At 69.7% G+C, this 54,471-nt stretch carries 64 protein-coding genes and 5 pseudogenes (2 of these 69 only partly in view); 35 read left to right on the top strand and 34 right to left on the bottom strand.

From position 1 onward, the window contains the following. Both AB0I23_RS21810 and AB0I23_RS21805 read left to right on the top strand, forming a co-directional pair. Nucleotides 1-595 carry the end of an ABC transporter ATP-binding protein gene (locus AB0I23_RS21810; RefSeq protein ID WP_359111458.1) on the top strand. It extends 1,325 nt beyond the left edge of the window, so the window shows 595 of its 1,920 coding nt (coding positions 1,326-1,920); its start codon lies beyond the left edge, outside the window; the stop codon is at nt 593-595. Continuing rightward, nucleotides 592-2,373 carry an ABC transporter ATP-binding protein gene (locus AB0I23_RS21805; protein ID WP_359111457.1) on the top strand — a complete coding sequence of 594 codons (1,782 nt, stop codon included), beginning with the start codon at nt 592-594 and terminating at the stop codon, nt 2,371-2,373. Before AB0I23_RS21810 ends, AB0I23_RS21805 begins: the two co-directional genes overlap by 4 nt. Before the next feature lie 30 nt (nt 2,374-2,403). Here the strand turns inward: AB0I23_RS21805 and AB0I23_RS21800 are convergent, their stop codons facing one another. The 9 genes from AB0I23_RS21800 to AB0I23_RS21760 all read right to left on the bottom strand — a co-directional run bounded on the left by AB0I23_RS21800 (nt 2,404) and on the right by AB0I23_RS21760 (nt 9,861). Continuing rightward, nucleotides 2,404-2,883, bottom strand: a complete 480-nt coding sequence (locus tag AB0I23_RS21800; protein WP_359111475.1) for a hypothetical protein — start codon at nt 2,881-2,883, stop codon at nt 2,404-2,406. 167 nt (nt 2,884-3,050) lie between these two features. Next, nucleotides 3,051-3,755, bottom strand: coding sequence for a phosphotransferase family protein (locus AB0I23_RS21795; protein ID WP_359111455.1), 705 nt, complete (start codon nt 3,753-3,755; stop codon nt 3,051-3,053). Nucleotides 3,756-4,285: 530 nt separating this feature from the next. Beyond that, nucleotides 4,286-5,548: an IS701 family transposase gene (locus tag AB0I23_RS21790; RefSeq protein WP_359111453.1), complete on the bottom strand. Its 1,263-nt coding sequence runs from the start codon at nt 5,546-5,548 to the stop codon at nt 4,286-4,288. A gap of 61 nt (nt 5,549-5,609) precedes the next feature. Then, nucleotides 5,610-6,446, bottom strand: coding sequence for an integrase (locus tag AB0I23_RS21785; protein ID WP_359111451.1), 837 nt, complete (start codon nt 6,444-6,446; stop codon nt 5,610-5,612). 105 nt (nt 6,447-6,551) lie between these two features. Beyond that, a complete protein-coding gene (locus AB0I23_RS21780; protein ID WP_359111449.1) occupies nt 6,552-6,896 on the bottom strand; it encodes a PfkB family carbohydrate kinase in 345 nt (114 codons plus the stop codon). A 147-nt stretch (nt 6,897-7,043) separates the two neighbouring features. Beyond that, on the bottom strand, nt 7,044-7,925 hold the full coding sequence (locus tag AB0I23_RS21775) for a nucleoside hydrolase (protein WP_359111448.1): 882 nt from the start codon (nt 7,923-7,925) through the stop codon (nt 7,044-7,046). 35 nt (nt 7,926-7,960) lie between these two features. After that, nucleotides 7,961-8,182 carry a hypothetical protein gene (locus tag AB0I23_RS21770; RefSeq protein WP_359111446.1) on the bottom strand — a complete coding sequence of 74 codons (222 nt, stop codon included), beginning with the start codon at nt 8,180-8,182 and terminating at the stop codon, nt 7,961-7,963. Nucleotides 8,183-8,242: 60 nt separating this feature from the next. After that, nucleotides 8,243-9,448: an RNA-guided endonuclease InsQ/TnpB family protein gene (locus AB0I23_RS21765; RefSeq protein WP_359111444.1), complete on the bottom strand. Its 1,206-nt coding sequence runs from the start codon at nt 9,446-9,448 to the stop codon at nt 8,243-8,245. Between the two features lie 155 nt (nt 9,449-9,603). Beyond that, the gene (locus tag AB0I23_RS21760; protein ID WP_359111443.1) at nt 9,604-9,861 is read right to left on the bottom strand and encodes a hypothetical protein; all 258 of its coding nucleotides are present in this window, start codon (nt 9,859-9,861) and stop codon (nt 9,604-9,606) included. A 117-nt stretch (nt 9,862-9,978) separates the two neighbouring features. On the opposite strand from AB0I23_RS21760, the gene AB0I23_RS21755 reads away from it, so the two are divergent. After that, nucleotides 9,979-11,037 (top strand): LacI family DNA-binding transcriptional regulator, encoded by a 1,059-nt coding sequence (locus AB0I23_RS21755; protein WP_359111441.1) that lies wholly within the window; start codon nt 9,979-9,981, stop codon nt 11,035-11,037. 24 nt (nt 11,038-11,061) lie between these two features. Here AB0I23_RS21755 and AB0I23_RS21750 read toward each other — a convergent pair whose 3' ends face one another. Continuing rightward, nucleotides 11,062-11,853: a metal-dependent hydrolase gene (locus AB0I23_RS21750; RefSeq protein WP_037690242.1), complete on the bottom strand. Its 792-nt coding sequence runs from the start codon at nt 11,851-11,853 to the stop codon at nt 11,062-11,064. 138 nt (nt 11,854-11,991) lie between these two features. On the opposite strand from AB0I23_RS21750, the gene AB0I23_RS21745 reads away from it, so the two are divergent. Together AB0I23_RS21745 and AB0I23_RS21740 are read left to right on the top strand one after the other, a co-directional pair. After that, on the top strand, nt 11,992-14,505 hold the full coding sequence (locus AB0I23_RS21745) for a DEAD/DEAH box helicase (RefSeq protein ID WP_359111439.1): 2,514 nt from the start codon (nt 11,992-11,994) through the stop codon (nt 14,503-14,505). 49 nt (nt 14,506-14,554) lie between these two features. Continuing rightward, nucleotides 14,555-15,427, top strand: coding sequence for an acyl-CoA thioesterase (locus AB0I23_RS21740; RefSeq protein ID WP_359111437.1), 873 nt, complete (start codon nt 14,555-14,557; stop codon nt 15,425-15,427). Between the two features lie 6 nt (nt 15,428-15,433). Here the strand turns inward: AB0I23_RS21740 and AB0I23_RS21735 are convergent, their stop codons facing one another. Then, the gene (locus AB0I23_RS21735; RefSeq protein ID WP_384042796.1) at nt 15,434-15,664 is read right to left on the bottom strand and encodes a DUF6011 domain-containing protein; all 231 of its coding nucleotides are present in this window, start codon (nt 15,662-15,664) and stop codon (nt 15,434-15,436) included. A 69-nt stretch (nt 15,665-15,733) separates the two neighbouring features. Here AB0I23_RS21735 and AB0I23_RS21730 point away from each other — a divergent pair, with 69 nt between their 5' ends. The 4 genes from AB0I23_RS21730 (at nt 15,734) to AB0I23_RS21715 (ending at nt 19,373) form a co-directional block, all read left to right on the top strand. Further along, nucleotides 15,734-15,982: a hypothetical protein gene (locus AB0I23_RS21730; protein ID WP_359111436.1), complete on the top strand. Its 249-nt coding sequence runs from the start codon at nt 15,734-15,736 to the stop codon at nt 15,980-15,982. Further along, complete coding sequence (locus AB0I23_RS21725) at nt 15,979-16,416, top strand: hypothetical protein (protein ID WP_359111434.1); 438 nt, start codon at nt 15,979-15,981, stop codon at nt 16,414-16,416. The genes AB0I23_RS21730 and AB0I23_RS21725 overlap by 4 nt, the downstream gene beginning before the upstream one ends. Before the next feature lie 126 nt (nt 16,417-16,542). Beyond that, the gene (locus AB0I23_RS21720; protein ID WP_359111433.1) at nt 16,543-18,021 is read left to right on the top strand and encodes a DUF2252 domain-containing protein; all 1,479 of its coding nucleotides are present in this window, start codon (nt 16,543-16,545) and stop codon (nt 18,019-18,021) included. 2 nt (nt 18,022-18,023) lie between these two features. Beyond that, complete coding sequence (locus tag AB0I23_RS21715) at nt 18,024-19,373, top strand: chloride channel protein (protein ID WP_436846975.1); 1,350 nt, start codon at nt 18,024-18,026, stop codon at nt 19,371-19,373. 30 nt (nt 19,374-19,403) lie between these two features. Here AB0I23_RS21715 and AB0I23_RS21710 read toward each other — a convergent pair whose 3' ends face one another. The 3 genes from AB0I23_RS21710 to AB0I23_RS21700 form a co-directional block, all read right to left on the bottom strand. After that, on the bottom strand, nt 19,404-20,420 hold the full coding sequence (locus AB0I23_RS21710; protein ID WP_359111429.1) for a glutathione S-transferase family protein: 1,017 nt from the start codon (nt 20,418-20,420) through the stop codon (nt 19,404-19,406). Further along, nucleotides 20,420-21,910: an MFS transporter gene (locus AB0I23_RS21705; RefSeq protein ID WP_359111428.1), complete on the bottom strand. Its 1,491-nt coding sequence runs from the start codon at nt 21,908-21,910 to the stop codon at nt 20,420-20,422. The genes AB0I23_RS21710 and AB0I23_RS21705 overlap by 1 nt, the downstream gene beginning before the upstream one ends. Nucleotides 21,911-22,012: 102 nt before the next feature. Continuing rightward, the gene (locus AB0I23_RS21700; RefSeq protein ID WP_436846974.1) at nt 22,013-22,459 is read right to left on the bottom strand and encodes a DUF7144 family membrane protein; all 447 of its coding nucleotides are present in this window, start codon (nt 22,457-22,459) and stop codon (nt 22,013-22,015) included. Between the two features lie 146 nt (nt 22,460-22,605). Between AB0I23_RS21700 and AB0I23_RS21695 the strand changes: the two genes are divergently transcribed. From AB0I23_RS21695 to AB0I23_RS21680, 4 genes are read left to right on the top strand one after another with little or no spacing between them, the layout of a single operon-like run. Continuing rightward, on the top strand, nt 22,606-23,187 hold the full coding sequence (locus tag AB0I23_RS21695) for a helix-turn-helix domain-containing protein (protein ID WP_359111426.1): 582 nt from the start codon (nt 22,606-22,608) through the stop codon (nt 23,185-23,187). A gap of 12 nt (nt 23,188-23,199) precedes the next feature. Then, nucleotides 23,200-23,769 carry a GNAT family N-acetyltransferase gene (locus AB0I23_RS21690; RefSeq protein ID WP_359111424.1) on the top strand — a complete coding sequence of 190 codons (570 nt, stop codon included), beginning with the start codon at nt 23,200-23,202 and terminating at the stop codon, nt 23,767-23,769. Nucleotides 23,770-23,819: 50 nt separating this feature from the next. Next, on the top strand, nt 23,820-24,092 hold the full coding sequence (locus tag AB0I23_RS21685; protein WP_359111423.1) for a hypothetical protein: 273 nt from the start codon (nt 23,820-23,822) through the stop codon (nt 24,090-24,092). A 35-nt stretch (nt 24,093-24,127) separates the two neighbouring features. Continuing rightward, nucleotides 24,128-24,616, top strand: coding sequence for a glutathione peroxidase (locus tag AB0I23_RS21680; RefSeq protein ID WP_359111421.1), 489 nt, complete (start codon nt 24,128-24,130; stop codon nt 24,614-24,616). A gap of 162 nt (nt 24,617-24,778) precedes the next feature. Here AB0I23_RS21680 and AB0I23_RS21675 read toward each other — a convergent pair whose 3' ends face one another. Beyond that, the gene (locus AB0I23_RS21675) at nt 24,779-26,005 is read right to left on the bottom strand and encodes an acyl-CoA dehydrogenase family protein (protein ID WP_359111419.1); all 1,227 of its coding nucleotides are present in this window, start codon (nt 26,003-26,005) and stop codon (nt 24,779-24,781) included. A 185-nt stretch (nt 26,006-26,190) separates the two neighbouring features. Between AB0I23_RS21675 and AB0I23_RS21670 the strand changes: the two genes are divergently transcribed. Beyond that, nucleotides 26,191-26,841: a TetR family transcriptional regulator gene (locus tag AB0I23_RS21670; RefSeq protein WP_359111417.1), complete on the top strand. Its 651-nt coding sequence runs from the start codon at nt 26,191-26,193 to the stop codon at nt 26,839-26,841. A gap of 16 nt (nt 26,842-26,857) precedes the next feature. Here AB0I23_RS21670 and def read toward each other — a convergent pair whose 3' ends face one another. Continuing rightward, nucleotides 26,858-27,403: a peptide deformylase gene (gene def, locus AB0I23_RS21665; protein WP_359111415.1), complete on the bottom strand. Its 546-nt coding sequence runs from the start codon at nt 27,401-27,403 to the stop codon at nt 26,858-26,860. Between the two features lie 114 nt (nt 27,404-27,517). Here def and AB0I23_RS21660 point away from each other — a divergent pair, with 114 nt between their 5' ends. From AB0I23_RS21660 to AB0I23_RS21640, 5 genes are all read left to right on the top strand, one after another. Then, nucleotides 27,518-28,756, top strand: a complete 1,239-nt coding sequence (locus AB0I23_RS21660; RefSeq protein ID WP_359111413.1) for a Mur ligase family protein — start codon at nt 27,518-27,520, stop codon at nt 28,754-28,756. Nucleotides 28,757-28,793: 37 nt separating this feature from the next. Further along, complete coding sequence (locus AB0I23_RS21655; protein ID WP_359111411.1) at nt 28,794-29,522, top strand: type 1 glutamine amidotransferase; 729 nt, start codon at nt 28,794-28,796, stop codon at nt 29,520-29,522. 158 nt (nt 29,523-29,680) lie between these two features. Continuing rightward, a complete protein-coding gene (locus AB0I23_RS21650; protein WP_359111410.1) occupies nt 29,681-30,706 on the top strand; it encodes a 6-phosphofructokinase in 1,026 nt (341 codons plus the stop codon). Between the two features lie 111 nt (nt 30,707-30,817). After that, nucleotides 30,818-31,768: a cytochrome c oxidase assembly protein gene (locus AB0I23_RS21645; protein ID WP_359111408.1), complete on the top strand. Its 951-nt coding sequence runs from the start codon at nt 30,818-30,820 to the stop codon at nt 31,766-31,768. 66 nt (nt 31,769-31,834) lie between these two features. Next, the gene (locus tag AB0I23_RS21640; protein ID WP_359111406.1) at nt 31,835-31,993 is read left to right on the top strand and encodes a hypothetical protein; all 159 of its coding nucleotides are present in this window, start codon (nt 31,835-31,837) and stop codon (nt 31,991-31,993) included. Nucleotides 31,994-32,056: 63 nt separating this feature from the next. On the opposite strand, the gene AB0I23_RS21635 is transcribed toward AB0I23_RS21640, so the two are convergent. Beyond that, a complete protein-coding gene (locus tag AB0I23_RS21635) occupies nt 32,057-32,230 on the bottom strand; it encodes a hypothetical protein (RefSeq protein ID WP_359111405.1) in 174 nt (57 codons plus the stop codon). Between the two features lie 563 nt (nt 32,231-32,793). Between AB0I23_RS21635 and AB0I23_RS21630 the strand changes: the two genes are divergently transcribed. Next, nucleotides 32,794-33,453, top strand: coding sequence for a class I SAM-dependent methyltransferase (locus AB0I23_RS21630; RefSeq protein WP_359111403.1), 660 nt, complete (start codon nt 32,794-32,796; stop codon nt 33,451-33,453). Between the two features lie 97 nt (nt 33,454-33,550). Here the strand turns inward: AB0I23_RS21630 and AB0I23_RS21625 are convergent, their stop codons facing one another. The 6 genes and pseudogenes from AB0I23_RS21625 to AB0I23_RS21600 all read right to left on the bottom strand — a co-directional run bounded on the left by AB0I23_RS21625 (nt 33,551) and on the right by AB0I23_RS21600 (nt 37,342). Continuing rightward, a complete protein-coding gene (locus AB0I23_RS21625) occupies nt 33,551-33,721 on the bottom strand; it encodes an FG-GAP repeat protein (RefSeq protein ID WP_359111472.1) in 171 nt (56 codons plus the stop codon). Nucleotides 33,722-33,858: 137 nt separating this feature from the next. After that, nucleotides 33,859-34,596: an SDR family NAD(P)-dependent oxidoreductase gene (locus tag AB0I23_RS21620; RefSeq protein WP_359111401.1), complete on the bottom strand. Its 738-nt coding sequence runs from the start codon at nt 34,594-34,596 to the stop codon at nt 33,859-33,861. A 178-nt stretch (nt 34,597-34,774) separates the two neighbouring features. Then, nucleotides 34,775-34,855, bottom strand: a pseudogene (locus AB0I23_RS21615) (hypothetical protein); the annotation flags it as partial. Between the two features lie 50 nt (nt 34,856-34,905). Next, nucleotides 34,906-35,010, bottom strand: a pseudogene (locus tag AB0I23_RS41740) (ferredoxin); the annotation flags it as partial. A gap of 355 nt (nt 35,011-35,365) precedes the next feature. After that, nucleotides 35,366-36,505, bottom strand: a complete 1,140-nt coding sequence (locus AB0I23_RS21605; protein ID WP_359111399.1) for a Gfo/Idh/MocA family protein — start codon at nt 36,503-36,505, stop codon at nt 35,366-35,368. Nucleotides 36,506-36,676: 171 nt separating this feature from the next. Next, nucleotides 36,677-37,342 carry an isochorismatase family protein gene (locus AB0I23_RS21600; RefSeq protein WP_359111397.1) on the bottom strand — a complete coding sequence of 222 codons (666 nt, stop codon included), beginning with the start codon at nt 37,340-37,342 and terminating at the stop codon, nt 36,677-36,679. A 229-nt stretch (nt 37,343-37,571) separates the two neighbouring features. Between AB0I23_RS21600 and AB0I23_RS21595 the strand changes: the two genes are divergently transcribed. Then, nucleotides 37,572-38,018: a MarR family winged helix-turn-helix transcriptional regulator gene (locus AB0I23_RS21595; RefSeq protein ID WP_359111395.1), complete on the top strand. Its 447-nt coding sequence runs from the start codon at nt 37,572-37,574 to the stop codon at nt 38,016-38,018. 146 nt (nt 38,019-38,164) lie between these two features. On the opposite strand, the gene AB0I23_RS21590 is transcribed toward AB0I23_RS21595, so the two are convergent. Next, nucleotides 38,165-38,428 (bottom strand): hypothetical protein, encoded by a 264-nt coding sequence (locus tag AB0I23_RS21590; RefSeq protein WP_359111394.1) that lies wholly within the window; start codon nt 38,426-38,428, stop codon nt 38,165-38,167. 321 nt (nt 38,429-38,749) lie between these two features. On the opposite strand from AB0I23_RS21590, the gene AB0I23_RS21585 reads away from it, so the two are divergent. Next, a complete protein-coding gene (locus AB0I23_RS21585) occupies nt 38,750-39,460 on the top strand; it encodes a lysophospholipid acyltransferase family protein (protein WP_359111392.1) in 711 nt (236 codons plus the stop codon). A 65-nt stretch (nt 39,461-39,525) separates the two neighbouring features. Further along, nucleotides 39,526-40,012, top strand: a pseudogene (locus AB0I23_RS21580) (NAD-dependent epimerase/dehydratase family protein). Between the two features lie 66 nt (nt 40,013-40,078). Here AB0I23_RS21580 and AB0I23_RS21575 read toward each other — a convergent pair. From AB0I23_RS21575 to AB0I23_RS21540, 8 genes and pseudogenes are all read right to left on the bottom strand, one after another. Further along, entirely contained in the window at nt 40,079-41,656 is a 1,578-nt protein-coding gene (locus AB0I23_RS21575; RefSeq protein ID WP_359111390.1) for an alpha/beta hydrolase, read from the bottom strand. Between the two features lie 159 nt (nt 41,657-41,815). Further along, nucleotides 41,816-42,589 carry an urease accessory protein UreD gene (locus tag AB0I23_RS21570; protein ID WP_359111389.1) on the bottom strand — a complete coding sequence of 258 codons (774 nt, stop codon included), beginning with the start codon at nt 42,587-42,589 and terminating at the stop codon, nt 41,816-41,818. Continuing rightward, nucleotides 42,586-43,263, bottom strand: a complete 678-nt coding sequence (gene ureG / locus AB0I23_RS21565; protein ID WP_359111387.1) for an urease accessory protein UreG — start codon at nt 43,261-43,263, stop codon at nt 42,586-42,588. Before ureG ends, AB0I23_RS21570 begins: the two co-directional genes overlap by 4 nt. Before the next feature lie 37 nt (nt 43,264-43,300). Beyond that, entirely contained in the window at nt 43,301-43,963 is a 663-nt protein-coding gene (locus AB0I23_RS21560) for an urease accessory protein UreF (RefSeq protein WP_359111385.1), read from the bottom strand. Between the two features lie 13 nt (nt 43,964-43,976). Beyond that, nucleotides 43,977-45,698, bottom strand: a complete 1,722-nt coding sequence (locus AB0I23_RS21555; RefSeq protein ID WP_359111383.1) for an urease subunit alpha — start codon at nt 45,696-45,698, stop codon at nt 43,977-43,979. After that, a complete protein-coding gene (locus tag AB0I23_RS21550) occupies nt 45,691-46,002 on the bottom strand; it encodes an urease subunit beta (RefSeq protein ID WP_359111471.1) in 312 nt (103 codons plus the stop codon). The genes AB0I23_RS21555 and AB0I23_RS21550 overlap by 8 nt, the downstream gene beginning before the upstream one ends. A 13-nt stretch (nt 46,003-46,015) precedes the next feature. After that, entirely contained in the window at nt 46,016-46,318 is a 303-nt protein-coding gene (locus tag AB0I23_RS21545; protein ID WP_176902329.1) for an urease subunit gamma, read from the bottom strand. A 143-nt stretch (nt 46,319-46,461) separates the two neighbouring features. Further along, nucleotides 46,462-46,638 (bottom strand): annotated as a pseudogene (locus AB0I23_RS21540) (TetR/AcrR family transcriptional regulator); the annotation flags it as partial. 5 nt (nt 46,639-46,643) lie between these two features. Here AB0I23_RS21540 and AB0I23_RS21535 point away from each other — a divergent pair. Beyond that, a pseudogene (locus tag AB0I23_RS21535) lies at nt 46,644-46,889 on the top strand (ABC transporter permease); the annotation flags it as partial. Nucleotides 46,890-46,982: 93 nt separating this feature from the next. Here AB0I23_RS21535 and AB0I23_RS21530 read toward each other — a convergent pair. Both AB0I23_RS21530 and AB0I23_RS21525 read right to left on the bottom strand, forming a co-directional pair. Continuing rightward, a complete protein-coding gene (locus AB0I23_RS21530; RefSeq protein ID WP_359111381.1) occupies nt 46,983-47,267 on the bottom strand; it encodes a type II toxin-antitoxin system Phd/YefM family antitoxin in 285 nt (94 codons plus the stop codon). A gap of 135 nt (nt 47,268-47,402) precedes the next feature. Next, nucleotides 47,403-47,612: a helix-turn-helix domain-containing protein gene (locus tag AB0I23_RS21525; protein ID WP_359111379.1), complete on the bottom strand. Its 210-nt coding sequence runs from the start codon at nt 47,610-47,612 to the stop codon at nt 47,403-47,405. A gap of 206 nt (nt 47,613-47,818) precedes the next feature. Between AB0I23_RS21525 and AB0I23_RS21520 the strand changes: the two genes are divergently transcribed. From AB0I23_RS21520 to AB0I23_RS21470, 11 genes are all read left to right on the top strand, one after another. Beyond that, nucleotides 47,819-48,265, top strand: coding sequence for a hypothetical protein (locus AB0I23_RS21520; protein WP_359111377.1), 447 nt, complete (start codon nt 47,819-47,821; stop codon nt 48,263-48,265). A 109-nt stretch (nt 48,266-48,374) separates the two neighbouring features. Further along, entirely contained in the window at nt 48,375-49,112 is a 738-nt protein-coding gene (locus AB0I23_RS21515; protein WP_359111375.1) for a DUF6907 domain-containing protein, read from the top strand. Continuing rightward, nucleotides 49,109-49,333: a hypothetical protein gene (locus tag AB0I23_RS21510; RefSeq protein WP_359111374.1), complete on the top strand. Its 225-nt coding sequence runs from the start codon at nt 49,109-49,111 to the stop codon at nt 49,331-49,333. Before AB0I23_RS21515 ends, AB0I23_RS21510 begins: the two co-directional genes overlap by 4 nt. Then, the gene (locus tag AB0I23_RS21505; RefSeq protein WP_359111372.1) at nt 49,330-49,746 is read left to right on the top strand and encodes a DUF6907 domain-containing protein; all 417 of its coding nucleotides are present in this window, start codon (nt 49,330-49,332) and stop codon (nt 49,744-49,746) included. Before AB0I23_RS21510 ends, AB0I23_RS21505 begins: the two co-directional genes overlap by 4 nt. Beyond that, on the top strand, nt 49,743-49,937 hold the full coding sequence (locus tag AB0I23_RS21500; RefSeq protein ID WP_359111370.1) for a hypothetical protein: 195 nt from the start codon (nt 49,743-49,745) through the stop codon (nt 49,935-49,937). The genes AB0I23_RS21505 and AB0I23_RS21500 overlap by 4 nt, the downstream gene beginning before the upstream one ends. After that, on the top strand, nt 49,934-50,326 hold the full coding sequence (locus AB0I23_RS21495) for a hypothetical protein (protein WP_359111368.1): 393 nt from the start codon (nt 49,934-49,936) through the stop codon (nt 50,324-50,326). The genes AB0I23_RS21500 and AB0I23_RS21495 overlap by 4 nt, the downstream gene beginning before the upstream one ends. After that, a complete protein-coding gene (locus AB0I23_RS21490) occupies nt 50,323-51,591 on the top strand; it encodes a conjugal transfer protein (RefSeq protein WP_359111366.1) in 1,269 nt (422 codons plus the stop codon). The genes AB0I23_RS21495 and AB0I23_RS21490 overlap by 4 nt, the downstream gene beginning before the upstream one ends. Then, on the top strand, nt 51,588-51,890 hold the full coding sequence (locus AB0I23_RS21485) for a hypothetical protein (RefSeq protein WP_359111364.1): 303 nt from the start codon (nt 51,588-51,590) through the stop codon (nt 51,888-51,890). The genes AB0I23_RS21490 and AB0I23_RS21485 overlap by 4 nt, the downstream gene beginning before the upstream one ends. Nucleotides 51,891-51,926: 36 nt before the next feature. Beyond that, the gene (locus tag AB0I23_RS21480) at nt 51,927-52,112 is read left to right on the top strand and encodes a hypothetical protein (RefSeq protein WP_359111363.1); all 186 of its coding nucleotides are present in this window, start codon (nt 51,927-51,929) and stop codon (nt 52,110-52,112) included. Between the two features lie 94 nt (nt 52,113-52,206). Beyond that, on the top strand, nt 52,207-52,530 hold the full coding sequence (locus tag AB0I23_RS21475; protein ID WP_359111361.1) for a hypothetical protein: 324 nt from the start codon (nt 52,207-52,209) through the stop codon (nt 52,528-52,530). A gap of 86 nt (nt 52,531-52,616) precedes the next feature. After that, nucleotides 52,617-54,471 carry the 5' portion of an ATP-binding protein gene (locus tag AB0I23_RS21470; RefSeq protein ID WP_359111359.1) on the top strand. 290 nt of this gene lie beyond the right edge of the window, so only the first 1,855 of its 2,145 coding nucleotides appear in the window; its start codon is at nt 52,617-52,619; the stop codon falls past the right edge of the window.

Here is a 54,471-nt window from a genome sequence, read left to right as displayed (position 1 = left end):
GCTCCTGGACGTGCCGTCGTCCGGCCAGGTGACCGCCGAGGAGGCGCTTGCCGCCGCCCAGTGCGACGACGTGCTCGACGCGCTGGCACAGGCCTCGGTGACCGGGGACGGCGATCCGATGACGACCAGGATCACCGAGCGCGGCCGGTCGCTCTCCGGCGGCCAGCGGCAGCGGCTCGCCCTGGCCCGCTCCCTGGTCACCGATCCGGAGGCACTGGTTCTCGACGAGCCGACGTCCGCCGTCGACTCGCACACCGAGGCCCGGGTCGCCGCCGGTATCAAGGCGCTGCGCCAGGGTCGTACGACCGTCGCGTTCGCCTCGTCACCGCTGCTGCTGGACCTCGCGGACCGGGTGGTGCTGGTGCACCGGGGCACCGTGACAGCGGTCGGTACGCACCGCGAACTGCTGCACACCGAACCGCGGTACCGAGCTGTCGTCACCCGGGAGACCGACGACGAGATCGCGGCACTGACCGCACCGGACGAGATCGACGGGATCGACGGGATCGACGGGATCGACGGGATCGACGGGATCAGCGAAGTCAGCGGGACCAAGGCGATCGAAGAGATCGAAGGAATCGAGGAGAGGGCATGATCGGCGTCGCACAACCGACGTACGACCCGGCCGCCCCGGAGTCGGCGACAACGCTGCCGGTCGGCACCCCCACCACCGTACGGAGCTATGTACGGGACCTGATGCGGCGCCACCGCAAGCCGTTCGCCGTGCTCATCTCGGTCAACGCCGTCGCGGTGATCGCCTCGATCGTCGGGCCGTATCTGCTGGGCGGACTGGTCGAGGACCTGTCGAACGGGGTCGCCGACCTCCATCTGGAGCGCACCGCCGCGGTGTTCGGGCTCGCACTGGTCGTACAGACCGTGTTCACCCGGATGATGCGGCTGCGCAGCGCGATGCTCGGCGAGGAGATGCTGGCCGATCTGCGCGAGGACTTCCTTGTACGGTCGGTCGGGCTGCCGCCCGGCGTGCTGGAGCGGGCCGGGACCGGTGACCTGCTTTCCAGGATCACCACCGACATCGACCGGCTGGCCAACGCGATGCGGGAGGCCGTGCCGCAGCTGGCGATCGGTGTGGTGTGGGCGGGGCTGCTGCTCGGTGCGCTCACCGTGACCGCTCCCCCGCTGGCACTCTCCGTACTGATCGCGCTGCCGGTGCTGATCCTCGGCTGCCGCTGGTACTTCCGCCGGGCGCCGTCCGCGTACCGCTCGGAGGCCGCCGGGTACGCGGCGGTCGCCGCGCTGCTGGCGGAGACCGTGGACGCCGGACGGACGGTGGAGGCGCACCGTCTCGGCGCGCGCCGGGTGGCGCTGTCGGACCGGCGGATCAAGGAGTGGACGGCCTGGGAGCGGTACACGTTGTTCCTGCGTTCGGTGCTCTTCCCCGTCATCAATGTCACGTACGTGACGATCCTCGGCGCGGTGCTGATGCTCGGCGGCTGGTTCGTCATCGAGGGATGGCTCACCGTCGGACAGCTGACGACGGGTGCGCTGCTGGCGCAGATGATGGTCGACCCGCTCGGTCTGATCCTGCGCTGGTACGACGAGTTGCAGGTCGCACAGGTGTCGCTGGCCCGGCTGGTCGGCGTGCGGGACATCGAACCGGACGCGGGCGACACGGAAGTCGCCCCGGACGGGCGGGACGTCCGGGCGGACAGTGTGCACTTCGGCTACCGCGCCGGGGTCGACGTGCTGCACAAGGTGTCCCTCGACGTCGCCCCGGGCACCCGCCTCGCGCTGGTCGGCCCGTCCGGTGCGGGCAAGTCCACGCTCGGCCGGCTGCTGGCCGGGATCTATGCCCCGCGCAGCGGTGACGTCACTCTGGGCGGTGCGCAGTTGTCGCAGATGACGGCGGAGCAGGTGCGTACGCATGTGGCGCTGGTCAACCAGGAGCACCATGTGTTCGTCGGTTCGCTCCGCGACAACCTGCTGCTGGCCCGTGACGGCGCGCAGGACGCGGAGCTGTGGGCGTCGCTCGCCGCGGTCGACGCGGACGGCTGGGCGAAGGCGCTGGGCGAGGGTCTGGACACCGAGGTCGGTTCGGGCGGTCTGGCCCTGACCCCGGCGCAGGCGCAGCAGATCGCCCTGGCCCGGCTGGTGCTGGCCGATCCGCACACGCTGGTGCTGGACGAGGCGACCTCGCTGCTGGACCCGCGGGCGGCCCGCCATCTGGAGCGCTCGCTGGCGCGGGTGCTCGACGGCCGTACGGTCGTGGCGATCGCGCACCGGCTGCACACCGCGCATGACGCGGATGTGATCGCGGTGGTCGAGAGCGGCAGGATCAGCGAACTGGGCAGCCATGACGAGCTGGTTGCGGCGGACGGCGCGTATGCGGCGCTGTGGCGGTCCTGGCACGGCTGAGCCAAGGAGACGGAGGTGGCGCGCGGACCGTCACCGGTCCGCGCGCAGCCACGCGTCCAGAACAGCGAGGTCCGCGTCGGTGAGCCCCTGGGCGGGGTCGACGCGATGGAGGAGGGCCGGCACCGGGTGATGTGCGGCCACCCAGGCCCGGTCGGTGCCGGTGATCTCGTCGTCGACCCAGACGAAGGGGCGCCCTGCCGCGCGGTCGGCGAGGGGGCGCGTCTTCCAGTGCAGCCCGTCCCGCCGGTCGAGTTCGTCCTCGTACGCCGGCTCCGGCCAGGCCACCACAGGCAGCTCCGGCAGGCCGAGCCACGGTGCGATGCACTCGTTGGCCTCGTCCATCCAGGTCGTGGCCCAGAGGAGATCGCAGCCCAGCGCCGTCAGCCGGGGCCCGAGTGCGGGATCGATCCTGCTCAGAAGGGGATTCGACCCGGCCCGCCCGGGTGCCGCCCCCGCGCGGTACGTCGGATACCCGTCCGGGCGCTGTTGCGGCGTCGCTCCGAACGGAATGAGCGGCCCGTCGACTTTACCGACCGCAGAAGCTCGTGAACTTCCTCTGAACTGCGACGATTCATAGACTACATGTCTGCGACGTTGGTGTTGGGCCAATGCTGTCGCTCGTCCGAGTGGTCCGGTGCAACAACGCATCCCGCCCAGCGAGGGGGCGGGATGTTCTTTCAGCCCAGCAGTTCCAGCAGACGGTTGGCCTGTCGATCCGCAGTGCCTGGGGGGTTTCTGGGATGGTCCGGATCGTCGAATGAGAGCAGGAACAGCCAGACGAGGGCGAGGAGCCGTCGGCACTCTCGGAACCGGGAGGCTTCAGCGGGGGTCAGGTCGAAGTGTCCCAGGAAGGCCGGGACATCAAGAGGGTGGTCCATCCAGCTCGACACATGTTCGGTGATCTCCGCCAGTTCGAAGGCGCGATCGCTGCGGCCGGAGTCCTCGAAGTCGACGACCCGAACTTTTGAACCGTCCCAAAGGTAGTTGGCGAGGTTGCCGTCGCCAGGGCCGAAGACTGTGGGCACCGATGGCTCGCCCGGAGTGTCGAGGCCCGACTTGGCCAGCCACGCTACGCCCGCAGCCATGGCCTGGGACACAGAGCTGCTGGCGGGAGCCCGGGTGCGCGCGGACCAAGCGTCGATGTGGGGGATGAGTTCGCCTTGGCGTCCAGGTCTGAGGGGGACTTGGTCAAGTGCTGAAGGCGGCACTGCGCTGTGCAGCGCGGCGACGGCTTCCGCCAGGGCTTTGATCTGCCGCTCGTCGATGGGGCGCCCGCGCAGAGGTCTGCCGATCAGCCGGGACATCACCACGGTGGGCACTGCGGCGGCGGGGTCGGCGGGCTTGGGTCGTGGTGCGAGTCCAGGGACGTATGTGTCGAGCAACCTCAGGGCACGCCACTCGCGTTCTCACCGCTCGCGATCCGCGTTCTGGAAGCGCTTGATCCCGCTGTCGGGGCCCATCTCGATCGTGTGGGCGCTCCATCGGTCAGAACTCATGGGAGGCGATCCTGCCAGGCGCGGGGCAGGGCCGCCCTTTCCCTGGAGTATTCGGGGCGCCACCGGACTTCGCCGATGGTGTCACCAGGATGGTTGCCTGGTCATGAGGTGGTCAGAGGGACGGGGTCATGTGCCTGATCCCGGGCTGGCGATCTGTGCTTCGAGGTCGGCGATGCGGCGGTCTTGGAAGCGGAGGTTGGATCGGGCTGCCTTGAGTCGCTCGTCGAGGGTGCGGGTGTCGGTGGTGAGTTGGCGGACGCGCTGCTTGAGCGTGGTGTTCTCGGTGGTGATCCTAGTAGGGCTTTGTTAGGTCCTGTGGTGTGGTTCTGGTGTCGGTGCGGATTGGCCGCATATGGAGCAGGCGCCGGTCCAGGTGGCCAGGAGGGCCTGAAGCGCGCGGAGGACCGCGTAGAGGGTCAGGCCGGCGCAGGCGCTTTTGGGTCGAGCCTGAGCATGGTGCAGAACGCCTGGGCGAGGGAGGTGAGGGTGACGTGGCGGTGCCAGCCGGGGAAGTTGCGGCCCTCTAAGAGGTCCAGGCCGAGACCGTCCTTGAGCTCGCGGTAGTCGTGTTCAACGCGCCAGCGGATCTTGGCGATGCGGACCAGTTCGCCCAGCGGGGTGTCGGCAGGCAGGGTGGAGAGCCAGTAGTCGGTGGGCTCGGCGGCGCCGGGCGGCCATTGGGCCAGCAGCCAGCACTCGGGCAGGGAGCCGTCGGCAGCGCGGCGGATCGTCCGGTTTGCGGGTCTGACCCGCAGCGCCAGGAACCGCGAGCGCATCTCGGCGCGGGGGTTGTGCTTCGTGGTCTTGCTGCCCTGGCGCCAGGTCACGGTTCGTGCCGCCGATTGCCCTGTGTTCAGGGCGAGTTGGCGCAGAGTGCTGTGCTGGACGGGGTAGGCGGGTCCGGGCGGGCGGCCCTGGCCGCTGTAGGGCGGGCGCTCGGGGACGGCGTCGCCCGGGTAGGCGGTGGTGGTGCCCTTGACGGCGACGGCGTAGGTCAGGCCGCGCTCGGTCAGGCCCTCGCGGAAGCCGGTCGCGTCGCCGTATCCGGTGTCGGCGACCACCGGCAGGTCAGGAAGTTCCCAGCCCTCGCGGACCTCGTCGAGCATGTCCAGGGCCAGGCGCCACTTCTCCTTGTGCCGTTCGCTGTCGGGGATGGCCGCCTTGGCGCGTCGGCGCTGGATTGCCCCGGTCAGCAGCGCATCGCCGGTGTTCTTGGTGTCGTCCCAGCTCTCGGGCAGGAACAGGCGCCAGTTGACCGCCGAGGAAGCGTGGTCGCTGACCAGATTGACGCTGACGCCGATCTGGCAGTTGCCGCGCTTTCCCAGCGCGCCGCAGTACATCCGCGCCACACCCGGTGAGTCGTAGCCGTCCTTGGGAAAGCCCACATCGTCGATCGCGTACGCCTCCGGCGAGATGTGAGCGGCAGCCCAACGAGCCAGCCGCTCACGGACCTTGGCCCAGTCCCAGGTCGAGGAGGCCACGAACTGCTGGAGCTGCTGGTGGTCCACGCCCAGGCGCTCGGCCATCGGCTGCATCGACTTGCGCTTGCCGTCCAGCATCAGCCCGCGCAGGTACAGCTCGCCCTTGGCTCGCTGATCCCGCCGGGCCAGAGAACCGAGCATCTCCTCCGCGAACGCCTCCAAGCGTGCGCGGACCGTGTCCATCTCCTCAGGTGTCACACCTGAAAGAACATCACAACCTATCCGGAGATGATCAATCGGCATACCTAACAAAGCCCTACTAGGAGTGCACCATCGCCGGGCTGACTCGCTTGATCAGCCCGCCGGTGACCGTCCCGCGCTCGACCTGCCACGGGTGTTTGGTCTTGGCCTCGGCCCGGTTCGGGTTGCCGGGCCGGTGGCAGACATGCAGATGTGGGGTGCGGCACTCGCCGCAGGCAGCGTTCTCCCGCAGGTGCAAGTCGACCAGGTGCAGCCCGCACAGCTCGCCGATCCGTAGTCCCCCGTCGGCGAGCCAGTCGACGACCAGCCGGTCCCGGGCGGCGTTCACCTTCTCCAGCAGCCTCTCCCTCGCCCCGTCCGGCAGCATCTTCGGGTGCCGGCGGTGCGGCCCCTTCGGCGCCAGCGGGTTCGTGGGCAGCGGCGACTTCACGTGACCGAGGAACGAGCGACGCCGGTCCACCTGCGACGGCAGCCGGGAATTGTCGAGCTTCTTGCCGAGCTCGCCGTTGATGCCGAGGGAGGCTTGGCGCAGGTAGAAGCCTTTCAAGCAGGCCGCCGCGGTGGACAGCGCGGAACGGCCGTAGGGGCGCTTACCTACCCGCCAAGGTTCCCCGAGCGGCATGCGGACCTCGGCGCCGACGATCCCCATGTAGCGTTCAAGGTCGCGCAGTTGGACCGCGTCGAAGGCCAGGCATTCGCGCTCCAGCCACCGCAGGTGATCCACCAGGTAGTACGCGTAGGTCTTCTGCGTGCCCGAGCCCTCGTGCTCACGCAGGAACCGGTCCGCCTCCGTGTGGAGCGTGCCCTCGGGCCAGACGATCGTCCATGACCGGCGCCCGTCCTTCCGCTCGATCCGCTGGACCCTCAAGTCCCCCACCACGACGTGCCGTACCACTTGTCCTCCGTACCGACTCCGGGACATGACAGACGTCCCGGTCTCGGTCGGTAAACGAGCCCATGACGTCCAAGTCACGAGCCCAGGCAGACATCACGGGCAGCACTACCTGCGGTCGGTAAAGTCGACGTCGAGGAAGAGAAGCGGGCGCTGCACGGAACCGGTCACGGCTGCACGGTACCCGCTCTCCGGGCGTACGCGACGAGGGCGCCCGTGGTGGATCGCCTTCCACCACGGGCACCGTCGTGGCCGCAGTCCCGCCAGGTCCACCCCTTCCGTGGGGTACGCGCTCTGCGCATCTGCACCCCGCACGGCGGCAGCGCCGACCCTGACCACGTACCGCACCGCGGTGACCAGGTCGTCGCTCCGGGCCGGGCGATGGGCGAGTGCGCCGGTCATGGCGTCGCCCGCCCCAGTCGTGTCCACCACGTCGACCGCGATGCCCGTCACCCGGAGGACGCTGCCGTCGGCGTCAGGTCGCCGAGCACGGTCTCCCCGGTGGCGGGGCGGCGTGCGACGCGGTCATGAGGTCGGCGTCGGTCCAGCCGCCCACGACGGCATCGGTGGAGGCCGGTCGGGTGGACATGGCGCCCCCTCTCAGAGGCCCTGGGCCCGTACGATCCGGGCGACGATCTGCTCGGCGATCGCCTGCACATCGGCGTCGACGACGAGGTCCACGTTGCCCTCCGGGTCGGCCGTGAACATGGTCAGCCCCTCGTCGGTGACCTCGACCGTGCCGCGTTCGGTCGTGTAGAGGTCGGGGCGGAGCAGGGACAGCGCCGTGATCGGGTCGTGCGGGACGCTCCACGATTCGCCGGTGAAGCCGGTCCAGCCGTCGATCTCGCGGGCGAGCGCCTCCCCGTACGGGCCGGCCGCCCGGATCGTCTCGACACCGTCCCGCTCGATGCGCAGCCGGGTGGTGATGTCCAGCCCGGTGACCACGATGCGCACGGCCGAGCCGAAGACGATGCGGGCAGCGGTGATGTCGCTGACGATGTTGTGCTCGGCCTTGGCGCGCGGGCCGAAGTCTCCGCCCATCAGGTACAGGGTGCGTACCCCCGGGGCGAAGCGGTCGTCGAGACGGATCGCGCGGGCGATGTTGGTGAGCGGGGCGATGGCGATGACATCGCTCGCGCCGGGCTCGGCACACACGATGTCGACCAGGAAGCGGTCGGCGGCGATGTCGTCGCGTACCGGTTCCGTCTCCAGGTCGGGGAAGGCCCGGCCTTCGTGTCCGGCCCACCAGGCGTCCCTGCCCGAGAGGGTTTCGGTGGCTCCGGGCACAACGGTGAGGTCGCGTCCGGCGAGGGCACCGAGCCGGTGGGCGAGGCGGGCCCTGAGCAAGGTGTCGCCGTAGACGGTGGTGATGCCGGCGATGCGTGCCTCGGGCGAGCCGAGCAGCACACCGAGGGCGAGGGCGTCGTCGACGTCGCTGCCGATGTCGGTGTCGAGGAGGACGTCTGCCGTGGGCTGGTTCACTTTGCTCCTGGGGTCGTTGGCGGGTGGATCGATGGTCATTTCAGGCCGCTGCCCGCGATGGACTGCGTGAAGTACCGCTGCAGGCGCAGTAGTACGAGGAGCGGGATGACGGTCAGGACGACGGCGGCGGCGAACAACTGGCCGTAGTCGACGACCATCTGCCCCTGGAGGGTGCCGAGGGCGATCGGGCCGAGCTGCTTGTCCGGTTCGGTGCCGACGAGCAGCGGCCACATGTAGCCCATGTGTAGGACTGCCACTGGAAGTTGACTCCTCCCCCTCGTAAGCGAGGGGGATTCCTAGCTCACTTCGCCTGACACCTAGCAGGTGGCGGGGCTTACAAGATCAGCACCAGCCGGGTTGAGACCAGCCCGGACGAGCATCACGCGGGCGGAGTTCTTGTCCCTGGAGGACACCGCTCCGCACGCGGTGCACGTATACGTTCGTTCCGAGAGGGGGAGTGCGTGCTTGGCTCTCGCTCCGCACTGCGCGCAGTCCATGGTGGTGTGCGCGGGGTGGACAAGGTGCACCGCACGGCCGTGCTTGCGGCCCATCTCGATCAGGGCGCGCTTGGTCGCGCCGATCGCTGCGTCGGCCGCTTTACGGGCCATGGTGGACTTGGCGAGGAACTTCGGCCGGAAGTCCTCCACGGCAAGTGCGTCATGGTCGCGGACCACGGTCTTGGCCCACTTGCGGGCGGTGTCCTGCCGCTGGTTGGCGACCTTCCTGCAGAGCTTGGCCCGCAGCTTCTTCGCATGCCGGTAGCCCTTCGATGCGGCCTGCCCCTTCTTCGGCTTGCGCCGGGCCATCATCCGGTCATAGCGGGTCAGCTTCGCCTGGGCCTTCTTGCCGTGCTGCGCGTGAGGCAAGTCATGGGTGTCGGAGGTGGTGGTCGCGGTCTCCTTCACACCCCAGTCGATGCCTATCACCCTGCCCGTGGCGGGCAGCGGCTCCCTCTCGGTCTCCACGACGAAGCCGGCGTACCAGTGCCCGACGGCATCGCGGTACACGCGCACGCTGGACGGGTCGGCCGGAAGATCCCGCGACCACACCACGGTCAGCACGATCCCGCCGGCCAGGTGCAGGCGGCCGTCCTTGAGGCGGAAGCCGCGCCGTGTGTAGTTCAGGGTCGGCAGCGCCTCACGCTTCTTCTTCGGCCGGGGCATCCCCGCCCGCCGGCGCATCGGCAGCCGGGCCTTGATGTCCTTCTGTGCCTTGGCACGGGACTTCGCGAAGTCCCGGATGACCTGCTGCTGAGGAACGGAAGCCCCGTCGCGCAACCACGCCGTGGCGGTGCGGGCCTCGGTCAGCATCCGGTCGAGCTGCGCCGGGCCGCACGTCGCCTTCCCGCCCGTGGCCTTGTTGTGGGCGTGGACCTTGCGAGACATGGCCACGCACTCGTTCCACACCCACCGACACCGCGCCCACTCGGCACTCAAGGCCGTGCGGGCAGTGGACGACACACGCAGACGGAAGGTGTACCGGGCGTGCCCGGACCCCTCAGCCGTTTCCTGTGCCGTCGCCATGATCGAGACCTTAACCCCGCCCACTGACAATCAACCGAAAGCCCAGGTCAGAGCAGATGTGTAGAGAACTCCGCCGCTTCGCGGCTCCGCTCCAAGGACCCATTCCTCCCCGGGCTGAGGCCCGGGGCATCCTGGGAAAAATCCGGTGAACAGGGTCAGGTCAGGAGCCGCAGTTGCAGGACGTCGCCGAGCTGGTCGGGCGGGACCGGCGTGTAGTCGATCCGTATACCCGGGTTGGCGTGTTCGAAGCCGTGGATGACCGCCCGGAACGTCTCGGGGGTCTCCGGGCCGAGGAACCGCACCGCTGTTCTGCCGTCCGCCGGCCGGCCGCCCGAGCAGCCGGCCAGGGCCGCCGCCGAGGCCACGCCGAGGGCGGCGCCGAGCACGGTTCTGCGGCTGGGAGAGCTCGTCATGCGGCCCTCCTGCCTGCGATGGACATCGCGTTCTCCAAATCGTTTTGCATAACCTGGCTCGGCCTCTGTGCGGCACGATCGGAAGCACCATACAAAACGTTTTGCATGTTGGATAGAGTGACCTCGAACACCAGGACAACAACCCTGGACAACAACGGGAGGCTGATGGTGCACGGCGCCGGCCGGATCAAGATCGTGGATGTGGCGTCCGAAGCGGGCGTCAGCGTCACCACGGTCTCCCATGTGCTGAGCGGCCGCCGCCCGGTCTCGGCCACCACCCGCGCCCGGGTCGAGGACGTCATACAGCGGCTCGGCTACCAGGCGGATCCCTCGGCGCGCGGACTGCGTACGCAGCGCACCCGCACCCTGGGCCTGGTCGTCCCGGACATCACCAACCCGTTCAACACCGCCATCGCCGCGGGCATGCAGGAGATCGCGCTGGCCCACGAGTACCTCACCGTGGTCTGCGAGGCTCCGATGGACGGCCCGCACCTGCCCGCGGTGATCCGGCAGCTGGTGGCGCGCCGTATCGACGGCATCGTGGTCGGCCGGTACGGTGCCACCCGCCAGGACCTGGAAGGGATCGTGGCCTCGGGAGCCAAGCTCGTACGGCTCGGCGGGCCGCTGGCGCCGGGGCTCGGCGATGTGGTGCGGGCCGCCGAGACGGAGGGCATGTACGACCTGGTCAGCCATCTGGTGGGGCGCGGTTACCGGCGGATCGCCTACATCGGGGGCGCGCCGGGGGTGGAGCCGGGCGAGGAGCGATTCGCCGGCTACCGGAAGGCTCTGGAGGCGGCCGGGCTGCCGGTGCACCAGGAGCTGGTCGCCTGGACCAGCTTCACCCGCGAGGGCGGACGGACAGGGGCGACGGCGGTACTGAACGCCACGGAGCCGCCGGACGCCGTGGTGTGCGCCAACGATCTGATCGCGATCGGCGCGCTGGACACCGCGCGGGCGGCAGAGCTGCGGGTGCCGGAGGGGGTGGCGATCACCGGGTACGACGACATCGAGGCGGCGTCGCTGGTCTCGCCCGCGCTGACCACCGTGCTCAACCCGGCCCGGGAGATCGGCCGTTCGGCGGCGCAGCTGCTGCTGGACCGGCTGGAGGGCGAGAGCTCCGGCCCGGCCCGGGAGATCGTTCTCGCGCACCGTCTGGTGCCGCGCGAATCGGCCTGATCCCCCGGCGGCCTGGTGGGGTCGTCAGATGAAGTTGAGGGCGGCCGCCCCGCCCACTCCCCCGAGCACCATGAACGCGGGCATCAGCACCTTCAGCTCGACCCAGCTGCCGGCGCGGAACCGCATGCCCTTGGGCGGCCCGATCGGGTACCAGCGCTTGCGACCGAGCGGGATCGGCCACAGGATCGGGCAGCCGGAGACGGTCAGCGCGTCACCGATGTCATGGACGAGGGCGCCGAGGACGATCGGTAGTCCGAGCCAGAGGTACTCCTGGCCGGGAGCGCTGAAGAGCCAGTCCGAGCCGTTGCCCGGCTTGTCGAGGACGTCGGCCAGTATCCAGGCGCTGGTCGCGCCGAGCAGCCATACCAGGACGTCGCTGGACATCCGGGCGGCCCGCCACAGCAGTCCTTCGACGGCGAGCACGAGGTGGACGAAGAGGATCGCGAGGACCGCCCACCGGCCGCCGGTGATCGCCGCGGCGGAGGCCCCGGCGCCGATCAGCGCCGCCCAGAGCCAGGTGTGCGTCAGCGTCCGGTGGCCGCCGTTGCGGCGCGGGTCGCCGGAGCTCCTGGTCGCCTTGTAGACGGCGTGCGAGAGCTTGTCGACGATCTCGCAGAGTCCGCGGGAGACCGGTCCGAAGGCGCGCGAGATGGTCGCGGACTTGTGATCGAGGTCCGGGGCGAGCGCGGCGCCCGCGGTGATCAGCGCGCCGACCACCAGCACGGGCCACGGCATCGTATGGCCCGCGGCTGCCGCCGCCGCGCCCACCCCCAGCCAGGCCGCCGCCCCGGACAGCGAGTGTGCCGGTCCCATCATGGTTCTTCCGCCCCCAAAGTTTGTCCGGCCGCCATCGCCGTTGCGATGCGGCCGAGTTGAGTGGGCAGCGTACCGTCCGTGATCTTCGTAGGATCGTCCGGTTCCCTCATCCGGGCGGAAGGCAGGCAAGATGGGGGCGTGACCCTTATCGATCAGCTGCCCCCGACCGACGACCCGGACGCCCTCTTCGAGGCCTTCTCGTCATGGACCGAGACCCAGGGCATCACCCTCTACCCTGCTCAGGAGGAGGCGCTGATCGAGGTGGTCTCCGGGGCGAACGTGATCCTTTCCACGCCCACGGGCTCCGGAAAGAGCCTGGTCGCGGCGGGTGCACACTTCACGGCTCTGGCCCAGGACAAGGTCACCTTCTACACCGCCCCGATCAAGGCGCTGGTCTCGGAGAAGTTCTTCGATCTGTGCAAGCTGTTCGGTACGGAGAATGTCGGCATGCTCACGGGCGACGCCTCCGTCAACGCGGACGCCCCGGTGATCTGCTGCACCGCGGAGGTGCTCGCGTCCATCGCACTGCGCGACGGGAAGTACGCCGACATCGGCCAGGTCGTGATGGACGAGTTCCACTTCTATGCGGAAGCGGACCGCGGCTGGGCCTGGCAGATCCCGCTGCTCGAGCTGCCGCAGGCCCAGTTCATTCTGATGTCGGCCACGCTCGGTGACGTCAGGATGTTCGAGCAGGACCTGACCCGGCGCACCGGCCGCCCCACCTCCGTGATCCGCTCGGCGACCCGGCCGGTCCCGCTCAGTTACGAGTACCGGCTGACCCCGATCACCGAGACGCTCACCGAACTCCTGGACACCCGGCAGTCGCCGGTCTACATCGTGCACTTCACGCAGGCCGCGGCCGTCGAGCGGGCGCAGTCGCTGATGAGCATCAACATGTGCACCAAGGAGGAGAAGGAGAAGATCGCCGATCTGATCGGCAACTTCCGCTTCACCACGAAGTTCGGCCAGAACCTCTCCCGCTATGTGCGGCACGGCATCGGGGTGCATCACGCGGGCATGCTCCCGAAGTACCGGCGGCTGGTGGAGAAGCTCGCCCAGGCGGGTCTGCTGAAGGTGATCTGCGGTACGGACACGCTCGGCGTCGGCGTCAACGTCCCGATCCGCACAGTGCTGTTCACGGCGCTCACCAAGTACGACGGCACCCGGGTCCGTACGCTGCGCGCCCGCGAGTTCCACCAGATCGCCGGCCGCGCGGGCCGGGCCGGCTTCGACACGGCGGGCTTCGTCGTCGCGCAGGCGCCCGAGCACGTCATCGAGAACGAGAAGGCCGTCAAGAAGGCGGGCGACGACCCGAAGAAGAAGCGCAAGGTGGTCCGCAAGAAGGCCCCCGAGGGCTTCGTCGCCTGGTCGGAGACCACGTTCGACAAGCTGATTCAGTCCGACCCCGAGCCGCTGACCTCCCGCTTCCGGGTCACGCACACGATGCTGCTGTCCGTGATCGCACGTCCCGGCAACGCGTTCGAGGCGATGCGGCAGCTGCTGGAGGACAACCACGAGCCGCGCCGCGCGCAGCTGCGCCACATCCGCCGGGCCATCGCGATCTATCGCTCCCTGCTGGACGGCGGCGTCGTGGAGCAGCTCGCCGAGCCGGACGCGGAGGGGCGCATCGTGCGGCTCACCGTCGATCTCCAGCAGGACTTCGCGCTCAGCCAGCCGCTGTCCACGTTCGCGCTGGCCGCGTTCGACCTGCTGGACGCCGAATCGCCGTCGTACGCCCTGGACATGGTCTCCGTCGTCGAGTCGACGCTCGACGACCCGCGGCAGATCCTCGCCGCCCAGCAGAACAAGGCGCGCGGCGAAGCGGTCGGCCAGATGAAGGCGGACGGTGTCGAGTACGAGGAACGGATGGAGCGACTCCAGGACGTCACGTACCCGAAGCCGCTGAGCGAGCTGCTGTGGCATGCGTACGACGTGTACCGAAAGAGCCACCCGTGGGTGGGCGACCACCCGGTCTCGCCGAAGTCCGTGATCCGCGACATGTACGAACGCGCCATGACGTTCACGGAGTTCACCTCGAACTACGAGCTGGCCCGCACCGAGGGAATCGTGCTGCGCTACCTGGCGAGCGCGTACAAGGCTCTTGAGCACACCATCCCGGACGATCTGAAGTCCGAGGACCTGGAGGATCTGATCGCCTGGCTCGGCGAGATGGTCCGCCAAGTGGACTCCAGTCTCCTCGACGAGTGGGAGCAGCTCGCCAACCCGGAGGTGGAGACGGCCGAGCAGGCGCAGGAGCGAGCCGATGAGGTCAAACCGGTCACCGCCAACGCCCGCGCCTTCCGGGTGCTGGTCCGCAACGCGATGTTCCGCCGGGTGGAGCTGGCCGCGCTGGACAAGGTGGCCGAGCTCGGCGAGCTGGACGGCGAGGCGGGCTGGGACGAGGACGCGTGGGGCGAGGCGATGGACGCGTACTGGGACGAGTACGAGGATCTGGGCACCGGCCCGGACGCCCGCGGTCCGAAGCTGCTGAAGATCGACGAGGACCCCGCGCACGGCATGTGGCGGGTACGGCAGACGTTCGCCGACCCGAACGGCGACCACGACTGGGGCATCAGCGCGGAGGTCGACCTGGCGGCCTCCGACGAGGAGGGCCGGGCGGTCGTCCGGGTCACCTCGGTCGGCCAGCTGTGAGCGTGACCGCCGCGACGACGGCACCTTTGCGAGAGTGGAGACGAACGGCATGACGAACCCCGCCGAGCGCCTGGTCGACCTGCTCGACCTGGAGCGGATCGAGGTCAACATCTTCCGGGGGCACAGCCCCGAGGAGTCGCTGCAGCGGGTCTTCGGCGGCCAGGTCGCCGGGCAGGCGCTGGTGGCGGCCGGCCGTACCACGGACGGGGACCGGCCGGTCCATTCGCTGCACGCCTACTTCCTGCGGCCGGGCCGACCCGGCGTGCCGATCGTCTACGAGGTCGAGCGGGTGCGGGACGGGCGGTCGTTCACCACGCGCCGGGTCACCGCCGTGCAGGAGGGACGGACGATCTTCAACCTGACGGCGTCCTTCCACCGGCCGGAGGAGGCGGGCTTCGAGCACCAGCTGCCGCCCGCCCGGACCGTTCCGGACCCCGAGCAGCTGCCCACGGTCGCCGAAGAGGTGCGCGAGCACCTCGGAGCGCTGCCGGACGCGCTGGAGCGGATGGCCAGGCGCCAGCCGTTCGACATCCGGTATGTGGACCGGCTGCGCTGGACGCAGGAGGAGATCAAGGACGCGGACCCGCGCAGCGCGGTCTGGATGCGTGCGGTCGGCCCGCTGGGCGACGATCCGCTCGTGCACACCTGCGCGCTCACGTACGCGAGCGACATGACGCTCCTCGACGCGGTCCGTATCCCGGTGGAACCCTTGTGGGGGCCGCGCGGTTTCGACATGGCGTCGCTGGACCACGCGATGTGGTTCCACCGTCCGTTCCGGGCCGACGAATGGTTCCTGTACGACCAGGAGTCGCCCATCGCGACGGGCGGGCGTGGACTGGCGCGCGGCCGGATCTACGACCGGGGCGGCAATCTGCTGGTGTCCGTGGTGCAGGAGGGGCTGTTCCGCCGCCTGGGCACGTAGCCCGGCTCACGTCCCGGGCAGCGGGTCCTGTTCGACCTCGTGGCGGCGGGTGCGGATGTCCGGCGCGGCAGGGTGCAGTTTGGCGTCGCAGGCGGGGCCGAGCCCGGTGCGGCGTGACTCCCTGCCGGTGAGCGGTCGGCCGCACAGGCGGCAGCGGACCGGACGGCGGCCGGTCGCCCGGTCGGGTTCGGCCGGGGCCTCGATGTCGGACCCGGGGAACGGCTCAGGATTCTCCACGAATCGATCTTCTCAAGTCCGCGGTCCACCCTGCGACTTCCGAACGGAGCGCAACGGAGGAGTTCGCGGATGAGCAGCGTGCTGACCATGGAACCGGTCCCCCGGGACAAGAAGAGCGTGGCACCGGGCGACGTCGATCCTGTCGGGCATGTCATCACGTACGCGGACGCACTCGGCGACCCGGCCCGGAACGTCGCCTACATGGAACGCGAACTGTCCCCGGCGGCATACCCGCGTACCTGGCGGCCCGTAAGAACGGGACGCGTTCCTTCGTCCTGTGGGCCGATCCGCAGCGCCGGGCGCGGCTGGCCGCGGTGATCACCACGTCCGCGGGCGACGGCGTGGCGACGTATCAGGTACTCGGGGCCGAGGGCGAGCCCATCGTTACGTTCGTCCGCGAGAAGGCACTCTCCGGCAGCGGGCTGCGGACCCGTTGGACGGTCACGCAGACGGGTTGCGCCGAGGCCGTCGGCTACAAGGGGCGGATCTTCTGGTGGTACGTGTGGTGGCTGCTGTCCCCCGTTCAGGCGGTCATCATCGTGGGCAGCCTCCTCAGCGGCAGCGGTGATGTCGCCCGCGGGCCGCGTCGCATCTTCTCGCGGACCGGCGAGGAGACCCCGCTGGAGTTCCAGGACGATCACGTCTTTCTGCACGCCCAGTGGTGCGACTGGCGGCTGGGCGCGGCGCTGGTGGCGCTTCTGCGCACCTTCGACAGCTGGCTCGGGACCCCCTGGGACGACCGGCGGAAGTGACCGGCGGCGGGTCTCAGGCCTTGCGCTCTCCGCCGCCGGCCGGGGCCGGGGCCGGGCCATCCAGATGATGCCGGAACCGGGACGACCCGCGATGATCGGGGAAGGAAGCAGTCAGGAGGGTCTTCCATGAGCCAGGACAGTGCGTCGACGCTCCGTGCCGCATCGCCCCTGACGCCCGCGGAGCGGGCCGCCCGGGGGAAGGCCGCCCGCCGCCGCACTCCCCGTTCGAGCCACGCCCTGTTCGCACCGCCGGCCGACCGCCCCGACCCGATGGGCGTCCTCGAGGCCCAGTCCGCGACCAGGATTCCGGAGCTCGTCCCGATCCGCACCAGCCGGATGGCCGAGTCGCCGTTCCCCTTCTACCGGGGCGCCGCCGCGATCATGGCAGCCGATCTCGCCTCCACCCCCGATTCCGGGATCAGTGTCCAACTGTGCGGAGACGCACACCTGTTGAACTTCGGACTGCTCGCCTCCCCGGAACGGAATCTGCTGTTCGACATCAACGACTTCGACGAGACACTGCCGGGCCCCTGGGAGTGGGACGTCAAACGGCTGGCGGCCAGCCTTGTCGTCGCGGGGCGGGCGAACGGCTTCACGGAGCGGGAGAGCGCCGACATCGTGCCGGCAGCGGTGCGGTCGTACCGCGAGTCGATGATCCGGTTCGCGGGCATGCGCAACCTCGATGTGTGGTACACGAAGACTGATGTGGAACGCCTCCGGACCGTGGCGTCGCAGCAGTTGGCGAAACGTGGCCGCAAGAACCTGGACCGTGCCATGGCCAGGGCCCGTACCCGGGACAGTCTGCAGGCCTTCGGCAAGCTGACCGAGGTGGTCGACGGCCGGCTCCGGATCGCCGCGGATCCGCCCTTGCTCGTACCGCTCGTCGATCTCCTGTCCGGTGAGGAGCGCGATGTGACGATGGAGTGGTTCCGCGACCTGATCGAGAGCTACGCGCTGACTCTCCCGTCGGACCGGCGGTTCCTGCTCCGGGACTTCCGGGTCGTGGACGCGGCCCGCAAGGTGGTCGGGGTCGGCAGCGTCGGCACGCGGTGCTGGATCATCCTGCTGCTCGGCAGGGACGACCGGGACCCGCTCTTCCTCCAGGCCAAGGAGGCCGGCACCTCGGTGCTCGCCCCGCACGTCGGCTCGAGCGCCTACCGGAACCAGGGCGAGCGGGTGGTCGCCGGGCAGCGGCTGATGCAGGCGGCGAGCGACATCTTCCTCGGCTGGGAACGCGCGGAGGGAACCGACGGGCAGCGCCGCGACTTCTATCTGCGGCAGCTGCGCGACTGGAAGGGCGCCATCGAGCCGGAGTCGATGGCGCCGGTCGGGATGCGGACGTTCGGTGAGGTCTGCGGCAGCACCTTGGCACGCGCCCACGCGAGGTCCGGCGACCGGATCGCCATCGCCGCGTATCTCGGACGCGGCGACTCGTTCGACCGTGCGATCGCGCGGTTCGCGGAGGCGTACGCCGACCTCAACGAGCGGGACCATCAGGCTCTGGTCGACGCGGTCCGGGCGGGGCGGCTTCCCGCGTCCGAGCCGAACGGAGCCCCGCTCGCAGCCGGGCATGCACCTGGGGCTCAGACGACGAGGCGACCATGACCCTGCCGGCCGAACCCGCCGGACCATCCGCCACGGCGCGGCCCGATCCCCTCGCCCTCATCCGTTCCCGCCGATACGTGGGACTGCTGCTGATGGCGGCACTGCTCGGAGTCCCGATCTCGGCGATGGCCTTCGGCTTCCTGGCACTCACGCACGAACTCCAGCATCTGACCTACTCCGAGCTGCCGAAGGCACTGGGTTTCCGCTCCACACCGTCATGGTGGCCGGTGCCGCTGCTGGTCGTCGCCGGTCTGCTGGTCGGTCTGACGATCCGCTTCCTTCCGGGCACGGGCGGTCACAAACCGGCCGAGGGCATGGCACTCTCCGGGGCCCCGTCGGCGGTGGAGCTGCCCGGTATCGCGATTGCGGCCCTGGCCTCCCTCGGTGTCGGTGCCGTTCTCGGGCCCGAGGCCCCGCTCATCGCCCTCGGTGGCGGTCTGGCCGTGTGGACCGCGCGGCTGCTGAGGCGGGGCATCGCGCCGAGCGCGGGTGCACTCGTGGGGGCTGCCGGCAGTTTCGCCGCTGTCAGCGCGCTGCTGGGGTCGCCACTTCTGGGTGCGTTTCTCCTGATGGAAGCGTCGGGCCTGGCCGGGGCGACGCTCGGGATGGTCCTCGTGCCGGGACTGCTCGCCTCCGGTATCGGATCGCTCATCTTCATCGGTCTCGGCTCGTGGACCGGTCTGGGGACGTACTCGCTGGCGCTGCACCATGTGCCGCGGGCGGTAGAGCCCGACGTCGCGCAGTTCGGCTGGGCCCTTGTCGTCGGGCTGGCGGCTGCCGTCGTCGGCGAAGGGATCCGGCGGCTCGCCGTCCATCTGCAGGGGCGGGTCGAGCGGCGGAAGGTGGTGGGCACCGTGCTGATGGGCCTGCTGGTCGGTCTCCTGGCGCTGGCGTATGCCGAGGGTTCCGGCAAGGATGCGTCCCAGGTGCTGTACTCGGGGCAGGACGCGCTGGACCCCCTTCTTGCCGCCGGCGCCGGATACTCGGTGGGCGCGCTGCTCCTGCTCATCGTCTGCAAGGGGCTGGCGTACTGCGTGTCGCTGAGCAGTTTCCGGGGTGGTCCCGTCTTTCCCGCGATGTTCGTGGGAGCGGCGGGCGGAATCGCGCTCTCCCATCTCCCCGGGCTGAATGTGACGGCCGGGTTCGCCATGGGCATCGGGGCGATGTGCGCGGCGATGCTGAAGCTCCCGATGACCTCGGTGCTGCTGGCCACCCTGCTGCTGGGATCGCCGGGGCTCACCGTCATGCCGCTGGTGATCCTCTCGGTGGTGGTCGCGTACGTCGTCTCGCTCCGGCTCGCCGCGGAGCCGGCCACCGTCCCGCACGGACCGACCGCCGCTCCGCTGCCGTGAACGTGCCCTTCGGAGACCGTGGGGTGTCCTTCACGGGCGTGTGCGGCCGGACGGGCGTGGCTCCGGCGGGGTGCCGTCGCCGAACGGGCGGCCCCCGAGCTGCTCGCGGTGGTGCGGTGTCCCCCAGCCGGAGAGATCGGGGCCCAGGGGCACGATGCCGGTGGGGTTGATCCCCGTGTGCACCCGGTAGTAGTGCTGCTTGATGTGGTCGAAGTCGACCGTGTCGCCGAATCCGGGGGTCTGGAACAGGTCCCTGGCGTAGGCCCACAGCACCGGGGCCTCGGTCAGTTTCGAGCGGTTGCACTTGAAGTGCCCGTGGTACACGGCATCGAAGCGCACCAGTGTGGTGAACAGCCGGATGTCGGCCTCGGTGAGCGTGTCCCCCACCAGGTAGCGCTGGTCCTTGAGGCGTTCGGCGACCAGGTCGAGTCTGCGGAACACATCGTGGTACGCGGCTTCGTACTCCTCCTGGCCACTGGCGAATCCGGCCCGGTAGACGCCGTTGTTCACATCGCGGTAGATACCGTCCATGACCTCGTCGATCTCGTCCCGCAGCCGTTCGGGGTAGAGATCGGGGGCCCCGGGCCGGTGCAGCGCGGTCCACTCGGTCGCGAAGTCCAGGGTGATCCGCTGGAAGTCGTTGGTGACGAGCTTCCCGCTGGGTACGTCCACGATCGCGGGCACGCTGACGCCGCCGGGGTAGCCGCGTTCGCGCGCCTCGTACGCCTCGCTCAGGTAGGCGATGCCGAGCACCGGGTCCCTGCCGCCCTCGTCCAGGGTGAAGCGCCAGCTGCGGTCGTCCTGGATCGGGTCGGCGACGGCGAGCGACAGGGCGTCTTCCAGGCCCAGGAGCCGCCGGGAGACGAGTGACCGGCTCGCCCAGGGGCAGGCGCGGCTGACGACCAGCCGGTAGCGGCCCGCCTCGACCGGCCAGCCGTCCCTCCCGTCGGCCGTGATCCGGTCGGCGAAGTGACTCCCGGACCGTTTGAAGGGCCGGTGTCCGTACGCTGCGTTGCCGTCCGGCTCACTGCCGGTCGGGTTGCTCATCACGGTCTCGCTCTCGGTCGGACGGCGAGCGCATGTCTCCCGCCCCGTCGGGAGGCCACCACTTCGGCCAGTGCCACCACGAGTGCCCCCATGACAAAGGCGACGGAGACGACGAGCCCGAGGTCGAACGCGGTGGTCCAGCCCTCGGAGGCCAGCTGGGCGAAGAAGACCGAGCCGACCGCGGCGATCCCGATCGCGGAGCCGACGCGCTGGCCGGTCTGGAGCGTGCCCGCGGCGCTCCCGCCGCCGACCACCGGCACCTGGGACAGAGTCAGAGTCAGGTTCGGCGCGATGACAAGGCCGCTGCCCACACCCGCCAGGAGCAACGGGGCCGCCATCGCCCAGGCGATGCCGCGGCCCGGGACGACGTGCACAGCGATCACGGTGGCCCCGAGTCCGACGACCACCATGGACAGCCCCACAACGACCAGCGGTCGGCCGTAACGGCCGACCATCCGGCCACCTGGTCCCGCGGCGGCCGCCGCCCCCAGAGCGAACGGTGTGATGGCCAGTCCGGCCTGGAGGGCGGTGCAGTGCAGGCCGGCCTGCAGATAGAGCGTGCTGATGAAGAAGATCGAGGTGAATCCGGCGAAGTACAGCAGGCTCAACAGACAGCCCAGCCAGTAGGAGTGCAGCCGGAACAGCGACAGGTCGAGGACCGGCGCGGTGCCGCGTCTGCCGCACCGGGACTCCCAGCCGACGAAGGCGGCGAGCAGAACCGCGGCCACGACCAGCAGCAGCCACTTCTCGTTGCCGGGCCACTGCTGTTCCTGGACGAGGGGCAGCAGCAGGGCCAGCACGCCCGCGCCGAGAAGGAGGACGCCGACGGGGTCCAGGTCGCGCGGCCGTACGCGCCCGGCCGACGGGGTGTCCGGCAGGAGGCGCCGGGCGAGCAGGAAGCAGACGATGCCGAGCGGCAGGTTGACGTAGAACACCCAGCGCCAGCCCTCGGCGGGTCCGGCCGCCTGGATCAGCAGCCCACCCAGGAGGGGGCCGACGGCGGTCGAGATACCGACCACCGTGCTGAACATGCCGAAGGCGCGCCCCCGCTCCCGGCCGGCGAACATCTGCTGGATCAACGCGGAGATCTGCGGCGAGATCAAGGCTCCACCGAAGCCCTGAATCACTCGGGCGACCACCAGCCAGGAACTGGACTGGGCGACTCCACAGGCTGCCGACGCCAACGTGAACACGGCCAGTCCCGCCAGGAACACCTCACGGCGCCCGCGGGCGTCGCCGAGCCGTCCGGCAGGGATGAGGAGGAGCCCGAAGGCGAGGGAGTAGCCGGAGAGAATCCATTGCAGATCGGATTCCGGGCTCCGCAGACCGTTCCGGATGGACGGCAGGGCGACGTTGACGATGGACACGTCCAACAGCGTCATGAAGCCCGCCACCAGGCACACTCCAAGTGCCTGCCAGCGGCGGGGGTCGGGCGCCGGGGCCGCCCCGCTCCCCGCCGCACCTCCGATGGACGTTGCGCTCTCCGGCATGATTCGCACCTTAGGCGGCGTGTCCGGGTTCCTCATGCCCGACAGGCCCGACTGCCGTAAACGTCGCCGTCCCGGAGAAGGTGCCGGCCGGGCACGCCCGCGTCAGGCTTTCAGGCCCTCGTCCACTTCTCGGTGCATACCCGTGCACAGCGCCCAGATGATGAAGATGTTGACGGCGACCAGCACCAGGGCCCACAAGGGGTAGTACGGCACCCACAGGAAGTTGGCGATCGCGCCGAGGCCGGCGACGGCGACACCGAAGTAGCGCGCCCACAGAGCTCCGCCGAGCACGGCGCAGCCGGCGAGGACGAGGACGATGCCCAGAATGAGGTGGACCCAGCCCCAGCCCGCCAGGCTGAACTCGAACACGTAGTGGCGTGTCGCGATGAACAGATCGTTCTTGGCGATGGCCGCGATCCCCTCGAAGATCGCCATCGCTCCGCCGAAGATCATCAGGGATGCCGCCAGGATGGTGACACCGGATGTGGGTGCGTGCGTGGGACTCGGGTAGGCGTGGCCCGGTTTGGATCCTGCGGTGTCGCTGGCCATGTCGGCCTCCTTGGTGGCAGTGCCATCGGTCCGGCCGCGCGGGCAGGACCGGCGCGATCCCCCGTCCCAGCGTGACATGGCGGCTCTCCGTCGGCACTCCGGCCGACGAGGCCCAGCTCTCTCATATCAGGGATATCATCTCGGATGTGAGAGCATCTGAAGAGGTGGAGCCGACGTCCGTCGATGCCCGGCTCGCTGCCCGGCTGGGCGAGCTCCGCACCGGGCGCGGCTGGTCGCTGGACGAACTGTCCCGGCGCAGCGGCGTCAGCCGCTCTACGCTGTCGCGCCTGGAGCGCGGCGAACTGAGCCCGACCGCCGCCCAGCTGGGGCGGCTGTGCACGGTGTACGGGCGGACGATGTCGAGGCTGCTGACGGAGGTGGAGGCGGAACCACCACAGCTCGTGCCCGCCGAGCGGCAGCCTGTGTGGCGGGACGAGGCGTCCGGATTCGTCCGCCGCTCGGTCTCCCCGCCGCACACGGGACTGCGCGCCGAGATCATCGAGGGGACGCTCGACGCGGGCGCCGCCATCGCCTACGACAACGCTCCCGTGCCCGGTCTGGAGCAGCACGTCTGGGTACTGCAGGGGACGGTCGAGATCACCGTCGAGAACACCGTGCACACCCTGCGCCAGGGCGACTGTCTGCGGTTCCGGCTGCGCGGACCCTCACATTTCCACTGCCCGGGCCCGGACCCGGTCCGTTATGCCCTGATGGTCGTTCTGCCGTGAGAGGACCCCGCCATGACCGAGATCGTCCCCGTGTCCGGCCCCGAGCTGGTCACGTACGCCGATGAGCTCGCCGCTCTCCTTGTGGAGACCGTGGACGACGGGGCGTCGGTGGGGTTCCTCGCGCCCCTGGAGCGCGATGCGGCGGCCGCCTGGTGGCGGGGGCGCGCCGCGGCCGTCGATGCGGGACATCAGCGCGTCTGGCTCGCTCGTGACGGCGAGCGGGTCGCCGGAACCATCGGTCTGAACCTGGCTCCGCTGCCGAACGCCCGCCATCGCGCCGAGGTGACGAAGGTGATGGTGCGTCCGTCGGTGCGCGGCCGTGGGCTCGGCCGGGCGCTGCTGGGCGTCGCCGAGCGGGCGACGGCCGGGGCCGGTCTGAAGCTGCTCGTCCTGGACACCGAGACCGGCAGCCCCGCCGAGCGGCTCTACCGCTCGGCGGGCTGGACGGAGTGCGGATCCGTTCCGGACTACGCCGGGGACCCGGCCGGGGTTCTGAAGCCGACCAGCTTCTACTACAAGCTGATCGGCGAGATGGACACCGGTAGGGACGGCCGGGCGGCGAGCCCGTCGAGGTCCTTGTAGGTGGCGCCGTCCTTCATGACGGGCAGGATGTTCGCCGGGTCGCCGAGTGCGTGGATGTCGGTGAGCGGGTTGCCGCGCGCGATGACGACATCGGCGCGCTTGCCGGCCTCAAGGATGCCGGTCTCCTGCCCCGGTACCCTGCGGCGACTCGTCGCCGGGCGCCGCCTCCCGGCTGTACGGACGGGCGGGCGCGGGCCGCGCGCCTCCCCCATCTGCGCATCGCCGACCGGGCGGTCGCACTGCGGGCGGTGAAGCTCATGGGCCGGCTGCTGGATCCGGCCGGGCGGGCGGGCGGCTTCGTGCCGATGAACCTGTGGGCGTAAGAATGGCGTCGGAAGCGACTGACAAGGAGACCCTCGTGACGCTGTACGACATTCCGCTCCACACGCTCACCGGCGAGCCGACCACCCTCGGCGCCTACCGCGGCCAGGCGGTCCTGCTGGTGAACGTCGCCTCCAAGTGCGGGCTCACCCCGCAGTACGCGGGCCTGGAGCGGCTGCAGAAGGAGTACGGGGACCGGGGCTTCACCGTGCTCGGTGTTCCGTGCAACCAGTTCGCGGGCCAGGAGCCGGGCAGCGCGGAGGAGATCCAGACGTTCTGCTCGACGACGTACGGAGTCAGCTTCCCCCTCCTGGAGAAGGTCGACGTCAACGGTGACGGACGGCACCCGCTGTATGCGGAGCTGACGCAGCTCGCGGACGCGGACGGCGAGGCGGGTGACGTGCAGTGGAACTTCGAGAAGTTCCTGATCTCCCCGTCCGGCGAGCCGGTGGCCCGCATCCGCCCCCGCACGGAACCGGAGGATCCGGAGCTCGTGGCGGCGATCGAGGCCCTGCTGCCCGCCTGACGGGCGGCGTTGTGCCGGGCGGCCTGATGGCCGGCCCGCCCGGCACGACCTCACCCCCGCCGGGCACACGATCAAGCCCGTCCGGCGATTGAGGACAAAGCGGCGCCGGAGGCACCGCAACCGCTCCGGCGCCCCCCGCACACCCACCCCTGCGGCACAGCGCTAGCGAATCGACATGCCCGACAGCGTGCGCGCAATCACCAGCCGCTGAATCTCACTCGTACCCTCGAAGATCGTGTAGATGGCCGCGTCCCGGTGCATCCGCTCCACCGGGTACTCACGGGTGAAGCCGTTGCCGCCGAGGATCTGGATCGCCTGCGCGGTGACCTTCTTCGCCGTTTCGCTCGCGTACAGCTTGGACATGGAGCCCTCGGCCGACTCGAACGGCTTCCCGGTGGTCGCCATCCAGGACGCCCGCCAGACCAGCAGCCTGGCCGCGTCGATCTGCGTCCGCATGTCCGCGAGCTGGAACGCGACGCCCTGGTTGTCGATGATCGGACGGCCGAACTGGCTCCGGGTCTTCGCGTAGTCCAGCGCGACCTCGTACGCGGCGCGCGCGGTACCGACCGCCATCGCGCCGACCGCCGGGCGGGACGCCTCGAACGTGGCCATCGCCGCGTTCTTCACGCGCTCGCCACCGGACTGGGCTCGCTCGCGGGCCCGCGCCAGGCGCTGGTCCAGCTTCTCCTTGCCGCCGAGCAGGCAGTGGCCCGGGACGCGGACGTCCTCCAGAACGACCTCCGCCGTGTGCGAGGCCCGGATGCCGTGCTTCTTGAACTTCTGGCCCTGCGAGAGCCCGGGGGTGTTCGGCGGGACGATGAAGGAGGCGTGGCCCTTGGAGCCGAGCTCCGAGTCGACCACGGCGACGACGACATGAATATTGGCTATGCCGCCGTTGGTCGCCCAGGTCTTGGTGCCGTTCAGCACCCACTCGTCCTTGGCCCGGTCGTACACCGCGCGGGTCCGCATCGAGGCGACATCGGATCCGGCGTCCGGCTCCGAGGAGCAGAAGGCGGCGACCTTCACATCGTTCGCATCGCCGTACATCTGCGGGATCCAGGTGCCGATCTGCTCCTCGGTGCCGTTGGCGAGAACGCCGACGGCCGCCAGGCCCGTACCCACGATCGACAGGGCGATGCCCGCGTCGCCCCAGAACAGTTCCTCCATCGCCATCGGGATGCCGAGCCCCGTCGGGTCGAAGAACTGCTGGGCGTAGAAGTCGAGGGAGTAGATGCCGACCTTGGCCGCCTCCTGAATGACGGGCCAGGGCGTTTCCTCACGCTCGTCCCACTCCGAAGCAGCCGGACGGATCACATCCGCGGCGAATCCGTGAAGCCAGTCACGGACCTGCTTCTGGTCGTCGTTGAGATCGAGCGTGAACTCGGCCATGTTCCCCTCCATGCGCTACCGTAAAAAAACCATCGTTACTTACGGTAACAGAAGCCTGTTACCGACAAGTAGCCTCTGTCGACCGGTCAGACTCCGATCGGCACCACCGATGGGCAGGGTGTTACGTTGCGCAGGCGTAACGGACTTGCATGGCCAATTGCACGGCCAGGGTGGGGAGAGGCGACATGGACACCACACGACAGGCCGAAAGACAGCGGACCGCGGCCGAACAGCGCCGCCGGGAGCTGCTGGAGGCCGCCGACCGCGTGGTGCTCAGGGACGGGCCCAAAGCCTCGATGAACGCCATCGCGGCGGAGGCCGGGATCACCAAGCCCATCCTGTACCGGCACTTCGGCGACAAGGGCGGTCTCTACCGCGCGCTCGCCAAACGCCACACCGACGCACTGCTGAGCGCGCTGCGGGCCGCACTCGACGCCCCCGCCGAGCGCCGCCAGAGGGTGGAGGCGACGCTCGACACGTATCTCGCGGCGATCGAGGCCCGCCCGCAGGTCTACCGCTTCCTGATGCACCCGTCCGACGACGCCGCCCCCTCCCCCGAGCAGGGCTTCGACGTCGGGCGCCACTCCGCCCCGCTGCTGCGCCGACTCGGCGAAGAGCTCGCCCTGGTCATCGCCGAGCGGGTGGACCTGGGCCCGGACAGCGAGGAGATGGCCCGCATCTGGGGCCATGGCATCGTCGGCATGATGCACGCGGCGGGCGACTGGTGGCTGGGCGAACGCCCTTGCTCACGCGCCCAGTTGGTACGCAGCCTGGCCGATCTGCTGTGGGGCAGGCTGGCCGCCGTGGGCAATCTGCCCGGCGGGCCCGGCTTCTGACGGCGGCAGAGCGCGGTCAGTCGGTACGCCCCCACGGCGCCCGGCGGGCCGCGCGCAACGCCCTCGCCCGGCGCAGCCCGGTCAGCCGGTCCGTGTAGACGGTGCCTTCGAGGTGGTCGCACTCGTGCTGCAGACAGCGCGCGAACCAGCCGGTGCCGTCGACCCGCATCGGCTCCCCGTCGACGGTCACGCCCTCCACCACCGCATGGTCGAAGCGCGGGGTCCCGGCTTCCAGGCCGGGAAGCGAAAGACAGCCCTCCGGCCCGCGTACCGTGACGCCGTCCGCCTCGACCAGCTTCGGATTGACAAGGTGCCCGAGGTGACGGACGTCGTCGTCGTCGGGGCAGTCGTAGACGAACACCCGCAGCGGTATGCCGATCTGGTTGGCAGCGAGACCGACCCCTTGCGCCGCGTACATGGTGGCGAACATGTCCTCGACGAGCCGGGAGAGCGACGGCCCGAAGTCGGTGACGTCCTCGCAGGCGCCGTGGAGCACCGGGTCACCGAGCAGAGTCATGGCGCGGACGAGTCCGGAACTGCCGGGGATCGGGCGGTTTCGCATGGCGGCCATCGTACGTTCCACGTGTCCTCCACCCTCATGGTGGTGCCGTGGTGCTGTCGCCGCGCCGGACATCGATAGGCTGGGCGCGGACCGATGCAAGGAGGATCTAGGACGATGGCAGGCAACACGGAGCCGTTGTCGCCGCGGGCCAAGCTGGCGGTGACGGCGGGCAAGGCCGCAGCGGCGGTGTCGCGCGCTGCGGGGCGCGGCAGCGGATCGGTGATCGGCGGCCGGGTGGCGCTCAAGCTCGACCCCGACCTGCTGGGGCGACTGGCGCAGCACCTGGACGTGATCCTCGTGTCGGCGACGAACGGCAAGACCACGACGACCCGGCTGATCGCCGAGGCACTGCGGGCCGCCGGCCCGGTCGTGTCGAACGCGCTCGGCGCCAACATGCCCGCGGGCATCACCTCGGCCCTGGCCGGTGGCTCGGACGCGAAGTACGGCGTGATCGAGGTCGACGAGAAGTACCTCGCCGGCGTCGCGCGGGACACCACTCCCAAGGTGATCGCGCTGCTCAACCTCTCGCGCGACCAACTGGACCGCGCCGCGGAGACCCGGATGCTGGCCGAGAAGTGGCGTGAGGGACTGTCCGGCTCGAAGGCCGTGATCGTCGCCAACGCCGACGACCCGCTGATCGTCTGGGCTGCATCCTCCTCCCCCAACGTGGTGTGGGTCGCGGCCGGGCAGGCGTGGAAGGACGACGCCTGGTCCTGCCCGTCCTGCGGCGGTGTGATGCAGCGCCCCGGCGACGACTGGTTCTGCGGCGAGTGCGGTTTCCGCCGCCCCGCCCCGAGCTGGGTGCTGCACGGCGACTACGTCCTGGACCCGCACGGTTCGGCGTGGCCGATCCACCTGCAGCTGCCCGGCCGCGCGAACAAGGCGAACGCCACCAGCTCGGCCGCCGTCGCGGCCGTCTTCGGTGTGCCGCCGCAGGTCGCTCTGGAGCGCATGTATCAGGTGCAGGCCGTCGCCGGCCGCTACGACGTGGTCACCTTCCTCGGCCGCGAGCTGCGGCTCCTGCTGGCGAAGAACCCGGCGGGCTGGCTCGAAACGTTTTCCCTGATCGACCCGCCGCCCACGCCGGTCATCCTCTCCGTCAACGCCCGTGGCGCGGACGGCACGGACACCTCCTGGCTGTGGGACGTCGACTACACCCAGCTCGCGGGCCACCCGATCTTCGTGCTCGGCGACCGCAGGCTGGACCTCGCGGTCCGCCTCGAAGTGGCCGGTCTCGACTTCCGGGTCTGCGAGAGCCTCGACGAGGCCGTGCAGCAGGCCCCGCCCGGCCGTATCGAGGTCATCGCCAACTACACCGCCTTCCAGGATCTGCGCCGTCGTGTCGGCAACTGACCCCGGCGCCGGCCGCCACCTCCGGAGAGGACGAAGCATGAGCAACAACGGTCTGCGTCTGGTCTGGGTCTACCCCGACCTGCTGAGCACCTACGGCGACCAGGGCAACGCACTGGTGGTGGAGCGCCGGGCCCGGCAGCGCGGTCTCGACGTGCAGCGCGTCGACGTGCGCAGCGACCAGCCGATCCCGACGTCCGGCGACATCTATCTGATCGGTGGCGGTGAGGACCGGCCGCAGCGCCTCGCCGCGGAGCGACTGCGCCGTGACGGCGGTCTCAGCCGGGCCGCGTCCAACGGCGCCATCATCTTCTCGGTCTGCGCCGGCTACCAGATCCTCGGCCACGAGTTCATCAACGACCTCGGTGAGCGCGAGCCCGGCCTGGGTCTGCTCGACGTCGTTTCCACGCGTGGCGAGGGTGCCCGGTGCGTCGGTGACGTACTGGCCGACATCGACCCGCAGCTGGGCCTGCCGCAGCTGACCGGTTTCGAGAACCACCAGGGCGTCACCCATCTCGGCCCGACGGCGCGTCCGTTCGCCCGGGTGCAGTTCGGCCGGGGCAACGGCACGGGGGACGGCACGGAGGGGGCGTACAACGACACGGTCTTCGGTACGTACATGCACGGGCCCGTGATGGCCCGTAATCCGATGATCGCGGACCTGCTCCTGAAGCTGGCCCTCGACGTCAACGCCCTTCCGCCGACGGACGACCGCTGGTACGAGGCGCTGCGCGCCGAGCGCATCGCGTCGGCGACCCAGCCCGCGTGACCCACATGGCCCGCATGACGCACATTTCGCTCAACTGAGCGGAGTCCAGCAGGCGGACGCCTGGTTCGGTCCCGCCACCCTGCGCCGGTAGGGTGGCAGGGATCCAACCGGACGACGTGGTCCGGTCGTCGGCCCACGTTGCAAAGGTTTCCCGGGCAATGCGTATTGGTGTGCTCACCTCCGGCGGCGACTGCCCCGGCCTCAATGCCGTCATCCGCTCCGTCGTGCACCGCGCGGTGGTCGACCACGGCGACGAGGTCATCGGCTTCCACGACGGGTGGAAGGGCCTCCTTGAGTGCGACTACCGCAAGCTCGACCTCGACGCGGTCGGCGGCATTCTTGCCCGCGGCGGTACGATCCTCGGCTCGTCCCGAGTCCAGCCCGCACATCTGCGGGGCGGCGTCGAGCAGGCCAAGGGCCATGTCGCCGATCTCGGGCTGGACGCGATCATCCCGATCGGCGGCGAGGGCACGCTGAAGGCGGCCCATCTGCTCTCCGAGGCGGGGCTGCCGATCGTCGGCGTGCCGAAGACCATCGACAACGACATCGCGTCGACGGATGTGACCTTCGGTTTCGACACCGCGGTCGGCGTGGCCACCGACGCCCTCGACCGGCTGAAGACCACCGCCGAGTCGCACCAGCGGGTGCTGATCGTCGAGGTGATGGGCCGCCACACCGGCTGGATCGCGCTGCACTCGGGCATGGCGGCCGGTGCGCACGCCATCGTCGTGCCGGAGCGCCCCTTCGACATGGACGAGCTGACCGAGCTGGTCGGCAAGCGTTTCTCGGCGGGCAAGAAGTTCGCGATCGTCGTCGTCGCCGAGGGCGCCAAGCCGCGCGCGGGCTCCATGGAGTTCGAGCAGGGCACCACGGACATCTACGGCCACGAGCGGTTCGCCGGGGTCGCCACACAGCTCTCCATCGAGCTGGAGCAGCGCCTGAGCAAGGAGGCCCGCCCGGTGATACTCGGCCATGTCCAGCGCGGCGGCACCCCGACCGCGTACGACCGGGTCCTGGCGACCCGCTTCGGCTGGCACGCCGTCGAGGCGGCGCACCGTGGCGAGTTCGGCATGATGACGGCGTTGCGTGGCACGGACATCATCATGGTGCCGCTGGCTCAGGCCGTGGAGACCCTGAAGACGGTCCCGGCCGAACGGTACGCCGAGGCCGAGTGCGTGCTCTGAGCAACACCAGCACCTGAGAACTGCCCCCGGTCGCAGCTGCGACCGGGGGCAGTTCTACTCTGGTCGGGACAACCGGCGCGAAACGGGGACGTCCCCATCGGGAGTGAACAGATGGATCACAGCGGGCACGGCATGAACATGGATCTGCCGCCGTTCACGCTGGGACGTGGACTCCAGTTCTCCGCGGACCCCGTATTCCTGATCGGCTGTGTCCTCGCGCTCGGCCTGTACGGATACGCGGTGCTGCGACTGCGCAGACGCGGGGACGGCTGGCCGGTCAACCGGATCATTTTCTTCACAGTCGGCGTGCTGAGCATCGCCCTGGTGATGTGCACGAGGCTCAACGACTACGGCATGGTCATGTTCAGCGTGCACATGGTGCAGCACATGGTGATCAGCATGCTGTCGCCGATCCTGCTGCTGCTGGGCGCTCCCGTGACCCTGGCGCTGCGCGCGCTGCCGGTCGCCGGCCGTAACCGTACGGGCCCGCGCGAACTGCTCCTCATGCTGCTGCACAGCCGGTACATGAAGATCATCACGCATCCGGTCTTCACGATTCCGCTCTTCATCGCCAGCCTGTACGCGCTGTACTTCACCCCGCTCTTCGACTTCCTGATGGGCTCGAGGACCGGCCACCTCGCGATGATGGTGCACTTCCTCGCCGTCGGACTGGTCTTCTTCTGGCCGATCATGGGCGTCGACCCCGGACCGCACCGGCCCGGCTACGTGATGCGGATGCTTGAGCTGTTCGCGGGGATGCCGTTCCACGCCTTCTTCGGTATCGCGCTGATGATGGCGACCTCTCCGATGGTGGATACGTACAAGCATCCGCCGGCCTCGCTCGGCATCGACGCGCTCAGCGACCAGAACTGGGCGGGCGGCATCGCCTGGGCGTTCAGTGAGATCCCTTCGGTGCTGGTGCTGATCGCGCTGGTGTTCCAGTGGTACCGCTCCGAGCAGCGGACTGCGAAGCGTGCGGACCGCGCCGCCGAGCGCGACGGGGACCAGGAGCTGAAGGCGTACAACGCCTATCTCGCCTCGTTGCAGGCGCGCGGACAGTAGCGGTGGAGACACCTTCCGGGTGACGATGGGGTCCACGGCCGCGCGGCCGACGAGGAGGGTGCGCGCATGTCCGGATCCACGAAGACGATGGGGATGCTCACCGTCGGGGCCCTGGTGGCGGTCACCGCCTACACGGTGGCGCTGGGGAGCAACGGCTGGCTCTGGTTCGGCTGGGTGGTGCTCGGGCTGATCACCCTGGGAATGGTCGCCATGCGCGACACCTGAGCGGGACCCTTTCAGGTAGACGGGCGGGCCCGGCCGGTCGCGGGCCCGCCCGTCGGCCGGGTTTCAGCGCCCGATCGGGACTTCGGCCAGCCCGTTCACCCCGTTCACCCAGCGCGTCGTGGCGTTCGCGCAGCGCACCGCGCAGGCCGCCCCCTCGAAGCGGGGGTCGGGCAGAGCGAGCCCGTGCACCGCGCGCCGCGAGGCAGTTCCAGCGCGGCGCGTACGGTCGGTCGTCATGACGGTGATGAACCGCCTCGCCGACAAGCGCGTACTCAATCGCACTCCACAAGGCCACGGCTACCCGTACACATCCTCCGTGCCGGACGAGGCCGCCCTCGCCGTACGCGACGTGCTGCGCACGCACGGAGACGCCGCGGTCGCCCACTTGCCACCGAGGCAGCCCTTGATCCCAGCCTCCGCGCCCGACTGCAGCGCCTGTTGGAGGAATCGCCATGATCGGTGCGGCAGCGTTCGGTCGTGGAAACCGCGCCTTCTGAGCGCTGGTTTCCATATCTGCGGCCATTCGAAGGTGTCAGGCGCCTGATCGGGAGCTCGCCGTTCCGGCCCCCGACGCCGGACAACCACCCCGCCCCGCACCTGCGCCCCAACGGCAGGTAGCCGTTTCGGTAGCAGGGACAGCCGCCCACGCCTGGGCACGCGCAGGTTCCGCGGCACTGATCGCCGCGACCCTGTTGCGCTGCCTGCCCGGCTGACTCCACTATCCACTGCATAGAGACAGCAACTACTACGCATGCGTAGTAACCCAGCTGTGCCACTCAGCAGTAAAAGGAGCTGCCGTCATGCCCGCAGCCACAAACGCGCGACCGAAGGTGAAGCACCCGTTCTTCGCAAGGATCTATCCGAAGATCAACGCCTTGGCGGAATCCCACGGCGGTCTTGAACATCGCAAGGAACTCCTCGCGGAGGCCGAGGGCTTCGTCGTCGAGGTCGGCGCAGGAACCGGCGCGAACTTCCCCCACTACCCGGACGCGGTGGAGAAGGTCATCGCGGTGGAGCCGGAACCACGGCTGCGTACGCTCGCCATGCAGGCGGCAGCCGAGTCGTCCACGCCTGTCGACGTGCTTGAAGGCCGGGCGGAGGAGCTGCCCGTGCCGGACAGCTCCGTCGACGGAGTCGTGGCCTCACTCGTGCTGTGCAGCATCGCCGACGTCCCTGCGGCGCTGGCGGAGGCGGCGCGCGTTCTGCGGCCGGGCGGGCTCCTGTACTTCTACGAACACATCCGCTCGGCCGATCCCCGTTTCGCCAGGAAGCAGCGCAGGATCAATATCGTGTGGCCTCTGCTCGGCGGCGGTTGCAACCTCGACCGGGACACCCAACGAGCCATCGAGGAAGCCGGTTTCACCGTTGAGAAGGCGCGGCACTTCGATTTTGTCGTCAACGGTCGCACCACCCCCAGCTCTCCATGCGTGATCGGCGTCGCGCGCAAGCCGAAGAATTGAAAGCACCTGGACTCGATGCCCGGACGCACCCATCCCCAGCCGATGAGCCCGCCCGGGCGGCCATACTGATCGTTTCGGAATGAGGTTCGGAGGCGTCTCAAGCAGATGATGCTGCGGGCGAGTTCGAGGCGGTGCCCTTGAGGAGGATCGATGTGCCGGCGTCGGACGGGTTCACCGAGTTGCGTGTGATGTCCTCGTTCGGGGCGCCGGTCAGGACGTCCGCGTAACCGTCGGCGTTGTAGTCGCCGACCGAGACGGCGGTGCCCAAGGCGCCCCCGGCACGCCGGAGGGGGCGGTGACGTACACGTTCCCGATTATGTGGAATCAGAACTGTCAAGTTCCCAACGGATGCTGTGCCGTTCGCTCTCAGGGGGTGCGGGCCGACGGCTCGGTCTCGGGCCCGGGTCACACGGCTGTGCGGCCGCCGTCGACGGGCAGCACCACACCCTGCACGAAACTCGCGGCGTCGCCGGCCAGGTACGCGATCGCCTCGGCGATCTCCCTCGGGGTAGCCGGCCGTCCGGCGGGCGCCTGGGATGCGAGGGTGTCGAGGTCCTCTCTCATGCCTGCCGTGCCTTCGGTGTGCGTCGGACCGGGCTGCACGGCGTTGACCCGGACCCCGCGCGGGCCGTATTCGGCAGCCCAGGCTTTGGTCAGCAGGTTCACGGCCGCCTTGCTCGAGCCGTACAGAGCCATTCCCGAGACGCCGAACGCGGCCGCCATGGTGCTGACGTTGACGATCGCCCCGCTGCCCCGCTCGGCCATCGCTGGCGCGAGTTCCGCCACCAGGTAGAAGGGGGCCTTCACATTCAGCGCGTAGACGGCGTCGAACTCGCTCTGCGGCGTCTGCTCGGTGGGCCCGAAGGGGTAGATGCCCGCGCCGTTGACCAAGATGTCCACCCGGCCACCGCCCAGTTCGACGGCTTGCCGAGCCAGTTGTCGCACCGAGTCGGCGTCCAGCAGATCGGCGGCCACGAAATCCGCCGTGCCGCCGCGTTGCCGGATGGCCTCGACGACGGCCCCGCCGCGCCCTCGGTCCCGGCCCGCCACCAGTACGTGCGCGCCGCACTCGGCGAGCGTTTCCGCAGCGGCTGCCCCGATGCCGCTGGTCGCCCCGGTCACCAGCGCGACTTTCCCTGTCATCGACGCGGTAGTCACAGCTGCACCCTTCCTTCCCGATGCCACGCCGACTGATCCAAGAGGAACGGCTGGGGCGTGAGCGGTTTGTGGTCAGTCGGCTCGCACGATGGTGGCGAGTACGTCGTTTGAAGGCTTCGGTGGAAGTGGGGTGCTGGCAGACGGTGCCGCGGAGTTCGGCCGCCTTGACGCCGCACCGCATGGCGAGCGCAGCGGTGTTGATGAGCTCCTGCGCGTCGATGCTGAGCAGGGCGGCGCCGGGCACGCCGCCGCGGCCTGGCGCACGCGGTCGAATTGCTCGGCAGGGGCATCCGGGCGGTACGGCAACGCCTCCTCCCCAGGAATCTCGAACACCTCCGGCGCGAGGAACACACACTGCGCATGCGCCTGGCAACGGGTGGGGTCCACGACGATCCGCATCCCAAGCCACTCCCTCCGTCGCCTCAGCTCCCTGTCTCTTTCTAAGCGCGGGCAGGATCAGGCGCTCACCCGGCTACTCCGGCGGAGCCCCCACGGGGCGCCACAGTCTGGGCCACATGTCGTTCCTGAGCAGTGCCTACGGGTTGCTGCTTGCTGTGTCGATCACGGTGTGCCGTGCGGCAGCGCAGGGGGCTTGTTCGGCTGAACGAGTGAATGTGGGTGCCAGCTGACCGGCCGACATGGCGTTGGGGCACCCGGCGTGGCGCAGGATCGGAGCCCGGACGAGGCCGTCGCCCACTTCTCCAAGCGCTTCCGCAACCGCACCATGCAGGGCTCGCTCTTACGAGTCCAGCTATCAGATCGTGACCTTCCGGCCGGTCCGTGCCGCGTCGCGGACCTGCTCCAGCATGCGGTGCCGCCGGACGGCGTGCAGGAAGTCGGGAACGCCGTCCGTGTCCGGCGCGAGGCGCCCAGTGATCTGCTCGCGCAGAAGCGCGTACTGGTGGGCGACGTTGTAGGCGGGCTCGGCGGTTCGCTCGGTCCACTGCGTCAGCGACCGCTCGTAGTGGAGGGGAACCGGAAGTTCGGTAAGCGTGCCGTCGCTTCCCCGCGCGCCGTACAGCCGCAGACGCCCCGACCACCACTGAACCTGATCGGCCTTGACGACGAGATCGCCCTCCGTGCCGTTGATCTCCCAGTGGAACCGGGTAGCACGGGACGTTCCGCCGCGGAAGTGCATTGCGGCCATGGCACCCGACTTGAGCAGACCGGTGACGGCGATCTGGTCCTCGGCACTCTTGGCCGCGATCGCCCCGCTCGTCACGTGAGTGACCTCGGGACGCAGGTTGTCGATGTGAGCCGACACCTCACGGAACTCCCCGAGCACCATGGTCAGCGCATCGACCGAGTGCCCGAAGGGGATCGACAGCAGCGTGGCACCGTTCGAGACGTCCAGCAGGTACGCATGGCTGTCGTCGTATGTGGCGCCCCAGCCCCCGCCCGACCCGAGCATGCTGGTCGACAGCACCCGCCCCGCGTAGCCCTCGGCGACCAGGTCCCGCAGATACCGAAGCGGCGGAGCCGACCGGGCCTGCAGACCGACGGCCGTCAGCAACCCCCTGCGGTGCGCGCGGGCGGTCAGTTCCTCGGCCTGCCAGAGATCGGCACCCAGTGGCCACTCGCTGAACACCATCTTCCCCGCTTCGATCGCAGGGCGGATGAGCTCCGGATGCTGCGGAACCCTCACCGTCACGACCACGAGATCGACATCCTCACAGCGGGCCAGATCCTCTGCACTGCTGAAGGTCAGCGGCACCGCGTACTTCTCGCCGGCCGCCCGCGCAGACTGGCTGCTGCCGGCGCTCAGGGCCCGCAACTCGTATCCGTCGACCCCGGCCAAGGCAGGCACATGGGCGGTGGCCGCCCACCCGCCGCTCGCGCTCAGACCCACAACACCGACGTGAATCGGCTCCTCACGAGGGGAAGGGGACGTCATGTGTACACCCCCGCTGGTTCCCGGTTCGTCTGGTCTCTGACGTCAAGCCCTACAGCATGCTGGAGGAGTGGGACGACTTCGCCCATCGGTGGTCGGCATCGCGCGCCGACCCTCGCTGCGGCCCAGGAGTGGGTGAATGACCTCCATATCGGGGACGACCCGACCGCGTGATCACCCTTGGTGAAGGTCGCCACGCTTCGTGCTCGCGGAAATGTGCTGGTGGGCGGCCGAGATCTGGCCGACCAGGACGGCGAACGGCATGTCCAGAGCGGCATAGACCGCATCGGCCGCGGGATCCGCGTTGTCGACGAGGGCCTCCACCATGAGTGTGGCGTAGTCGCTGACGATGACTCCGGACTGTTGCATGCGCAACAGGCCCGCCTCCCGCTTGGCCTGGCTGAAGGTGCCCGACGCGTCCACGGCCACATACGCGTCGTACCCGGCGGCCGTGGCCGCGTAAGCGGGCAGGGCCGCGCAGACCTCCAGCGACACTCCCGCGAAGATCAGCTTCTGACGGCCGGTCGCCACGATCGCCTCACGGACCCGGTCGTCATGCCAGGCGTTGACCGTGCTCCTGTCGATGATCTTCTGCCCGGCGGGCAGTGCCTCCACCAGTTCGGGTGCGGTCGGCCCCCACAGGCTGTCGGCGGCCGTGGTGGTGACGACCAGCGGGATGTCCAGCGCGGTCGCAGCCCGTGCAAGGGCCGCCACGTTGTGCTTCAGCTCGCCGACTGGAATGTCGCGCACTCCGGACAGGAGGCCGACCTGGTGGTCGACCAGCACCACGGCTGCGTTCTCCCGGGTGATCGGGTCCAGGAACTTGCTGCGCTCGTTCATCTTTCCGCTCCTTGAGTCCTGTTGCACCCACGTAGCGTAGTCATAAATCTTGATAGTCAAGGTTCGTGACTTCCTCAAGTCTAGGCCGACCTCGTGCCGGAGTGCAAGGGTCGACGGCGGGGCGTGAGCCTCCCGGCCGTTGATGCGGAAGCTGAGGCCGGGCAGAGGTCGACTAAAATCGCCGGTCACAGGGGCGAGCGGCGGGCGACTGCCGGGACGGGAGAAGGCGTTGACCGGGCTGGAAGCCAAAGATCCGGACATCGGCGTGCTCGCCGCACGACTGCTGTTCTCCGTCCAGCGGGAGCTGTACGCCTCACTCGCTGAGCAGGGATTCGACGACATCCAGCCCCGCACCGGAGCCGTACTCGCCCACCTGAGGGCCGACGGCATCCGCGCCAGCGAGCTGTCGCAGCTCTCCGGGCAGCACAAACAGATCATCGGGACACTCATCGACGACCTGGAACGGCTCGGCTACGTCGAACGTCGACCCGACCCCGCCGACCGCCGGGCCAAACTCATCTGCCCCACCGACCGCGGCCTGCTCCAGATGCAAGCCGCCGCATCCATCATGCGCGCCATAGAAGAACGCCACGCGCAAGCACTGGGCGAACCGGAATACACCGCATTCAAAACAGCACTCCGCCAGGTCGCCGACCTCCAGCGCGAAACCCGTTGAAACTGGTCCGGGCATGATCCGGCGGGGCGATGTAAATCAGCGGGATCCGCGTCAACGCATCGGCAGGTGCCCGGGTGCTGGGCGGGGCGCAGCGTCTCACGCACAGTCCGCCGGGACACAGTGTCCGGCCTCATCCTATGCCTTGTTCAGGCCTGATTGCGTGGGCGAACCTCCACGATGGGCAGCATGGTGGCGGTGGCGGGGAGGCCAAGCTCGCGCGGTGTGGGGCCGACGGGCGTGGGGATGTCGGTGAGCCGGGCGAGGAGCGCATCGATGGCGGTTTGCCCGTCATCTACCGCCGCGCGTTCGGCCCCGGTCAGTGGGATGGCGGCGGGCACGCGCTGCAAGTTCTCCTTGGCTTGCAGGAGTTGCGCCTTGCTGGAGCCCTTGGGAGCGTAGAAGTACGCCAATCCGGCCCCCCTCTTCGAGCCCATCGTGACAACTGCCACTGGCAGCGACAGGCGCTGAGCCTGGTCTGCCCATGCGCCGAATTCTCCTGACATTGGTCAGCACATCGAGACATCGACGGACCGACCCCGTCCCGCACCGGATCCGACGCAGCAGCAACGACCTGACGCCAGGTCAGTAAAGTCAGCATTGGGTCAGCATCGACCCGCCCGAAGACGGTTACACGGGACGACAGCTGCACATAGGCTGTCCTCTCCTGAGATGTCCGCTGACCTGGCAGAATGCAGCCCTGGAGCCGACCCGGCAGAGCTAGGAGCCGCCCCGTGTTCTATTACGTGCTCAAGTACGTCATTCTGGGGCCGCTGCTGCGATTGCTGTTCCGGCCCAGGATCGAAGGACTGGAGCACATCCCGGAGGACGGTGCGGCCATCGTCGCCGGCAACCATCTGTCGTTCTCCGACCACTTCCTGATGCCCGCGATCATCAAGCGGCGCATCACCTTCCTCGCCAAGGCGGAGTACTTCACCGGCCCGGGTCTCAAGGGAAGGCTGACTGCCGCGTTCTTCCGCAGCGCCGGGCAGATTCCGGTGGACCGGTCCGGGAAGGACGCGGGGCAGGCCGCGATCCGTGAAGGGCTCGGGGTGCTGAGCAAGGGCGAGCTGCTCGGGATCTACCCGGAGGGCACCCGTTCGCACGACGGCCGGCTCTACAAGGGCAAGGTCGGTGTCGCGGTGATGGCGCTCAAGGCGCAGGTGCCGGTCGTGCCGTGCGCGATGGTCGGTACGTTCGAGATCCAGCCTCCCGGCAGGGTAGTGCCGCGCATCAAACAGGTCACCATCCGCTTCGGTGAGCCGCTGGACTTCTCCCGCTACGCGGGCATGGAGGACCAGAAGGCGGCGATCAGGGCGGTCACCGACGAAATCATGTACGCGATCCTCGGGCTCTCCGGTCAGGAATACGTCGACGAGTACGCGGCCAAGGTGAAGGCCGAACAGGCCGAGCGGGCGAAGAAGTTCCCGAAACGGCGACGCTGACGGCGAATCCGCGAGGGGCGAACTCCCATGGTCCGACGGGCCGGCCGCCGCCTAGCGTGCACCTCATGGGCAAGGGACACGCATGGGTTCTCGGAGCAACGGGACAGATCGGGCGGGTGGCCGTGCGGGCACTCGCCGAGGACGGCTGGAAGGTGACGGCGGCCTCGAGCGCGGGCGGCCGGGACGAGCGATGGGCCGATGAGGTACGGGCAGTCGCCCTCGACCGCGACGAGGAGGGGGCACTCGCCGCAGCGCTGGGCGACAGGTGCGACGTGTTGGTCGACATGGTGGCGTACGGCGAGCAGCACGCCGGGCAGCTGACCGGGCTCGCCGATCGTGTACGACATGACGGCCGCCGAGAAGGAGCTCGGCTACCGGCCGGTCACCGGCTATGCGGAGTCGCTGCCGGAGACCGTGGAGTGGCTCGCCGCGCGGCTGGACGGACGGGACTGGCGGGACGCCTTCCCGGCGATGCTGCGGGCGTACGGCGAGGTCCTCTTCGACTACTCGGCGGAGGACGCCTGGCTGGAGCGGTACGACCGGGGGGTGTGAACGGTCCTCGTACGGCAGGGCGGGCGGCCGGTGGTTGTCCGGCCGCCCGCCCCGTCACTCAGTCGCCTACGGCTTCGGCATGGCGTGCGGGGTGCACGTCACGTCCTGCCCGTCGGTCTGTCCGGTGAGCAGGTAGGTGTCCACCCGCTCGTTGATGCAGGGGTTGACCAGGCCCGTGACGCCGTGCGAACCGGCGTCCTTCTCGGTGATCAGACGCGACCCCTTGAACCGCTTGTGCAGCTCGACGGCGCCCTCGTACGGGGTGGCGGCGTCACGCGTGGACTGCACGATCAGCACCGGCGGCAGGCCCTTGCCGGTCTTGACCTCCAGCGGGGTCTGCTGCTTGGCCGACCAGGTCGCACAGGGCAGGTTCATCCAGGCGTTGGCCCAGGTCATGAACGGGTAGTCCTTGTGCAGCCGGGTGTTGTCGCGGTCCCACTTCTGCCAGTTGGTGGGCCACTTGGCGTCCGCGCACTCGACGGCCGTGTACACGGCGTTGCCGTTCTCGGAGGAGGCGTTACCCGCGAGGTCCGACATGTCGGGGCCCGCGGCGTCGACCAGCGCCTGGGTGTCGCCGGCCCGGTAGTCGCTCCAGGTCCGGGCGATGCGCACCCAGGTGGAGTCGTAGTACGGCGCACTCTGGAAGAACCCGATGAGCTCGGCGGGTCCGACGACGCCACCGATCGGGTTCTTCTTGGCCGAGGCGCGCAGCTTCAGCCACTCCTGCTCGACCTGGGCAGGAGTGGTACCGATGTGGAAGGCTGCGTCGTTCTGGGCGACCCATGCCTTCCAGTCGTCCCAGCGCTTCTGGAAGGCGATGTCCTGGTTGAGGTTGGCCTCGTACCAGATGTTGTCCTTCGCCGGATTGACCACGCTGTCGACGACCATGCGTCGGACGTGATCCGGGAACAGCGTGCCGTAGACCGCCCCGAGGTAGGTGCCGTAGGAGACGCCCAGGAAGTTGAGCTTCTCCTCACCGAGCGCGGCGCGGATGACATCCAGGTCGCGTGCGGTGTTCGGCGTGGTCATGTGCGGCAGCATGTCGCCGCTGCGCTCGGCACAGCCGTCCGCGTACTCGGCGGCGAGCTTGCGCTGGGCGCGCTTGTCGGCCTCGCTGTCGGGTACCGGGTCGGCCTTCGGGGCCTTCACGAACTCCTGCGGGTCGACGCAGGAGATCGGCGCCGAGTGGCCGACACCGCGGGGGTCGAAGCCGACGAAGTCGTACGCCTTCGCGGCCTTCGTCCACAGCGGGTTCTTGTTGATGATCCGGGTCGGAAAACGCAGCCCGGAACCACCGGGGCCGCCCGGGTTGTAGAGCAGCGCGCCCTGCCGCTCGTCCTTCGTACCGGTGCTGACGTGCCGGTCGACCGCGAGCTTGATCTGCTTGCCGTCGGGCTTGGCGTAGTCGAGCGGTACGGTCACCCAGCCACACTGAATGGGTGTGGTCAGGGCCCAGTCGGCCGGGCAGTCCTTCCAGTCGATGCCGGTCCGGGCCGCCCGTGCGGCGGCGATCTGGACGCCGCGCGCCTCCGAACCGCTGTGGTGGCGGCCGTCGGCTGCGGCCGTCGGTGCGACTATCGCGCTGGCTATGAGCGTGCCCGCGATCAGAGTGCCGGCCGAGCCGAGCACTGCTGTACGTCTCAAGTGGAACCTCCCCCATTGTCTGAAGCGCCGCCGGTAGCGGCGCAGTTCACATCGGGTCCTCCCGCGGATCCTGTCGCCTGTGGGGTTCCTGGGAACAGGCTGCACACACACTTCTTTACCGAATCGATAACCGGAGCTCCGTGTCCCGCTGAGCGGTGCTCACCCGCGTCCGCCGTCCAGCAGCTCACCCAGGGCGTCGTCCAGGACGGTACGCAGCAGTCGAGCATCGGGGGCCACGGCGGTCACCAGCACCCCGGGGCCGGCGAGACGGGTGAGCACGGCCGTCGGCCCCAGCAGTCGGGTCTCGGGGCATTTGTCCTCGAATCCCGGGTCCACGACCAGGAGTTGACCGACCGCGCGATGGCCGCCGAGTACGGCCCCGCCGTCCCAGCCGCCGGGCGCCCCGGGACCGTACGCCACCTCCTGGTCGAGTAGCGGACGACCGGCGCGGTGGACGGTGAGGCGGGCACCGAGGGTACCGGTGGACTCGCCGTGCCGACCGAGGATCTGTTCCTCCCGCAGCACCAGCCGTGCCGTGGGGGCGAGTTCGACCCGGGTGGTCATGTGCAGCTCACTGCCGGACGCGGAAATGAGCTGCTCCGGGAGCCAGTTGAGTACGGCCCGCTCCCCCACGGTCAACGCGATGTCGTACGTGGCGGATTGAGGCAACTGCCCTGGTCCGGACAGCGCGACGGTGGCTGCCGCGGAGTCCACCGTGAGCCGGGCGCCCTCCTCGACGCTCGCCGCGATGGAGAGCCGGTCGCCGCCCAACGGTGCGCTCATCGCGCCGACGACGGTGACGCGGGCGTACGGGGCGGTGGTGGCCCTGGTCCGGCGCAGGGCGAGCGGTCCGTCGCTCTCCAGCACGGGAAGGGCCGTGGCGCCGCGGCCGTCGGGGACGGCGGTGATCCGGGCGGCCGCCTGGACGCTCATGCGGTCCAGGCGGCGAGCTGCGCGCGCACCCAGGCCGCCACGGGTTCGACCCCTTCGCCGGAGGTGAGAGAGGTGAAGGCTACGGGGAGTGTGCCGCGCTGCTGTGCGGCATCGGTGGCCATCCGGTCCAGATCGGAGCCGACGTACGGGGCGAGGTCGGTCTTGTTGATCACGAGAAGGTCGGAGGCGGTGACGCCGGGTCCGCCCTTGCGCGGGATGTCGTCGCCGCCCGCCACGTCGATGACGAAGATCTGGGCGTCGACAAGGCCCTTGGAGAAGGTGGCGGTGAGGTTGTCGCCGCCGGATTCGACGAGGATCAGATCGAGCGGTCCGACGCTGTCCTCCAGGTCCTCGACGGCTTCGAGGTTGGCGGAGATGTCGTCGCGAATGGCGGTGTGCGGGCAGGCGCCGGTCTCGACGGCCTGGATGCGCTCGGGCGGGAGCACGGCGTTGCGCAGCAGGAACTCGGCGTCCTCGCGGGTGTAGATGTCGTTGGTGACGACGGCGATGGACAGCTGGTCGCGCAGCGTGCGGCAGAGCGCGGCGACGGTCGCCGTCTTACCGGAGCCGACCGGCCCGCCGAGCCCGATGCGCAGGGCGCGGTGGGTGCCGTCCGGGCGTGCGGCGTCGGCGCTCACCGTGGCCGGGCCGTCGTGGGAGTGGTCGAGATGCATGGCGTGCGACTCCTGAAGGGGTGCGGTGCGGGTGGTCCTACGAGGCGAACAGGCGGACCGGCCAGGCGGCGTGGGCCTCCGCGGTGATGTCGAGCAGCGGCGCCGAGGCGGCGGGCAGCGCGTCGATACCGCTCCGCGCGGCGGCGGCGGCCTGTTCGGCGACCCGGTCGAGTTCGGGCGCCAGGCGGGCGAGGACGGCGGTGGCATCGAAGGGATTCAGGGAGAGCAGCCGGACCACCGCGGTGGCTGGTCCGCTGACCGTCTCGTACGCCACGCAGTGAGCCGCGTCCTCAGGCCCGAGCCCCGCCGCGCGTGCGGTGAGGCCGAGCACGACCGGCTGGTGGGCGCCGCGCGGGCGGGCCTGGGCGAGCGCGGCGAGTTCCGGGCTGGGCCAGGTGGCGCGGGCGGCCCGCATCAGCTGGCGGCCGAGCTTGCGCGCGACCGCCCGCAGGGCGGGTGACGGGGTGCGGGCGTCGGCGGCCTCGTCGAGGGCGAGCGGGTCGAGGCCGTGGGCGGCCGCCGCGGCAAGTGCCGCGGCAGTGAGTCCTGTGGTGTGGAGGCGGCCCCGGCAGAAGGCGGCCAGGTCCTCGGCGTTACGGATACGTCCTGCCTCGACGGCCGGTTCGGCGCCACCCGAGTGGGCGTGGCCACCGGCGGGGAACCGGCCGTCGGCGAGGACGAGCAGAGCTGCGCGACTCATCACATGCCCTGTCTCAGAAGAGGAAATAGCGTTGGGCCATGGGGAGTTCGGCGGCGGGCGCGGGTTCGACCGACTCGCCGTCGATGGTGACGGCAAAGCTGTCCGGGTCGACGTGGACGCGCGGCAGGGCATCGTTCTCCCGCATGTCCGCCTTGGTCACGCCACGGGTACTGGTGATCGATACGAACCTCTTGCCGAGTCCGAGGCGTTCGGGCAGCCCGTCCTCGATGGCCGCGCTCGCGACGAAGTTGAACGAGTTCGCGGCGGGCGCCCGGCCGAGTGCGCCGAACATGGGCCTGGGCATGACCGGCTGCGGGGTGGGGATGGATGCGTTGGCGTCGCCCATCTGCGCGTACGCAATCTGTCCGCCCTTGATGACGGTCTGCGGTTTGACGCCGAAGAACGCCGGCTCCCAGAGCACCAGGTCGGCGAGTTTGCCGGTCTCGACGGAGCCGATCTCCTGGTCGAGGCCTTGGGCGACAGCCGGATTGATGGTGTATTTGGCGACATAACGACGGACCCGGTGGTTGTCGGCCCGACCGTCGCCGCGCAGCGGGCCACGGCGCTTCTTCATCACATGGGCGGTCTGCCAGGTGCGCAGGACGACCTCGCCCACACGGCCCATCGCCTGGGCGTCGGAGGAAATGATCGAGATCGCCCCGAGGTCGTGGAGGATGTCCTCGGCCGCGATGGTGGACGGCCGGATCCGCGATTCGGCGAACGCCAGATCCTCCGGCACGGCGGGGTTGAGATGGTGGCAGACCATCAGCATGTCGAGGTGTTCCTCGATGGTGTTGACGGTGTGCGGCCGGGTCGGATTGGTGGAGCTCGGCAGGACGTACGGCTCGGAGACCACGGTGATGATGTCCGGGGCATGCCCGCCGCCGGCGCCTTCGGTGTGGTAAGCGTGGATGGAGCGCCCGGCGATCGCGGCAAGGGTGTCGGCGACGAATCCGGCCTCATTGAGGGTGTCCGTGTGAATGGCGAGCTGCGCGCCGCTCTCCTCGCACACCTTCAGGCAGGCGTCGATGACGGCCGGGGTGGCCCCCCAGTCCTCATGAATCTTGAATCCGAGTGCGCCGCCACGCAGTTGGGCCCGCATGGCGTCGCCGGACATTGTGTTGCCCTTGCCGAGCAGCCCGATGTTGACCGGGTAGGTCTCCAGCGACTCGAACATCCGGGCCAGGTGCCAGGCGCCCGGAGTGACCGTGGTCGCCTTCGTGCCCTCGGCCGGCCCGGTGCCGCCGCCGACGAGCGTGGTGACACCGGCGGAGAGCGCCTGGTCGACGATGGTCGGCGAGATGAAGTGGACATGGGCGTCAATGGCGCCGGCCGTCACGAATTTGCCGTTGCCGGCGATGATTTCGGTTTCGGGGCCGATGACGAGGTCGGGGTGGACGCCGTCCATCGTGTCCGGGTTGCCGGCCTTGCCGATCCCGGTGATCCGGCCGTCGCGGATGCCGATGTCCGCCTTGACGACGCCCCAGTGGTCGATGATGACGGCGCCGGTGATGACGGTGTCGGGGGCTCCTTCGGCGCGGGTGGTGCGCGCCTGGCCCATGGACTCGCGGATCACCTTGCCGCCCCCGAACACCGCCTCGTCGCCCGCGAGTCCGGGGCCGCCGGAGCGGTCCTCCTCGACCTCGACGAGCAGATCGGTGTCGGCGAGCCGGATGCGGTCGCCGGTGGTGGGCCCGAACAGATCGGCGTACACGGCACGATTGAGCTCAGCCATCGAGGGCACCTCCGGTTTCGCCGCGCAGGCCCGGGACGATGCGCCGTCCGGCGAGGGGCACGAGTTCGATGTCGACGGGGACGCCGGGCTCGAAGCGGACGGCGGTTCCGGCGGCGATGTTCAGCCGCAGGCCGTGAGCGGCCGAACGGTTAAATTCCAGACCGGGGTTGGCCTCGGCGAAGTGGTAGTGCGAGCCGACCTGGACGGGCCGGTCGGCCGCGTTGAGGACGGTGAGGCGGGTGACGGCTCGGCCCGCGTTGAGCGGTACGGGTCCGTCCGCGTACAGGATCTCTCCGGGGATCAACGGCGGCGCCCCGTCAGACGATCGGGTCATGGACGGTGACGAGTTTGGTGCCGTCCGGGAAGGTGGCCTCGACCTGGACGTCGTGGATCATCTCGGGGATCCCGTCCATGACGTCGTCGCGGGTGAGCACCTTCCGCCCGGACGCCATCAGTTCCGAGACGGTACGGCCGTCACGAGCACCCTCCAGCAGGTGCGCGGTGATCAGCGCGACCGCCTCGGGGTGGTTGAGCCGCAGTCCACGCGCCCGGCGCTTCTCCGCCACATCGGCAGCCACATGAATGAGCAGGCGTTCCTGCTCGTGCGGGGTCAGTTGCAACGCGTCCACCTCCCAGTCTTCCGCCCAGTCCGACCGGATTCTGGGCGCAGTGAGACATTAACCGCGTTCAACAGTCTGTTGAACGCGGAACCGCTGTCTCACGGCGAGGTATTGCAGGTTAGGGCGCAAGTTTTTCCGGCGCGTTAACTGATCTTTTGCAGATCCATGGACATCAGCCCCCGCAGGCCGTCCTCCAGCACCTCGGGCGTCGCGTCCCCGAACATCGCCGGCTGCGCGATGAACCCCTGGACGGTGGCGATCAGCGTGCGGGCCACATGGTCGGACGACACGTCGGCGGCGAGCATGCCGGTGTCGCGGAACACCGCTGATCGGCGTGGCGGCGCTCGTCGGGATCGCCACCACAGCCCTCACGGACAGCTGGCTCGGGGTGGTCACGGGCAACTGGTGGGCCGAGGCGGGGGCGCTCGGCCTCACCGTGTCGGCCATCGGCGCGACCGTTGCCGGGTTCGCGGCACTGATCGGCCCACCCGGGATCGGCCTCGGTGCCCTGGTCATGGCGCTGCTGGGCAACCCGTTCTCCGGTGTCACCAGCGCGCCCGAACTGCTGCCCGGCCGATCGGCGCGGGTTGAGCACCACCGTCACGGCCACCGTGCACCCCCGCCGCAGCGGACGGGGGTGCACGGCTTTTGCGTGCGGGGGCGGTCAGTTGCCCGCGTCGCGCTGCCCCCGGTGTTCCGCCGCGATACCGAAGCGTCGCCGTTCGCCCGGAGCGGACACCGCGGAGCCGATCGAGGAGACCGAGCTGATCACCTGCTCCTCCGCAACGGCCGCGTCGTTCTCAAGTCGCTCCAGGTCAGCGGCCGAGACCAGTGCAACGAGCGGCTTTCCGTGCCGCGTCACCACGACTCGCTCGCCGCCGTAGACGACGCGGTTGATCAGTTCGGCGAGTTCAGCTCGCGCTTGCGTCACCGGAATCTCGTAGGCCATAGTCCCCAGCTTAAGCGGCGTGCAGGACGTCCACAGTGTGCGTGCGAGACCAAGAAAGGCCAGCTCCGCGAGGGGCTGGCCTTCTTCGTGCGTGCAGTGTGTGAGACATGTGTGAGACGCGGTGACGCGCCCGGATCATCCTTCGCTGGCGTTCTCGTCCTCGGTTTTCACGATCCTCCGGACCTGCTGACGGGTGTATCCGGTCGCCTCGCAGATCTCCTTCTGCGGCACGCCGTCCGCGTCCGCCTGCCGGATCGCCTCGGCAAGTTCGATGCGCAAGATCCGGGCTCGGGTCTCGGCTTCTCTGAACCGGCCTGCCACGTGCGCCAGTGATCGCTTATCCATGACGTCTAGTCTTCCATTGGCAATCATGGAACCTGATGTTACCCACAGAGATGCTAATTGCCTAGGTAGCTGGCGTTGACAAGGGAACACCGTGTTCCCTAGAGTGGAGGTGTTGGCAGACAAGGCGCCAACAAAACGGCCCCGCCGAGGTGGTTGCACACCAAGGCAGGGCCTAACGGATCTACCTGCTACAACAGGAGCCCGCTGTGCTGAAGTCTCTCATCTCCCGCCGGCTGTTCAGCGTCGTCTCGGACGCGGTCCGCTCGGCTGTCTCCCCCGCCTCCCTGAAGGTCGAGGCGCCCTCCACCGCACCGGAGCCGGACGGGCTGTACGCCGCCGCCGAGCTCCCCCCGGTCGAGGACATCGAGGCCGCCGCAGCCGCGTTCGACCAGGCCGCGCAGCTGGCCCGGGCCGGTGACCGTGGCAAGCGTGCCGCGAAGAAGGTTCTGGACCGTCTGCCCGCCGGCCGTTACGGCTCCTGGCTGGTGTCGCGGGTGACGTCGAACCGGCAGACCGCGGACCTGGACGAGATCCGCCGCATCTTCAAGGCCCACGGGCTCGGCCCGGTCCCGATGAAGTCGGCTGCGCCGTCGCTCAAGGTCGAGCGCCTGGCCGTCGCCGTCGAGGCCGTACCGGTCCTGGTCGCCGCCTGATCTTCCCCTGCTTCGCCTGGCCTGCCCGCAGACGCGGGACGGCCCCGGCAGGTGATCTCACCCACCTGCCGGGGCCTAGGCCGAACCCTCAGTAGAAGGAGTTCGAACCATGGGCAACACCGTATCTGCCACGTTCAAGCCGTCCGGCGGCATCGTCTCCCAGCGGTCCCCCGAGTCGGCCGCCATCGTGGCGCCGGCCGAGGACCGCACCATCACGTACCCGCTCCGCGGCGGCGGCTTCCTCGTCGCCGAGTGCCCCGACTGGTGCTTCAAGGACCACGCCGGAGACATCGAAGGCGGCATCTACGCCGAGGACCTGGTGCACGAGAGTGCGCCCGTCTCGGTCGGCTTCGACGTCCAGGGCGAGCGCGACGTCATCCTCGCCGCGAGCATCCGCCAGTGGCCGTTCGCCACCGACGACAACGGCTCCGATCGGCCGCACATGGCGCTGCTCCCGGTCCAGGCGACCGGCGAGGACCTCGGCTACCAGACGCCGACGGACGTCGACGCCGCGATCTTCAAGGTGCGGAAGCACCTGGTCGACCTGCAGCGTCTGAACGACCAGCTGGCCGCGGCCCGCGCAGTCGACTACTCGGCCCACGGCGGCACCTGGGAGAACCTCTCCGGCGACGACCTGAAGACGATGCCGATCGCGTCGCTGCTGAAGCTGTTCGGTGCCCGTGTCGAGGAGGGCAGCCCGGACGGGTTCGAGACCCTCGACGCCTTCTACATGCGGGGGAAGCCGGGCGACTGGACGATCCTCATCAGCCGTGAGCTGTCGCAGTACCGCCGTGGGCTCAACGTTCGGGCCGCGCTCACCCAGCTGCACGGCCGGTACGCCCGATGAGCGACACGACCCGCGCACACACCCCGCTGTACGACCCGGCCAAGGACGCCCGCGCTTACGTCCCGCCGCTCGACGCGGCGCTTCGGCTCGCTCGGCAGGTCCTCGATGAGAAGGCCACCGCGAACATCCACGACCGTGACGAGATGCTCGCCGCCGCCGTCGGCCTGGAGATGCGTCTCCGGGCCCTGGTCGCCGCCTTCGACAAGGAGGCCGGCCGATGAGCGAGGACCGCCCGATCGTGGCGCCGCAGGTGCCCCGCAACCCGGACGGCACGGTCACGGTCACCACCACGGACGCCGGCGACGTTGTTGTCGCTTGCCCCCCGTGGTGCGTGGCCGGGCACGGCTACCGGCACGCCCCGGCCAAGGCTGAGATCACGCACACCAGCGAGCCGGTGTGGGCGCTGGCCGATACCCCGGAGCACGGGCCGACCAGCCTCGCCGAGGCCGGGCTCGTCCAGTGGCCGTACAGCGACCGCCCGCAGGTGTTCCTGTCCATCGAGACGGACGACGGGCACCTCGAGGTCGGCCCGACCGGCGCCCACCGGATCGCGGCCGCACTCCGGGCCCACGCCGACCACATCGACGCCATGGCCGAGCAGCTGCTTGCGATGCGTGCCGGGGAGGACCAGTGACCAGCAAGTGGCCGATCCCCCGGCCCACCGAGAACGCCGCGTTACGGGCCGTGGACCGCACGGCCCGCCCGCTGCCCGCGTACCCCGCCCTGTTCGCCGGTCTCCTCGTCGCCAACGCGACCGGGGACCGGCGGGGCACCAACCTCCTCGGTCACTTGATCGCCCGAGTCGGCGGGGAGGCGGGCCAGTGAGCACCGACGCCGCGCCGTTCATCTTCACGTGGACCGGTCGCGAGGTCGTCGCCCTGATGGCCGCGCGCCGGATGACGAACGAGGCCTTCGCTGAGCACCTCGGGGTGTCGGTGCGGTCCGTGGCGACATGGCGTGCCAAGCCGTCCGCGGTCCCCCGGCAGGACATGCAGAAGGTGCTGGACGCCTCGTATGAGCTGCTGCGGCCGAACGAGGTGCAGCGGTTCGTGCACGTGCTGAAGACGGCCGACACGGGCCCGGTACGCGACAGCGCGTCGCCGGTCGTGATGGCCGCCGAGATGACCCTCATGCAGGCCCGCATCGAGGAACTCCAGGCAGAACTCGCCCAGAACTACGCCGGATTCGATGATCAGAAAGGGGGCCGACGATGAGCGCCAGCGAACCGCGAGCCCAGCTGACCCGAGGACAGACCATCGTCCTGGCCGCCGCCACTGTCCCGATGATCGGGGCAGGAGTAGCCGGTGGCTGGGGCACGTACACCAACATCGTGACCGAGTTCGGGCGTGCCGCTACTGCGCTCGGTGTCGTCGCGGCCGGCGAGGGCGTGACCCTCGTCCTGGCTCTGGTCATGGTCGGGCTGACGATGCTCGGCCAGGCCGCCCCCGCCCCGGTACGGGCCGGCCTATGGCTGGCCCCGATCGCCGCGGCACTCACCGGAGTGGTCGTCGCCGACGACACGACCGAGGCAGTCGTCTACGCGCTGACCCCGATGGCAATGTCCGCCTCGGCCGAGGGGCTCGGCCTCCTCGCCCGCCGGATCGTCGTCCACCGCACGGGCGTCGACATGGAGGTGCAGCGCCGGAACGCGGCGACGGTGCAGCGGCTTGCCTATCACCGGGCGCGCGCGGCGAACCACCCGGGCAAGGTGACCCGGTGGCGGTCGGAGCGTGCATCGTGGCGGCTGGCCAAGCAGGTCGGTGTCGGCGATACCGAACTGGGCGCGCAGCTGGTCGAGGTACAGCGCGACCGGCTGACTGGGGGCGCTGACGCGGCTCTGCTGGACATGTTCACGGTGGCGTCCGGCGTGGCGCCTGCCGCGGTCGAGGTGACCGTCGAGCGGGTCGACGACGAGCAGCCGCCTCTCTCATCTGAGGCAGAGCCTGCGCCGGTTGAGGCGGTCGCTCCTCCGGCTATCACGGCTCCGCAGTCGGCCACCCAGCCGACGTACCAGCTCGATCACTCTGCACGCCACGGGGTGCCGTCGGAGCCGGCGGACCCTTGGGGTGACGTGCCCTCCGTGTACGACATGCGGGTGCCCGACTGGACGGTGCCCGGCGACTACTGGAAGGGCGACCCGGTCCTCGACCCGAAGCCCGTCAACGTGACCACCCAGGCGGCCCCGCAGGAGCCGCACACGGCGGTCACGGAACCGGAGCCCGAGCACCACGCCCCGGTCACCGAGACGGTCACCCAGCAGTCTGCTGCGGTACCGGCGAAGGAGTCCCGGCAGGTGGTAACCGAGCAGATCGGTCTCAACCCCACCGAGCTGCGGCGACAGGCCCGCCAGCTGCACAACAAGGTGGTCAAGTCGGGGGGCCGCGGGGTGACCATCGATCAGCTGCGCGACGAGTTCGGTCTCTCGCGCCGTGAAGCGACCGAGTTGCGCCGCACAGTGGTCAGCGGTGACCAGTCATGAGCGACCTGGAGAAGGCCGCCAAGGATGCGGTCGACGCCGAAGCGAACACCGATCAGCTGGCGCTCATCGCGGCCTTGCTGAAGGTGCAGCAGCTCACCCAGCAGCCGACCGCCCCGCCGGCGCCTGTCGTCCGGTCGTCCGGGGGTGCGGCGAAGTGGATCGGTATCGGCATGGGCGGGTCCGCGCTGCTGCTGGCGGTCGCCGTGTCCGCGATCGCCGTCGCCATCAGCGCCGTCGCACTGACGATCTGCATCTTGATCCTGCGCTCGGTCTGGCAGGACATCCGAAAAAACGACTGACCCTCCCCGGCTCGTCCCCTCTGGAAGGACCCCACCATGAGCGCCCGTAACCGAGCCGCACGCGAGCGGCAGACGTTCATCGCCCGCATCGCCCGGACCATGCACCGCCAGCACGGCCAGGTCCACCCCGCGGAAGTCGCCCGGATCACCGTGTGCGCCGGCATGAAGACCAGCCATCACGAGGTGCGTTGCGTCCTGAACCGCATCCACCTGCACCGCTGACCTGCCCTTCCGTCCTCCGCAGGCTTTCAATTTTGAAAGCCCGTGGGGGTGCGGTGGGGCCGGACAGCCCGACCCACTACCGAGAGGAACCGCCGTGTACGTCTACACCTCGGCCGAGAAGTGGCAGCGCGCGAAGTTGGTCCGTAAGGGCTTCCACCAGGCCCTTGCCGACTGCGTCGACCCGAAGCTGAACACCCGCATCGACGCCATCGACGCGGTGGCCGCCGAGCGCGGACAGCGGGAGCTCAACGCGTTGCACGCGGTACGGGAGAAGGACCGGCAGGCCGTCGCCACCGCCAAGGCCACGCTGCGTACCGCGCCGTGGGCCGAGCGGTCCGCGGCCAGGCGGCAGGTCCGGGACGCCGAGCAGCAGCTCAGGCGGTCCGAGCGGGCCGTGAACAAGGCCGAGCGCGAGTAGCTACACCACGGGGCGGCCGTCATCCACCAAGACAGCCGGCCGCCCCGTGCCACCCGCACCTCACGAGAGAGCAGGAGACGTACATCATGGCCGACAGCATCGTCCGCCCGGTCAACGGGCACGCCATCGAGAAGCTGCACCCCATCAGCCCGGACGCCTTCGACAAGGCGCCCACCGCCCTGGTCGAACCGGTAAAACCGCCGGTCAAGCAGTCCGGGCCTCGCCTTCACGTCCGCACCGGGCGGGCGGTCAGGCGCGTCGCCACCCATGACCACACCCGCACAGCCGGGCATCTCGTCGTCCGCCACGGCGGTTACCTGGCCGGTGGCACACGGATCGTCATCCGCCGCGCGTGGGACGCACGTAGCGCCGCACGATACGAGCGGATGATCCGCGCCGCCGAAGCCGTCGGGAACCTCGACGAGGCCAAGGAGTGGGAGGAGCGCGGCCAGCAGTTCCGCGCTGCCCGGCACCGCCGCAGGATGGAGCTGCTGACGTCGCCGCAGCAGCTGGCCAAGAGCGCCGTGGCCGGTACCGCCGTCGGCGCCGGCCTGCTGCTCGGCACCGGTATCGCCCTGGCCATCGCCAACGAGGACATCAGCTACGTCCTGGCCCCGACGCTGTTCCTCGTCGATGCCATCCGCTGGGCTGTCGTCATCGGCACGGTCGTCTGGGGTGTCGCCTCGATGGTCCTGCCGTGGGCCATCCTCGCCGGCCTGTGGACCGTCGGACGGAACCAGCACACCGCCCCGGACTGGGCGCTGCCCGCCAACGTGCGCAGCGGCGACGGTGCACCGATCACCCCGTCGATCGTGGTTACCGCCATGCGTGACCTGGGCGTTTCCGCACTGAAGCAGGCCATCAAGGAGATGGGCGACGTCGGGGCGCAGATGCTCAGCCCCATCGTCATCGCCGGGTGCGGCGTCGAGGTCGACGTCCACCTGCCGTCCGGGGTCAGCACCGAGGAGATCCAGAACCGGCGCAGGAAGCTCGCCGAGAACCTGAACCGGCACGAGCACGAGGTGTTCATCACGATCCCGCCGTCGCCGCGGACGGTGCGCCTGTGGATCGCGGACAGCGGCGCCCTCGACGAGCCGATCGGCACGTCCCCGCTGGTCACCGACATGGAGATGACCGCCAACTACAAGACCGGGCGGGCCCCGTGGGGTCAGGATCTTCGCGGCGACGCCGCCCTGATCAGCCTCTTCCAGAAGATGCTGCTCATCACCGGCCTGTCGAACCAGGGGAAGACCGCGAGCCTGCGGGCACTGGCCCTGTGGCTGGCGTTCGACCCCACGGTCGAGTTCCGTATCGGCGACCTCAAGGGCATCGGCGACTGGGCAATGTTCAAGGGCCTGGCCACCGTGCTGATCGAGGGGCCGACCGACGAGCACGTCAAGGCCGTCACCGAGATGGCTGAGGAGGCTGTCCGGGAGATGAACCGGCGCCTGATGTCCCCGGACGGGAAGACGGCCCACCCGATCGTCGTCATCGTCGACGAGGCGCAGGTCGCCTACGGGTCCGGGGCCGTCGACGACTTCAAGATTCCCTATGGCGGGTCGAAGGCGACGAGCCGTTACTTCCGTGCCATAAAGGCGATCCACGACCAGGGGCGCGCGGTGAATATCACCACGTGGGAGGGCACGCAGGACCCGACGAACGAGAACCTGCCGAAGCGTTCCCGCGAGGGCAACCACATCCGCTCGTCGCTGGTCCTCGGCACGGAGTCGCAGGCCCGTATGGCGCTGGGCGATTCCGCGATCGATGGCGGCGCGGCACCGCACAAGCTGCGCCAGGGCCTCGACAAGGGCACGGTCGTCGTCGCAGGTGACGGCATCAAGCTGGCCGCCGGCCAGACGTCCGTCACGGTGCGGACGCACTACATCGACGAGGACCAGGCCAAGGAGATCGCCGACCGGGCCAAGCAGCGGCGATCCGCCG

Source organism: Streptomyces atratus (assembly GCF_040655115.1).
Taxonomy (GTDB): Bacteria; Actinomycetota; Actinomycetes; order Streptomycetales; family Streptomycetaceae; genus Streptomyces; species Streptomyces atratus_D.
Note: the sequence above shows the minus strand (reverse complement) of the source record. Positions and strands in the feature narration are given on the sequence as shown.

Coding starts and splice junctions, on each gene's coding strand:
- AB0I23_RS21675 (WP_359111419.1), bottom strand. CDS start 26,005: ATGGCCGAGTTCACGCTCGATCTCAACGACGACCAGAAGCAGGTCCGT.
- AB0I23_RS21620 (WP_359111401.1), bottom strand. CDS start 34,596: ATGACAGGGAAAGTCGCGCTGGTGACCGGGGCGACCAGCGGCATCGGG.
- def (WP_359111415.1), bottom strand. CDS start 27,403: ATGCGAAACCGCCCGATCCCCGGCAGTTCCGGACTCGTCCGCGCCATG.
- AB0I23_RS21705 (WP_359111428.1), bottom strand. CDS start 21,910: ATGCCGGAGAGCGCAACGTCCATCGGAGGTGCGGCGGGGAGCGGGGCG.
- AB0I23_RS21505 (WP_359111372.1), top strand. CDS start 49,330: ATGAGCGAGGACCGCCCGATCGTGGCGCCGCAGGTGCCCCGCAACCCG.
- AB0I23_RS21700 (WP_436846974.1), bottom strand. CDS start 22,459: ATGGCCAGCGACACCGCAGGATCCAAACCGGGCCACGCCTACCCGAGT.
- AB0I23_RS21670 (WP_359111417.1), top strand. CDS start 26,191: ATGGACACCACACGACAGGCCGAAAGACAGCGGACCGCGGCCGAACAG.
- AB0I23_RS21760 (WP_359111443.1), bottom strand. CDS start 9,861: ATGACGAGCTCTCCCAGCCGCAGAACCGTGCTCGGCGCCGCCCTCGGC.
- AB0I23_RS21690 (WP_359111424.1), top strand. CDS start 23,200: ATGACCGAGATCGTCCCCGTGTCCGGCCCCGAGCTGGTCACGTACGCC.
- AB0I23_RS21660 (WP_359111413.1), top strand. CDS start 27,518: ATGGCAGGCAACACGGAGCCGTTGTCGCCGCGGGCCAAGCTGGCGGTG.
- AB0I23_RS21570 (WP_359111389.1), bottom strand. CDS start 42,589: ATGAGCGTCCAGGCGGCCGCCCGGATCACCGCCGTCCCCGACGGCCGC.
- AB0I23_RS21630 (WP_359111403.1), top strand. CDS start 32,794: ATGCCCGCAGCCACAAACGCGCGACCGAAGGTGAAGCACCCGTTCTTC.
- AB0I23_RS21530 (WP_359111381.1), bottom strand. CDS start 47,267: ATGGCCTACGAGATTCCGGTGACGCAAGCGCGAGCTGAACTCGCCGAA.
- AB0I23_RS21600 (WP_359111397.1), bottom strand. CDS start 37,342: ATGAACGAGCGCAGCAAGTTCCTGGACCCGATCACCCGGGAGAACGCA.
- AB0I23_RS21485 (WP_359111364.1), top strand. CDS start 51,588: ATGAGCGACCTGGAGAAGGCCGCCAAGGATGCGGTCGACGCCGAAGCG.
- AB0I23_RS21710 (WP_359111429.1), bottom strand. CDS start 20,420: ATGAGCAACCCGACCGGCAGTGAGCCGGACGGCAACGCAGCGTACGGA.
- AB0I23_RS21525 (WP_359111379.1), bottom strand. CDS start 47,612: ATGGATAAGCGATCACTGGCGCACGTGGCAGGCCGGTTCAGAGAAGCC.
- AB0I23_RS21480 (WP_359111363.1), top strand. CDS start 51,927: ATGAGCGCCCGTAACCGAGCCGCACGCGAGCGGCAGACGTTCATCGCC.
- AB0I23_RS21605 (WP_359111399.1), bottom strand. CDS start 36,505: ATGACGTCCCCTTCCCCTCGTGAGGAGCCGATTCACGTCGGTGTTGTG.
- AB0I23_RS21730 (WP_359111436.1), top strand. CDS start 15,734: ATGAGCAGCGTGCTGACCATGGAACCGGTCCCCCGGGACAAGAAGAGC.
- AB0I23_RS21555 (WP_359111383.1), bottom strand. CDS start 45,698: ATGGCTGAGCTCAATCGTGCCGTGTACGCCGATCTGTTCGGGCCCACC.
- AB0I23_RS21560 (WP_359111385.1), bottom strand. CDS start 43,963: ATGAGTCGCGCAGCTCTGCTCGTCCTCGCCGACGGCCGGTTCCCCGCC.
- AB0I23_RS21640 (WP_359111406.1), top strand. CDS start 31,835: ATGTCCGGATCCACGAAGACGATGGGGATGCTCACCGTCGGGGCCCTG.
- AB0I23_RS21740 (WP_359111437.1), top strand. CDS start 14,555: ATGACGAACCCCGCCGAGCGCCTGGTCGACCTGCTCGACCTGGAGCGG.
- AB0I23_RS21515 (WP_359111375.1), top strand. CDS start 48,375: ATGGGCAACACCGTATCTGCCACGTTCAAGCCGTCCGGCGGCATCGTC.
- AB0I23_RS21490 (WP_359111366.1), top strand. CDS start 50,323: ATGAGCGCCAGCGAACCGCGAGCCCAGCTGACCCGAGGACAGACCATC.
- AB0I23_RS21765 (WP_359111444.1), bottom strand. CDS start 9,448: ATGGCGACGGCACAGGAAACGGCTGAGGGGTCCGGGCACGCCCGGTAC.
- AB0I23_RS21635 (WP_359111405.1), bottom strand. CDS start 32,230: ATGACGACCGACCGTACGCGCCGCGCTGGAACTGCCTCGCGGCGCGCG.
- AB0I23_RS21805 (WP_359111457.1), top strand. CDS start 592: ATGATCGGCGTCGCACAACCGACGTACGACCCGGCCGCCCCGGAGTCG.
- AB0I23_RS21510 (WP_359111374.1), top strand. CDS start 49,109: ATGAGCGACACGACCCGCGCACACACCCCGCTGTACGACCCGGCCAAG.
- AB0I23_RS21655 (WP_359111411.1), top strand. CDS start 28,794: ATGAGCAACAACGGTCTGCGTCTGGTCTGGGTCTACCCCGACCTGCTG.
- AB0I23_RS21645 (WP_359111408.1), top strand. CDS start 30,818: ATGGATCACAGCGGGCACGGCATGAACATGGATCTGCCGCCGTTCACG.
- AB0I23_RS21650 (WP_359111410.1), top strand. CDS start 29,681: ATGCGTATTGGTGTGCTCACCTCCGGCGGCGACTGCCCCGGCCTCAAT.
- ureG (WP_359111387.1), bottom strand. CDS start 43,263: ATGCATCTCGACCACTCCCACGACGGCCCGGCCACGGTGAGCGCCGAC.
- AB0I23_RS21720 (WP_359111433.1), top strand. CDS start 16,543: ATGAGCCAGGACAGTGCGTCGACGCTCCGTGCCGCATCGCCCCTGACG.
- AB0I23_RS21750 (WP_037690242.1), bottom strand. CDS start 11,853: ATGATGGGACCGGCACACTCGCTGTCCGGGGCGGCGGCCTGGCTGGGG.